At 34.4% G+C, this 57,671-nt stretch carries 37 protein-coding genes, 1 tRNA gene and 17 pseudogenes (1 of these 55 only partly in view); 26 read left to right on the top strand and 29 right to left on the bottom strand.

Annotated features, from left to right (window positions below; genetic code table 11):
- Window positions 1-528 precede the first annotated feature (528 nt).
- A pseudogene (locus tag PSR14_RS30240) lies at window positions 529-902 on the top strand (IS6 family transposase); the annotation flags it as partial.
- Window positions 903-1,549: 647 nt separating this feature from the next.
- On the opposite strand, the pseudogene PSR14_RS30235 reads toward PSR14_RS30240, so the two are convergent.
- Window positions 1,550-1,645, bottom strand: a pseudogene (locus PSR14_RS30235) (RNA-guided endonuclease TnpB family protein); the annotation flags it as partial.
- Window positions 1,646-1,702: 57 nt separating this feature from the next.
- Window positions 1,703-2,075: pseudogene (locus PSR14_RS30230) on the bottom strand (DDE-type integrase/transposase/recombinase).
- A gap of 231 nt (window positions 2,076-2,306) precedes the next feature.
- On the opposite strand from PSR14_RS30230, the gene PSR14_RS30225 reads away from it, so the two are divergent.
- Window positions 2,307-6,590, top strand: a complete 4,284-nt coding sequence (locus tag PSR14_RS30225; protein WP_392355898.1) for an insecticidal delta-endotoxin Cry8Ea1 family protein — start codon at window positions 2,307-2,309, stop codon at window positions 6,588-6,590.
- A gap of 682 nt (window positions 6,591-7,272) precedes the next feature.
- On the opposite strand, the gene PSR14_RS30220 is transcribed toward PSR14_RS30225, so the two are convergent.
- On the bottom strand, window positions 7,273-8,445 hold the full coding sequence (locus PSR14_RS30220) for a tyrosine-type recombinase/integrase (RefSeq protein WP_392355919.1): 1,173 nt from the start codon (window positions 8,443-8,445) through the stop codon (window positions 7,273-7,275).
- 400 nt (window positions 8,446-8,845) lie between these two features.
- On the opposite strand from PSR14_RS30220, the gene PSR14_RS30215 reads away from it, so the two are divergent.
- The 6 genes and pseudogenes from PSR14_RS30215 to PSR14_RS30190 all read left to right on the top strand — a co-directional run bounded on the left by PSR14_RS30215 (window position 8,846) and on the right by PSR14_RS30190 (window position 15,746).
- Entirely contained in the window at window positions 8,846-9,847 is a 1,002-nt protein-coding gene (locus PSR14_RS30215; protein ID WP_392355897.1) for a helix-turn-helix domain-containing protein, read from the top strand.
- Window positions 9,848-10,283: 436 nt separating this feature from the next.
- Window positions 10,284-10,830, top strand: a pseudogene (locus tag PSR14_RS30210) (IS6 family transposase).
- A gap of 356 nt (window positions 10,831-11,186) precedes the next feature.
- Complete coding sequence (tnpA, locus tag PSR14_RS30205; RefSeq protein ID WP_000762752.1) at window positions 11,187-11,585, top strand: IS200/IS605-like element ISBth16 family transposase; 399 nt, start codon at window positions 11,187-11,189, stop codon at window positions 11,583-11,585.
- An 11-nt stretch (window positions 11,586-11,596) separates the two neighbouring features.
- Entirely contained in the window at window positions 11,597-12,709 is a 1,113-nt protein-coding gene (locus tag PSR14_RS30200) for an RNA-guided endonuclease TnpB family protein (protein ID WP_392355896.1), read from the top strand.
- Window positions 12,710-13,286: 577 nt separating this feature from the next.
- The gene (locus PSR14_RS30195) at window positions 13,287-13,448 is read left to right on the top strand and encodes a hypothetical protein (protein WP_098213860.1); all 162 of its coding nucleotides are present in this window, start codon (window positions 13,287-13,289) and stop codon (window positions 13,446-13,448) included.
- A gap of 1,095 nt (window positions 13,449-14,543) precedes the next feature.
- A complete protein-coding gene (locus PSR14_RS30190; RefSeq protein ID WP_098213859.1) occupies window positions 14,544-15,746 on the top strand; it encodes a replication initiation protein in 1,203 nt (400 codons plus the stop codon).
- A 464-nt stretch (window positions 15,747-16,210) separates the two neighbouring features.
- On the opposite strand, the gene PSR14_RS30185 is transcribed toward PSR14_RS30190, so the two are convergent.
- Window positions 16,211-16,351, bottom strand: coding sequence for a YqbF domain-containing protein (locus PSR14_RS30185; RefSeq protein ID WP_262727120.1), 141 nt, complete (start codon window positions 16,349-16,351; stop codon window positions 16,211-16,213).
- A 521-nt stretch (window positions 16,352-16,872) separates the two neighbouring features.
- Between PSR14_RS30185 and PSR14_RS30180 the strand changes: the two genes are divergently transcribed.
- The gene (locus PSR14_RS30180) at window positions 16,873-17,019 is read left to right on the top strand and encodes a hypothetical protein (RefSeq protein ID WP_262727121.1); all 147 of its coding nucleotides are present in this window, start codon (window positions 16,873-16,875) and stop codon (window positions 17,017-17,019) included.
- Window positions 17,020-17,163: 144 nt separating this feature from the next.
- On the opposite strand, the gene PSR14_RS30175 is transcribed toward PSR14_RS30180, so the two are convergent.
- Window positions 17,164-17,352, bottom strand: a complete 189-nt coding sequence (locus PSR14_RS30175; RefSeq protein ID WP_098213857.1) for a DUF2187 family protein — start codon at window positions 17,350-17,352, stop codon at window positions 17,164-17,166.
- Between the two features lie 1,464 nt (window positions 17,353-18,816).
- Between PSR14_RS30175 and PSR14_RS30170 the strand changes: the two genes are divergently transcribed.
- Together PSR14_RS30170 and PSR14_RS30165 are read left to right on the top strand one after the other, a co-directional pair.
- Window positions 18,817-19,260, top strand: coding sequence for a hypothetical protein (locus PSR14_RS30170; protein ID WP_098213856.1), 444 nt, complete (start codon window positions 18,817-18,819; stop codon window positions 19,258-19,260).
- An 859-nt stretch (window positions 19,261-20,119) separates the two neighbouring features.
- The gene (locus tag PSR14_RS30165) at window positions 20,120-20,878 is read left to right on the top strand and encodes an anthrax toxin lethal factor-related metalloendopeptidase (RefSeq protein WP_270792787.1); all 759 of its coding nucleotides are present in this window, start codon (window positions 20,120-20,122) and stop codon (window positions 20,876-20,878) included.
- 240 nt (window positions 20,879-21,118) lie between these two features.
- On the opposite strand, the pseudogene PSR14_RS30160 reads toward PSR14_RS30165, so the two are convergent.
- Window positions 21,119-21,445: pseudogene (locus PSR14_RS30160) on the bottom strand (hypothetical protein); the annotation flags it as partial.
- Between the two features lie 224 nt (window positions 21,446-21,669).
- Window positions 21,670-23,106 carry a helix-turn-helix domain-containing protein gene (locus PSR14_RS30155; protein ID WP_262727123.1) on the bottom strand — a complete coding sequence of 479 codons (1,437 nt, stop codon included), beginning with the start codon at window positions 23,104-23,106 and terminating at the stop codon, window positions 21,670-21,672.
- Between the two features lie 997 nt (window positions 23,107-24,103).
- Here PSR14_RS30155 and tnpA (PSR14_RS30150) point away from each other — a divergent pair.
- The 3 genes and pseudogenes from tnpA (PSR14_RS30150) to PSR14_RS30140 form a co-directional block, all read left to right on the top strand.
- Entirely contained in the window at window positions 24,104-24,475 is a 372-nt protein-coding gene (gene tnpA, locus PSR14_RS30150; protein WP_392355895.1) for an IS200/IS605 family transposase, read from the top strand.
- Between the two features lie 149 nt (window positions 24,476-24,624).
- Window positions 24,625-25,551, top strand: coding sequence for an RNA-guided endonuclease TnpB family protein (locus PSR14_RS30145; protein ID WP_392355894.1), 927 nt, complete (start codon window positions 24,625-24,627; stop codon window positions 25,549-25,551).
- Window positions 25,552-25,683: 132 nt separating this feature from the next.
- Window positions 25,684-26,001 (top strand): annotated as a pseudogene (locus PSR14_RS30140) (IS3 family transposase); the annotation flags it as partial.
- A gap of 55 nt (window positions 26,002-26,056) precedes the next feature.
- On the opposite strand, the pseudogene PSR14_RS30135 reads toward PSR14_RS30140, so the two are convergent.
- The 5 genes and pseudogenes from PSR14_RS30135 to PSR14_RS30115 form a co-directional block, all read right to left on the bottom strand.
- Window positions 26,057-26,453: pseudogene (locus PSR14_RS30135) on the bottom strand (IS6 family transposase); the annotation flags it as partial.
- A 100-nt stretch (window positions 26,454-26,553) separates the two neighbouring features.
- Window positions 26,554-27,606: an HBL/NHE enterotoxin family protein gene (locus PSR14_RS30130; protein ID WP_098214341.1), complete on the bottom strand. Its 1,053-nt coding sequence runs from the start codon at window positions 27,604-27,606 to the stop codon at window positions 26,554-26,556.
- A 162-nt stretch (window positions 27,607-27,768) separates the two neighbouring features.
- Entirely contained in the window at window positions 27,769-28,842 is a 1,074-nt protein-coding gene (locus PSR14_RS30125) for an HBL/NHE enterotoxin family protein (RefSeq protein ID WP_098214340.1), read from the bottom strand.
- Between the two features lie 270 nt (window positions 28,843-29,112).
- Window positions 29,113-30,318 carry an HBL/NHE enterotoxin family protein gene (locus PSR14_RS30120; protein WP_270792788.1) on the bottom strand — a complete coding sequence of 402 codons (1,206 nt, stop codon included), beginning with the start codon at window positions 30,316-30,318 and terminating at the stop codon, window positions 29,113-29,115.
- A gap of 41 nt (window positions 30,319-30,359) precedes the next feature.
- Window positions 30,360-31,643, bottom strand: a complete 1,284-nt coding sequence (locus tag PSR14_RS30115) for an HBL/NHE enterotoxin family protein (protein ID WP_098487610.1) — start codon at window positions 31,641-31,643, stop codon at window positions 30,360-30,362.
- 481 nt (window positions 31,644-32,124) lie between these two features.
- Between PSR14_RS30115 and PSR14_RS30110 the strand changes: the two are divergent.
- Window positions 32,125-32,316: pseudogene (locus tag PSR14_RS30110) on the top strand (IS6 family transposase); the annotation flags it as partial.
- Window positions 32,317-32,998: 682 nt separating this feature from the next.
- Here PSR14_RS30110 and PSR14_RS30105 read toward each other — a convergent pair.
- Both PSR14_RS30105 and PSR14_RS30100 read right to left on the bottom strand, forming a co-directional pair.
- Window positions 32,999-33,876, bottom strand: a pseudogene (locus tag PSR14_RS30105) (hypothetical protein); the annotation flags it as partial.
- Window positions 33,866-34,408, bottom strand: a pseudogene (locus PSR14_RS30100) (ABC transporter ATP-binding protein); the annotation flags it as partial. The pseudogenes PSR14_RS30105 and PSR14_RS30100, both read right to left, overlap by 11 nt.
- A gap of 326 nt (window positions 34,409-34,734) precedes the next feature.
- Here PSR14_RS30100 and PSR14_RS30095 point away from each other — a divergent pair.
- Both PSR14_RS30095 and PSR14_RS30090 read left to right on the top strand, forming a co-directional pair.
- Window positions 34,735-35,139, top strand: a complete 405-nt coding sequence (locus PSR14_RS30095; RefSeq protein WP_098214337.1) for a hypothetical protein — start codon at window positions 34,735-34,737, stop codon at window positions 35,137-35,139.
- Entirely contained in the window at window positions 35,093-35,389 is a 297-nt protein-coding gene (locus tag PSR14_RS30090) for a type II toxin-antitoxin system RelE/ParE family toxin (RefSeq protein WP_098214336.1), read from the top strand. The genes PSR14_RS30095 and PSR14_RS30090 overlap by 47 nt, the downstream gene beginning before the upstream one ends.
- A 147-nt stretch (window positions 35,390-35,536) precedes the next feature.
- Here the strand turns inward: PSR14_RS30090 and PSR14_RS30085 are convergent.
- The 3 genes and pseudogenes from PSR14_RS30085 to PSR14_RS30075 form a co-directional block, all read right to left on the bottom strand.
- Window positions 35,537-35,997, bottom strand: a pseudogene (locus PSR14_RS30085) (IS6 family transposase); the annotation flags it as partial.
- A gap of 172 nt (window positions 35,998-36,169) precedes the next feature.
- Complete coding sequence (locus tag PSR14_RS30080; protein WP_257147387.1) at window positions 36,170-36,319, bottom strand: hypothetical protein; 150 nt, start codon at window positions 36,317-36,319, stop codon at window positions 36,170-36,172.
- Window positions 36,320-36,754: 435 nt separating this feature from the next.
- Window positions 36,755-37,222 (bottom strand): hypothetical protein, encoded by a 468-nt coding sequence (locus PSR14_RS30075; protein ID WP_270792790.1) that lies wholly within the window; start codon window positions 37,220-37,222, stop codon window positions 36,755-36,757.
- A 241-nt stretch (window positions 37,223-37,463) separates the two neighbouring features.
- On the opposite strand from PSR14_RS30075, the gene PSR14_RS30070 reads away from it, so the two are divergent.
- The gene (locus tag PSR14_RS30070) at window positions 37,464-38,060 is read left to right on the top strand and encodes a methyltransferase (RefSeq protein WP_169509505.1); all 597 of its coding nucleotides are present in this window, start codon (window positions 37,464-37,466) and stop codon (window positions 38,058-38,060) included.
- 1,741 nt (window positions 38,061-39,801) lie between these two features.
- Here the strand turns inward: PSR14_RS30070 and PSR14_RS30065 are convergent.
- Both PSR14_RS30065 and PSR14_RS30060 read right to left on the bottom strand, forming a co-directional pair.
- Window positions 39,802-40,839: a hypothetical protein gene (locus PSR14_RS30065; protein WP_270792791.1), complete on the bottom strand. Its 1,038-nt coding sequence runs from the start codon at window positions 40,837-40,839 to the stop codon at window positions 39,802-39,804.
- A gap of 13 nt (window positions 40,840-40,852) precedes the next feature.
- Window positions 40,853-41,083: a hypothetical protein gene (locus PSR14_RS30060; RefSeq protein ID WP_065486461.1), complete on the bottom strand. Its 231-nt coding sequence runs from the start codon at window positions 41,081-41,083 to the stop codon at window positions 40,853-40,855.
- 635 nt (window positions 41,084-41,718) lie between these two features.
- Between PSR14_RS30060 and PSR14_RS30055 the strand changes: the two are divergent.
- A pseudogene (locus tag PSR14_RS30055) lies at window positions 41,719-42,835 on the top strand (RNA-guided endonuclease InsQ/TnpB family protein).
- 435 nt (window positions 42,836-43,270) lie between these two features.
- Here the strand turns inward: PSR14_RS30055 and PSR14_RS30050 are convergent.
- Window positions 43,271-44,506 carry a peptidoglycan DD-metalloendopeptidase family protein gene (locus tag PSR14_RS30050; RefSeq protein WP_257147414.1) on the bottom strand — a complete coding sequence of 412 codons (1,236 nt, stop codon included), beginning with the start codon at window positions 44,504-44,506 and terminating at the stop codon, window positions 43,271-43,273.
- A 299-nt stretch (window positions 44,507-44,805) separates the two neighbouring features.
- On the opposite strand from PSR14_RS30050, the gene PSR14_RS30045 reads away from it, so the two are divergent.
- Entirely contained in the window at window positions 44,806-45,399 is a 594-nt protein-coding gene (locus tag PSR14_RS30045; protein ID WP_098487819.1) for a TasA family protein, read from the top strand.
- A 211-nt stretch (window positions 45,400-45,610) separates the two neighbouring features.
- Here PSR14_RS30045 and PSR14_RS30040 read toward each other — a convergent pair whose 3' ends face one another.
- A complete protein-coding gene (locus PSR14_RS30040) occupies window positions 45,611-45,982 on the bottom strand; it encodes a rhodanese-like domain-containing protein (protein WP_098487820.1) in 372 nt (123 codons plus the stop codon).
- Between the two features lie 105 nt (window positions 45,983-46,087).
- Here PSR14_RS30040 and PSR14_RS30035 point away from each other — a divergent pair.
- A pseudogene (locus tag PSR14_RS30035) lies at window positions 46,088-47,204 on the top strand (RNA-guided endonuclease InsQ/TnpB family protein).
- A gap of 263 nt (window positions 47,205-47,467) precedes the next feature.
- Here the strand turns inward: PSR14_RS30035 and PSR14_RS30030 are convergent.
- The 4 genes and pseudogenes from PSR14_RS30030 to PSR14_RS30015 all read right to left on the bottom strand — a co-directional run bounded on the left by PSR14_RS30030 (window position 47,468) and on the right by PSR14_RS30015 (window position 50,845).
- The gene (locus PSR14_RS30030; protein ID WP_406644253.1) at window positions 47,468-47,755 is read right to left on the bottom strand and encodes a rhodanese-like domain-containing protein; all 288 of its coding nucleotides are present in this window, start codon (window positions 47,753-47,755) and stop codon (window positions 47,468-47,470) included.
- A gap of 3 nt (window positions 47,756-47,758) precedes the next feature.
- A pseudogene (locus tag PSR14_RS30025) lies at window positions 47,759-48,509 on the bottom strand (MBL fold metallo-hydrolase); the annotation flags it as partial.
- Window positions 48,510-48,571: 62 nt separating this feature from the next.
- Window positions 48,572-49,771, bottom strand: a pseudogene (locus PSR14_RS30020) (FAD-dependent oxidoreductase).
- Window positions 49,772-49,812: 41 nt separating this feature from the next.
- Window positions 49,813-50,845: pseudogene (locus PSR14_RS30015) on the bottom strand (endonuclease/exonuclease/phosphatase family protein).
- A 290-nt stretch (window positions 50,846-51,135) separates the two neighbouring features.
- Here PSR14_RS30015 and PSR14_RS30010 point away from each other — a divergent pair.
- Window positions 51,136-52,698, top strand: coding sequence for a triacylglycerol lipase (locus PSR14_RS30010; RefSeq protein WP_392355890.1), 1,563 nt, complete (start codon window positions 51,136-51,138; stop codon window positions 52,696-52,698).
- A gap of 164 nt (window positions 52,699-52,862) precedes the next feature.
- On the opposite strand, the gene PSR14_RS30005 is transcribed toward PSR14_RS30010, so the two are convergent.
- The 3 genes from PSR14_RS30005 to PSR14_RS29995 all read right to left on the bottom strand — a co-directional run bounded on the left by PSR14_RS30005 (window position 52,863) and on the right by PSR14_RS29995 (window position 55,006).
- A tRNA-Ile gene (locus PSR14_RS30005) sits at window positions 52,863-52,936 on the bottom strand.
- A 286-nt stretch (window positions 52,937-53,222) separates the two neighbouring features.
- Window positions 53,223-53,666 carry a hypothetical protein gene (locus PSR14_RS30000; protein ID WP_098213984.1) on the bottom strand — a complete coding sequence of 148 codons (444 nt, stop codon included), beginning with the start codon at window positions 53,664-53,666 and terminating at the stop codon, window positions 53,223-53,225.
- Between the two features lie 1,022 nt (window positions 53,667-54,688).
- Window positions 54,689-55,006, bottom strand: a complete 318-nt coding sequence (locus PSR14_RS29995) for a hypothetical protein (protein ID WP_098213983.1) — start codon at window positions 55,004-55,006, stop codon at window positions 54,689-54,691.
- 261 nt (window positions 55,007-55,267) lie between these two features.
- Between PSR14_RS29995 and PSR14_RS29990 the strand changes: the two genes are divergently transcribed.
- The 4 genes and pseudogenes from PSR14_RS29990 to PSR14_RS29975 all read left to right on the top strand — a co-directional run bounded on the left by PSR14_RS29990 (window position 55,268) and on the right by PSR14_RS29975 (window position 57,288).
- Window positions 55,268-55,932, top strand: a protein-coding gene (locus PSR14_RS29990; RefSeq protein ID WP_261772532.1) for an IS6 family transposase whose coding sequence is annotated in 2 segments (ribosomal slippage) — window positions 55,268-55,709 and window positions 55,709-55,932 — 666 coding nt in all. Because the reading frame shifts where the segments join, the coding sequence is not laid out codon by codon here.
- Between the two features lie 637 nt (window positions 55,933-56,569).
- A pseudogene (locus PSR14_RS29985) lies at window positions 56,570-56,714 on the top strand (DUF2187 family protein).
- Window positions 56,715-56,728: 14 nt separating this feature from the next.
- Complete coding sequence (locus PSR14_RS29980) at window positions 56,729-56,998, top strand: hypothetical protein (protein ID WP_098213982.1); 270 nt, start codon at window positions 56,729-56,731, stop codon at window positions 56,996-56,998.
- Between the two features lie 17 nt (window positions 56,999-57,015).
- A complete protein-coding gene (locus tag PSR14_RS29975) occupies window positions 57,016-57,288 on the top strand; it encodes a hypothetical protein (protein ID WP_098213981.1) in 273 nt (90 codons plus the stop codon).
- A 6-nt stretch (window positions 57,289-57,294) separates the two neighbouring features.
- Here the strand turns inward: PSR14_RS29975 and PSR14_RS29970 are convergent, their stop codons facing one another.
- Window positions 57,295-57,671, bottom strand: the 3' portion of a protein-coding gene (locus PSR14_RS29970) for a hypothetical protein (protein WP_098487812.1). 166 nt of this gene lie beyond the right edge of the window; 377 of the gene's 543 nt are visible here — the last part of the coding sequence; the start codon falls outside the window, past its right edge; its stop codon occupies window positions 57,295-57,297.

Genomic DNA, 57,671 nt, shown 5'->3' with positions numbered 1-57,671 from the left:
GATTTTATCTATATATTGGCGAATATATAGATTGTGTATAATTATTTACCAGTAAAATGAGTTCCTGAACAAATTTGACGTAATCGCTAAACTCTAAAGTTAAATAATCATAATAAACAAACATTTAGATATATAAAATTGTTATTAAAAACACCATGAGCAGAAACTTTATAGTGTTAAGATAACGTTGTATAGGAATTTATACGTTTTTATTTTACAAGAAATTTATTTTATGAGTATTGAGAAATATTTTTCATGTGAGTATTTTGTATAGAATCAAACTTCTAAAATCATTACTTGTAGTTTAAATGTAGTAAACAATCAAATGAACAGATCCTGACTACAATAAGATCCTATCTAACCATTTTAATTTTGGACATACTAATAGTATGTAGTCAGTATAAAAGACGAAAATGTGTTCAAATAGGATCATGTTATGAACCAGCTCTCATTTTATTAACAATACGATAGTACAACTTAAGGTTCTGAGATTTAGTGGAAATAAGGGTGAACATGGAGCGTTTTTAGCTTATACAACAATTAATTATTCGTTGGGCTCATCAATATGGATCAGAGTTAGATAAACGAATCTGCCGCCGCTATCTTAAGTAAACAAATGATTCATGGAGAGCAGATGACACGTACATAAAAATAAAGAAACAACATTACTGTTGATTTGAATAAATCTAGAAATGAAAAGACTGCTGTTTTCGAAGAAAGCTTTGCAGCCTTTTCATTTTTCCTAATCTTATGTAATCATAGTCGATAAAAATTCTGCTTATTAGCTTGCTATTACGTGATTAAAGCAAGCTAATAAGATACCGTTAGGCATTCAAATCAGACAGACAAAATATCGAAATAGTAGCATGGCGCAAGACCAACATTTCAGAAAAAAATATATATCTATATTAAAACTTAAATCTTTTCTAGTACAATACTTCTATGCGTAAAAAAGGAACAGGTCAATTTGCGGAGTCAATCTGGTTCAAAGCGCCAAAACCATAACTAGTTTTTCATTTATCAAAGGACATTTTTGAAATTAAAAACTCAGCTTTAATGTATATAATTAGTATAGATTGCGAGGTGAATAGCATGATTCATATTCTTATTGACGTATGTGATTCTATTATGAGCATACTATAGGCGTTGTAAGTAGTAGCTACATATACTTTAAATCGTACTCATTAGATATTGACTACGATTTAAATAATCTTAGTCGAATAAATCCAATGTGAATCGATTTATTTAGACTACTCTAAAGCATAAGTTTAATATTAAACTTATGCTTTTTCTAATTTTGCCACACATATTTAGTTTCTTTTACAAAAAAGGGGGGTCTTTGATACATCTATATAATTTCTAATGGATATTATTAGCCCCCTATTCCCCATTCATTGAAAGAATAAATAAGCTTCAACCTCATAGCGTCACAGCTAATAAAACATTTTTTACAGATTAAATTAAAAGTATAGCAAACAAGAAAAAGCCATTCTTTGCAGAATGAACTACCCGTCACTTAACGTCCTAACGGACTGTTTGAAGTGGGGGTTTCTCGGTTAATCGTTATTTTTTCATGCAGCTTAGCTACACGGATACGTTGTTTATTCCAACGCCCAGAACCTTTTGTATGTCTTGATAGGGTTCTGGGGCAAATAAAGGATACATTCCAAAAAACAATGAGGATTCCTACCGAAATCATTCTTTACGCTGTCAATCCAAATAATTGATGAATGAATTGTTTTTGAGTTTGAACAGACTGATCCCGCAAATCAATCTGTTCTTTTTTTATCATATGCATGGCTTCTACTCCTGCAAGAATACATGTAGCTGTGCGAAAAGAGTTAAGTCCTAACATAGAGTATATACGTCTTTTCATGAAACGATGGTCTTGCTCTACAATGTGATTTAAATATTTTATCTGCCTGATTGGAATGCCTAACGGCATTTTCCCCTCTTTCTTCCATCATTTCTACCAAATCACGAAAACCGAGATTGTACCGTAGGTACCAGCGCACAGTTAACAAAATAACATCCGACTGATAGCGCTTCCGTTTTAATGAAGTCTCTTTTTTCATACTAAGCACACACCTTTTTAAGAATACTAGCATCAGTATGTCCAAGGTTAAGAGAATATTTACAAGTGTTCTGAAGTTTTTGCACCAGAGCTAAAAAACGGATGTGGCTGCATTTATTTAAAAAATAAGAAACAAAACCCAAACGCACAAATTTTATATGTTTCAGACTCAAAAAAGGGGCATATATTATCTAGAATTTGTTTTTTATTACGAAAAAGGTTGGTGATTTACATGACAAGAATAGAAGACTTATATCCCCGTTCTGATGCTGAATTCCAGGCTGCACGATTAGAGACGGAGGATGCTACGTCTGAATCCCTCTTACAAAACTTAAAAACGGGCATCGAACAAGGGACATATCAACAGGCCATCGACACGATTTTTCAAAATATTTCAAGTGGAACCATTGACTATGTCTCATTTGTAGACAGTACCTTACGATTAGCGCCTATGTCTACACCTGAAACCGGTCTTTTCTCCCCTTTAGTTGGGTTATATTTTTCAGGACTGAACCAAATACCTGCAACGCGTGACGTACAAAGTAATGTGTTTCAAGCGCTGAATCCTCTCATCGCAGATGCACTTGGCAGAGCATTAACTACCGATGAACTTGATCATATGAATGCGGAAGTATCGGGCATACGAGCTACTCTCATCCCGTATCAAACGGCGATGGAGCAGATTCAGAATGTATATGGTGGATTCCAACATATTACGTCTCAGATGCGTCAAGAATTCATGAGTGCTGTCAACAACGTGGATACTATTTTGGCAGATCGTTTGCCGAGTTTACTCTATACGGATCCCGCACAAGCTATGATAGGCCTGCCCTATTTTTGTGGTTTTGCTACCATGCATTTGCAGTTATACAAAGATATGATTATGCACGGTTCTACATGGGATCCTGAACACTATAACGCAGAGGTAATTGGGACGAAAAAAGCCACACTCAAAAAATTCATTCAGCTCTATGCGCAAGAAGCCTACGCAGGATTTACACAAGGGTTATCTTTATTAGGGGGCGATGATTTAAAACCTTCCAATACCGCAACGTTTTCACAACAAAAACAATATATACAATTCCTTACAATTAATGCGTTAGATAAGGCGAGATTGTTCCCCACATTTGATCCGGATCTTTACCCATATGGTCTTACTACAAATATACCGACTAACCATCAATTCGTTTCGCCCATTTTACCAGGATATTGTATGCCTTCCTCATTTCCAAGTGATTTTGATTTTCCTATTTCGGATAGCGGCGTCATACGAAAAGATCCGGAACTTGTTACTATAGAGAGCGATACATCCACAGACAAAACGTACGGTTCTCCTGTATTCCTACAAATGGTAGATAGAAATGGAACGGTTCGAAAGTGGGGAAAGGAAAGTGGATACCGGTATTCGCTTCCACCTATTGACAACTTTGATCCCCTAATTGGATTTGGAGCAGCCGCTGCGGTTCGTTTTGACTCGAATGGCCATCCAAAGTATGATCTCTGTTCTTCCGATTCTATATTTGGCTTCCAATTTCTAACAGATTCTAAACGACTGACGACGTGGTCACGAATCGATCTTCCGGCAGATTTTATGCCTTGGCTTCGTGCGACAAGCGGCTATAAAATTCGAACGCTGTATCCCCTTTACGATTCATCCAAGCCAGCTACTCCTTTTGGGGGATATGTCACAGTGTTAGATCCGTTAGATCCGCCCACATTAGGCTTTCTTGCACCGGATTCGTCTGGAAATCTGTCCGTCATCGGCATTCCATTGGAATCATTTGGGGAACAGCAAGGATGGGTTGTCCCAGAATGGACGACAGGGTCGAATGTGGTACAGCTTCCGCCTGGTCAAACAATTACAGTCCCCATTTTCAATATCATAGAAGGTCAGTATACGATGCGTGTGAATTATGCATGTAACACGAATGTCTCTATGTTAGTAAACATAGAGACAGGTACAGGTAATTCTGTGTTTTCTGACACAGTTTCCTTTTCTGCCACAAATAGCAATGACTTTCCAGGAAAAAATGGTTACTATCGGAATCAATTGATCACAGATACTTTGGATATGGGGACATTTAGTATGACAATTGATCATATCCAGCTAACGAATAAAGGGACGTCCGACATTTTCTTAGATCGCTTGGAGTTTATTCCTGTAGCTTCTGATACCGCACAAACCGGTACGTTTATAGCAAAAGAGATTACAATATCGAATAACCAACCGCCAATTACAATTTATGACGGAGAGACGATTTATAATACTATCCAACTGGTATCATCATTAAACAATATAACATTTCAATTTTATAAAAAAGGATTTCTTGTCGATACAGCTATACCAACAGCCAACACCTCTCTCTCAAAACAAGTCCCAACGGGATTTGATCGCATAGAGGTAACCACTTCTAATCCAAATGGGACGGTTGTAGATATCCTGGCCCGCCTTACGTTGGATAGCACCCTGCCTATTACACGTCAAAAAATTACGTTATCCACTGCAAGTCCCATCACGATTGATATAGATCCGATGAGGGCTTACAATACAGCTAACCTATTCTATGTACCAGAAAATGAATCGGATATCATTGAAGTCGAATGCCAATTTTATCTGAAGGGATCTATAGCAGATACAGTAACTCTCCCTGCATATTACTCAATCACAAAACAAGTCCCAACGGGATTCGACCGCATAGATTTGCAGGTGACATCACTATCTGGTACACCTATAATTGAATTTGAAGGGGCATTGAGTTTTGATTCTTTATTAACTCCTCTTATTTATACTGTAAATCAAACAGTTCGCTTTACTCAGGACTTGCCGGAGGTATATATTAAGGGTAATGGTGATGGTAGTGGCAACTTTGCTGAGTTACAAGCGCCGCCAACAGGCGCCGTACCATCAAGGATATTTCTTTTAAAAAACGGAGCCACAGTGAAATGGTCGGATGATTCGTGGAGACCACTGGTTCTAAATGGTCTAGATTTTGATACGATTTCGTTTCGTGTTGGCGGTCCTGGCCTCGAATACGATGCGGATATTATTGGGACGTACGGAACATCTAGCGCTATTTCTAAATCTCTCATGGAACCAACAGATCTAAATCAAATCACCAAACAAGTCCAGGATTTATTCGCAACTCAAGATCAAACCGCCTTATCTCACGAAATAAATGATTACTGGATTGACCAAGTCGTGCTGAAAGTAGATGCTTTATCCGATGAGGTGTTTGGAAAAGAGAAAAAGGCATTACGAAAAGTAGTCAATACAGCGAAACAACTCAGTAAAGCACGAAATTTACTCATAGGAGGAAGTTTCGATACACTGGATGCATGGAAACTTGGAAAAAAGGTAATCCGAAGAGAAGATGGGGATTTATTTAAAGGGGAACACCTCTTACTTCCACCACCCACTACATTTTCTCCTTCGTATGCGTATCAAAAAATTGACGAAGCCAAATTAAAAGCATATACACGGTATACTGTTTCTGGATTTGTGGCACAAGGAGATCCGTTAGAGGTTGTGGTCTCCCGTTATGGAAAAGAAATCGAAAAAACTCTGCATGTTCCGTATGAAGAGGCGCATCCGATTACGTCGGAACCAACGCCAAACTGTTGCCGGCCAGGAACAGCTTCTTCGTGTAACGGTGAGACACCGGATTCGCATTTCTTCCACTACAACATCGATGTCGGTGCCTTACAAACCGAAGCGAACCTCGGGATTTCATTGGGTCTTCGTATCGGAGAAACAGCGGCAAACACCCTCGGATTGGCTCGCATTGGGAATCTCGAAATACGAGAAGAACGTCCGCTAACAGCGAGTGAAATACGAAAAGTGCAGAAAGTAGAGACGAAATGGAAAAAAGAATGGGAGCAAGAACGTGCAGATGTAACAGCAAAACTGCAACCCGTTATCAATCAAATCAACGCTTTATATGTGAATAACGATTGGAATGGTTTGGTTCGACCGCATATCGTAGAAGCGGACATTCATGCGATTACAATACCAGATTTACCAAAACAAAGACATTGGTTTATGACAGATCGTGAAGGAGAACATCGTTCGATTACCGAGCAAATGCAACAAGCACTGACTCGCGCAATGAATCTGTTAGAGAGTCAAAATCTCATTCACAATGGTAGCTTTACGAATGGAGTAATGAATTGGACGGTAGAGGGAGGCGCAACAGTTCAATTGGTATCAGGAGAAAATAAAGCCTTATTCCTTCCGCATTGGGATTCTAGTGCCGCACAAAACGTTCAAATTACAAATTTTGATGAAGATACAGAATATACACTTCGCGTACGCGGAAAAGGAAAAGGGAAAATTACCCTCCAACATGGAACAACAGGAGAACAGGTAGAAACGATGGTATTTTCTCAAAAAAACATGCAAAAACAAGAACTATCCTATTTGACATTTGAAACGGCAGAGATTGAAATTGAAATTACATCTGAAGATGGTGGATTGACAATTGATAGCATTGAACTGATTGAAATGACGGAAATGTAAATAGAAGGAAAATAAAGGGCAAGGATGTTTGTAGACTACTTGCCCTTTTCTTATCATGCATACTGACAAACTCTCCAATCTAAAACAAAAAAAGAGGATGTGGTTGCAAGAAAAGTCATTCGTAAGGCAACTATTTTTATATTAACTGGCTGCATGTATTCCTAAAATAAAGTTATGATGTAAATAAATGATACCGAAAACCACACGTGAGGATTCCTACGGGGATATTTTTTATACCGTTAATTCAAACAGTTGGTGAATACAGATGATTTTGAACAGGCAGATCACACACCTTTTTCATCCTAATAAACTCTCTTCCTAAAAAAGGTGTGATAATTGTTCTATTGACCAAAATTCTATGATATATTTAAGATGTACATGTAAAATGGTTTACTTTGTCCTGTTCAGGAAACGAACCACCTGTCTGACTATTATAAAGTCTTTGTTTTCGTATCGGGATAGGTGGTTCGAAACAAGGCCTCTTCTTTTGGAAGGGGCCTTGTTTCATTGTATCTAATTCCTGGTCGAATCGGTTCTTTTTTACGTCTAGAGAACCGCCTAAACTGATTTCATCTTTCTTCTGGTTACTATGTAAAAAGAACAGAATGAAATTACTTATTTGGTTAACTAGGTTACTTTAGATGTTCAAGATCCTTCTAGCGAAAAAGAAGCTAGTTTCTGTTCACTTCAACAGCTCTGCAAAAATCATTCCTACATTATTTTGACGCTTCATATATTTCTCTAAATAAATCTTTGTAGTTTGAATATTTTCATGACCAAGAGTTTGCATTAAATGGTATAAATCAGCGTTTCCTTGTTCCACAGCCATAATTGCAAATGCATGCCTAAATGTATGAGCGGTTACTGGATTTTCACGATATTGTAGAAACTCTAAGTTTGTCTTCTTTATCATATCTGTTACCTGATTAGATAGCGTTTTAGGATTATAAAAATCCCCTCTTTGATTTACAAATAAAGGATCCTCAGCTCCTTGATCTAATATGGTTTGAAACCCTCTTTTCCTTCTCATTTCACAGATACACTGATACAAATGTTCTGAAATGAAAAGTTCACGTACCTTTCCACCTTTTCCTATAACTTTTAACCAGTACTTTCCGTCATAGTATAAATCTTTTACTCTTGTCCGACACAATTCCTGAATACGTGCTCCAGTACTAGCTAATGCAAGTAAAATTGTATAGTTTACTAAATGTCCTCGTACTTTATAAAAATCTAAAATTTTTATTACCTCATCATATGACAAATCACGATTAGGTCTATCTTTTTCATTTACATTTGCGCGCTGTAGTTCCTCATGAAGTGGCTGATCAACATAGCCAAATAGGTGAAGATGTTTTAAAAATGAACGAATTAATACTGTTTTTTTCGCAAGCGTTGCAACGCTATAGCTTGAATTTCCCCTGCCATTCTTTACACTTTTTAACCAGTTACTATACTTACGTATATGCCAAGGCTGTAATACTTTCAATAAAGATTCATAACGCTGTACGTCTTCCCCATTTAATTCAAATTCTTCCGCGTTCTGCACCATGCATTGACAAAATGACAAAATTTCAGAAACATAACTCTTTTTCGTATGCTCTTTCCTATTTTTCTTCTCATCCATATCTTTCTGTAAATGGACAAAATGATAGATCACTTCAAGATCATTTAGAAAATCATATTTTCTTTTCCCCTCTTTTTCTGCTTTCTCCATCTTTTGTTCTACAGCATCCATATAACGATTGTTATGTAGGAATAACACAACACCATTCATATCCTCTAAATATGTATTTATAAATCCTTTTTTATAATTTGTAATAGGTAAAACTTCGTTTTTACTTTTACTATCCATAATTTTCATTCACCACTTTTTGCAAATATTATTAAACTATATCTACTTATTAAGTATACTATACCTTTCATTTCCTTTGTAACAATTGTACAAATTAAAAACATTACTCTTTCTATAAGAATAATATATTCTTCTCTATCTAAACATACATATATTTTTTTATAATTTTTTATTAATTATACGTGTAGTTAGATATATATTTCAACTTATTTAACTCAAATAAAACTCTTACATTATAATAACAATCAATGTATATATAAATATCATTTTTTACTATTATTGAATTTACTATTAACTTCGATTTTTATTAGAATTTAAATCAAATTTTATATGTACATAAAAATCTGATATGATACTATGTAGAGTTTATAAATTAGTCGGAATTCGGAGGTATAATTTTATGACACAGGATTTACTATTTATTACAAAGCCTACTGTTACTACAAAAGAAGCGGCTGATTTAATGGGAGTAACCGTACAGACCATATTAAAGAAAGAAAAAGAAGGATTAATAGAATGTGTATACAAAGATAACTGGAAACAATTCGGCAGCAAAATTTTCTATTTAGAAGATATTGAAAAATTAATGGAAAAAGAAGAAGTTAATGGACTAAGTACAAAAGAAGCAGCTGAAATTCTTAATGTAGCACCATCTACTATCTTTACATACATCAAATCTGGAAAATTACCCGCTACAATGGTAGAAAAACGAGGAAAACAAGTATATCTTATCGATGAAGAAGAATTAGAAATTTTTATGCTTGATTATGAAAAAACTAAAACAAAAGAGCGAAAAACATTCATTACCAAGATCTACGATGAAGAGATATGTTTATATCAATTATTAACACATCAACATACCGGAAAAACAGCTAGGGTAATAGAGCTAAATGGAGCAGATGGAAAGATTCTTACAGAGGATGAAGAGATTTTCCCACTATCTACTTATAAAGAACATAATTATTCCTTTGAACCGTTCAAAAAACAACCAGTGATTACAAAACGAGGATATTTATCTTTTTCATTTAAAAAACCTCAATTATTTAATTCTATCACTTACAATCTAATAAACTTATTTTATAAAAAACTTGGTGTCACAAATATGCGATTGACGATTACACAAGATACCATCAAATTAGAAATTAAACCCTTTATTTTACAAGTAAATCCATTGCAATTTCAAGAAGAGATAAAATATTTACATTCTCATATGAAATCTGGTTCAATACTTCCACATGTAGAAGGCATTTACTTTAAAAGTAATGTAGAGCCATTAACTTTTCATGCAGATTATGAATTTAAACAAAAAATAGTGCAAATGGCCACAGATGCTGGTATGGGACAGGAAGAGTTTTTATTACAAGCAATCCAATTTTTCGTGACTGAGAAAGAAACGAATTAGCTAGATAGAAAGTGAAGCTCTGTTCTCCTTTAAAGAGAATATTTAATATGGTGTGTAGATGAGGCTTAGGTTAAAGTCAAAGATAATACCACTTGTCTTTAATTTGAATCTAAGTCTAATTGCGAAGTTTATGAATATAAACCTGACGGAAATATACTATATTCAATTCGACTAACATATTTTATACAAAAAGAAAAAACGCAATCATTACGAAAGCGTTCCTGTTTTTCGTTTATTATTTATAAACAACGGAAAGGGTTTTATGTCCACAATTCTTTTACCATATATCATCGCCGACAAATATTGAGAAAGTTCTACATATGAGGTAGCTAAACCGTAATAAGGGCTCTAGTGCAAAAACTTCAGAACACTTGTAAATACTCTCTTAACCTTGGACATACTGATGCTAGTATTCTTAAAAAGGTGTGTGATTAGTATGAAAAAGGAGACTTCATTCAAATGGAAGCGCTATTATTCGGATGTTATTTTGTTAACTGTGCGTTGGGTCCATCAATATGGGCCGAAGTTAGATAAGCGAATTCGACGTCATCTCAAACAAACGAATGACTTCTGGAGAGTAGATGAAACGTACATAAAAGTAAAAAGACAATGGATGTACCTATATCGTGCCGTTGATTTTGAAGGGAGCACGATTGATTTTTATCTCAGTAAATCTAGAAACCATACAGCTGCAAAGTGATTCTTCAAGAAAGCTTTGCGGTCTTTTTATGTTGCAAAACCTCGTGTAATCACAGTTAATAAAAATCCCGTTAGGCATTCCAATCAGGCAGATAAAATATCGAAATAACATCGTAGAGCAAGACCATCGTTTTATGAAAAGACGTATACACTTTATGTTAGGACTTAGATCTTTTCGCACAGCTACATGTATTTTTGCAGGAGTAGAAGCCATGCATATGATTAAAAAAGAACAGATTGATTTGCGGGATCAGTCTGTTCAAACTCAAAAACAATTCCGGTAGAAATCCTCATTGTTTTTAACTAGAATTGAAAAAACATTGAACATAGTTATTTTGAAACTTTGTGTAACAATGGAACGAATTTCATATTATTATAATATTTTTGTATAATACTCTCTTAAAACAACATACGAGGGCAAAAGAAAAACAGCGAATTTGAGTTGATTTTGTCTAAATCAAAATTAATCAAACGTTTGTTTAACGAATTTCCAGAAAGAATTCTCCTTCCTCAAGCGTGTGAAGGGCGTAGCCCAACGGTAGGTGGGAGATGAATTTCGGTTTGGCGTAGCCAAAAGGTTTTCCTTTTTATTTTGCCTCTGATATCATCAGTCTTATAAATGATAAAGGTTGGTATATAAATGAAATTAGATAGTAATAACCATTCAGTATTCTTGTTGTATTATCACCTTGTGTTGGTCGTGAAATACAGAAGAAATGTGTTTGATGATGATATGTCAGACTATGCAAAAGATATGTTTGTTCGACTATCTGAAAACTATAACATCACATTAGTTGAATGGAATCATGATGTAGATCATGTTCATATTTTGTTCAAGGCACACCCTAATACAGAAATGACAAAATTCATCAATGCTTATAAAAGTGCAAGTTCTCGACTTATTAAAAGAGACTTTCCACAAGTGAAAAAGAAACTTTGGAAAGAGATGTTTTGGTCAAGAAGTTTTTGCTTGCTAACTACTGGTGGTTCGCCAATAGACGTAGTAAAAACATATATTGAAAATCAAAGTGAAAAGTGAGGTGAAATGATATGACAAAGCAGAATAAAGCATATAAATTCCGTTTGTATCCAACAGAAGACCAAGCACATCTTATGCGTAAAACCTTCGGTTGTGTACGTTTCGTGTATAACAGAATGTTAGCTGAACGGAAAGAAGCGTATGAAAAACATAAAAATGATAAGGATCAACTAAAGAAACAAAAGCTTCCCACTCCTGCGAAATACAAAGTAGAATTTGAGTGGTTAAAAGAAGTTGATTCATTAGCTTTGGCAAATGCTCAACTAAACTTGCAAACTGCCTATAAAAATTTCTTTCGTGGTCAAAATGACTTCCCAACATTCAAAAGCAAAAAAGACAGAAAGTCTTATACAACGAATGTAGTGAACGGAAATATTATGTTGCTTAACGGTCATATCAAATTGCCAAAACTGAAAATGGTACGTATCAAACAGCATAGAGAAATACCACAAGGCCATATAATCAAGTCATGTACGATTTCTATGACACCTACTGGTAAATACTATGTGTCCATTTTGACTGAATACGAAAAAGAGATCGTACAAAAAAAAGTAGAAACAGTTGTTGGATTAGACTTTGCGATGGATCAATTATACGTCAGTTCTGAGGATGAGAGAGCCAATTATCCTAAGTTCTATCGTGAAATGTTAGACCGATTAGCAAAGGCTCAACGAGTATTATCAAGACGTACAAAAGGTTCAGGGCGTTGGAATAAACAACGTATCCGTGTAGCTAAGCTGCATGAAAAAGTAGCAAACCAACGTAAGAACTTCCTTCATCATAAGTCTAAAGAGTTAGCTACTCATTTTGATGTTGTAGCTATTGAAGATCTAAATATGAAGGGAATATCGCAAGCACTTCATTTTGGAAAAAGCGTCGCTGATAATGCTTGGGGTATGTTCACTTCTTTCTTAGCTTATAAACTAAATGAACAAGGCAAACAGCTTGTGAAAATAGACAAATGGTTTCCTTCCACAAAAACATGTAGCAGTTGTGGAAATGTGAAAAATATGTCATTGTCTGAACGAGTCTATTCTTGTATATGCGGTGTAAATCTCGATAGAGATTATAACGCAGCTATCAATATCAAAAATGAAGCAATACGCCTATTGGCGTTAGCATAGATAGCAATAAAATAACCCTTGGAACAAGGGAGTTAGCTCGGCTGTCTTAGGACGAATTCGTTAGCTACCAAAAGTAACGACTAACCGAGAAGTCCCCCCTTCAAACAGTCCGTTAGGACGTTAAGTGGCGGGTAGTTCACAAATAGAAATCTGTATGGTTAGCTTACTATATATGTAATAGTAACATTAACGTGTCAAGACGATTCTCTTGACGATATAAACGTTCTCGTCAAATTTCTCAAGTATTAACATGAATACAAGAAGTATAGTAAGAAGAACAAAAAGCAGTAAAACAATAAAAAAATTTTTAAAAGTTTTTACGCAGCATACTTGACGGTGCCTGAAGAAAATTCAATATACATCTCTGGAATATACAGCAGATGTAGAAAGATTTAACAAAAACTTTGAGTAATTATATATAGAAGTATCAGAAATTAAAACGTTTAATGGCGAATCACAATTGATCAGATGCAATAATATAAAAAAGTTTGGTACTTAGTAATGTATTAAAATGGTTTAGTTTACCAAAAATAAGCGAGAAGGGTATTTTCTTATTTTGCAAAAAGGAGGAGGAAAAATGAATGTATTACAAAATAAATTATGTGATAAGCATAAGCAATATAAACGCATAAAAAAGAAAAAAAAACAGGGGAATTTCAGCATGCGTGATATTGAAGATTTAATGGGACTCCACAGACCACGTTATGAACGTAGACGTGGTGCATTAAGACAAAAATAGTACAAAAAGATTCTCTGAGAGATAAAAAATAACCATAAGATCTAAACTGATATGATATAAAAAGCAGATAGAATGTAGAAATTTTAATGAAAACTATATATAAGTAGTATAAAAAATCAGTGAATGAGTTATCTTACGAGAAATCGGAAAGGGTGTTCGAATATTCGGAATCTAAAACGAATTATGTCCGTGTTCCTGTTTTTTCTAATACTTTGATGGAAAGGAAGATTTCGTCACAAGTTTTGAAAAAACTAAGCAGTTTTATACACTATAGATAGTTATCGTTTAAGCAATTTTGAATAATTGCTATATTTCTTGGTATGTTGAAAAAGAGAAGTCCAAAATCTGACTTCTCTTTTGTTTGTATATAGCATGAATCATTGAGTTTCCTCTTTTCTTAATGTACGTGAAGCGTGGTAAAAAATTTGAAAAATATACTATCTTTTGGCATGTCAATAATCTTGTTCGATGAGATTATTGATATATTTAATTGTATAATGTTTTGTATATCAATAAAATCGATTTTTTGCACCCGATCCCTTAAAGGTATGTGGCTATTATTATGTGAAAATTGGAGAGTGATTTTTAAAAATAGCAATTTGAATCATTGAATTGGATAAAAATTTAAATGTATTGGAATTTTTGTTCGTATTTTTTAGTGGTTATTCAAGATTTAGGAATAAATAAGATAAATTCCCAAGAACAAAAGTAATACAATTATATTTAAATTTCTTATTAATATATAAAACAAGCAAATATAATATTATATGTTTGTTTGTTTTATATATTATTGTTTTTATGTTTTTTATGTTTATATGTTTTAAGAAGATATAAACCGTTGGTATATACAGGTTTATATCTTCTTAATATAACAAAAATGGTTTTAAAGATAACAAATCTGGTTCTAAGCATAACAGAAGTGGTTTGAACTATAACGAATTTGGTTGCTTTAATATAACAAAAATGGTTTTAAAGGTAACAAATCTGGTTCTAAGCATAACAGAAGTGGTTATTAAAAATTAACTATAACAAAATAGGTATATTTGTTATAGTTATTGTAGCAATAAAGTTAGAAAAGAAAGGACGTATTTAGATATGTCTCTAAAGCAGGATTTGCAAATAAAAGAGAATAACATTGTTTCGAAGTCTAATACTTTAATTGAAGCTAACTCACGCTTAAATCTAGTGGAACAAAAGATGCTACTTTGCTTAGCAAGTAATATTGAACCAAGTGATCGGGATTTTAAAACATATACATTTCCAATTAAACAATTTCATGATTTACTTGGTTTGAGTGGATCAACAAAATATACTGAGTTAAGTAAAATTACAAAGGAATTAGTGTCTAAAGTAATTGAAATTAAGATAGGAGAAGAGTTAATTCAATTATCTTGGCTTTCTTCGGCAATTTATAATAAAAATAAAGGGACAATTGATTTGCGTTTTGACCCTTTATTGAAACCATTCTTATTAGAATTAAGTAGTAAATTTACAAGTTATAAATTGGCTAATGTTGTGAAATTAAAAAGTACATACGCAATCCGAATTTATGAGTTATTAAAACAATATGAACATATAAAAGAGCGGACAATTAGTCTCGAAAATCTAAGATATTACTTAGATGCAATTGATGTATACCCTAATTATGCTAATTTTAAACAACGAGTGTTAAATCCTTCTCAAAAAGAGTTACATCAAAAGACTGATATATCTTTTAATTTTGAAGAAATTAAGCTAGGTAGGAGAGTACAAAAAATCAAATTTATTATACGTAGCCAAAAAAGAAAGGATACAGGTTTAGCTCATTTTGAAAAAAAATTAGGTGAATTTCAACAGCCAAATACATTTGAACAGAAAATTAAACGTTTTGAAGAGCGGTGCAAAGGTAGAGTATATCCTGCAGTATTAGAAAAATGGAAAAAACATGAGGAACTGATATTAGAAATTATAGATGATATACGCTTCCGCGCAGATATAGATTCACCAATTGGTTATGTAGAATATATGCTTAATTCTCGACTGAGAGAACTATCTGAAGCAGAAATGTTAAAAGAAGATATTCAAGGGAGTTTAACTAACACTACATTCGAAATGGATAATATTATAGATTCAGTAATAGCTAAATACTCAAAATCTACAGGTGCTGTAGCTACATTCTTAGTAAAGGATACGGCTATTGATGAATTAACAAAAATCTGTACATTAGAAGAAGCAGAAGCGTTTTGGAATAAAAAGGAGGCATTTGTTATGGATAGTATTTATGAATACATAAATAAGAATAGAAAAAAAAGAGTATGACATACTTTATTCATCATATAATTAAAAATTTTTCACTGAATTTATCTATAATGACTGAATTTAGGTATATCGTCATATGCAGTAAATTTTTTATATATAAATACAATGATTCACACTAAGAAGACGCGATACGTGTTAATGGGATTCCCTTGATGGGTTAGAGTTGATACAACTCATGTGAAAAATGGGAACATCCATATCATTATTTTTAAATAAATGTTTGATTTCGCCAGCCTTTGCACGAAAATAGGTGGATTTGCTATTTTAATGTACCTGAGAACTAAAATTTTTAGATAACTGTTTTATGAACAAATAAGTATAAGATTAATCTGTCCAAATGATTAAAAAATATATAACAAATCAGTTAACAAAAGCTAACTACCCAGTAAACCTGAGAAATTGTAGAGCAACTTGAATTGTAGATTATAAAAAATACAGATATAATTATTGTATCTATTTTCTAATTATTCTTCACGTACCTGAAACCAATCGTTTTTTCGTAGATATTGATATTCACGTTTTGTAATCTTACATTCTTTGTGTAACAGAAAACGATGATCAAATGTATAATAAGATGTACCCTTTATCAAAGTTGCATAATACATACAGCAACAGTCCTTTTCATAAAAGTATATAAATAAAACGGAAAGGTAGATTGTACAGCCTATCCTCTTTCTACTAGGATAACTAATTATTTGGTTGTTTATACCATTTTCCGCATAGAACGTAAAACAATGTATATATATGTCGTGTTCAACTGATTCTTTATATAAAAGACAAAAAGATGGTTCTTGGATGCCCTTTGGGTTACGAAATATTACTGTTTATTCTACATATAAACCATTAGGTGTATTTCAAGTCAATATAGGGGTGTTTCTGTTTCTCTAATTTATTGTATGTATCTTTCGAAAAATTTTTCTGATGTTCAAAATAATTATTCCGAACATCAGAAAAAATGCTTATATAGCAAAAATGAATAAATAAATTAGTTGTAATAACCAAACATTCTTGCTATTAATTCATTTAAAATGCTCAAATTCCATTTTAAGAAGCTTTTAAACGTTTCAGATAGGAAAAGTGAACGAATTACTTACTATTCGTTTATGCAGGTTCTAGGAGGTTTTAAATGGAAGTAGTGTTTTTCGCGGGTACAGTGAAATTCAATATACACTTTATGTTCTTTATTTCTACTGATCGTGCTCTGAATCCGTGGAAGAGGGATTATTTTTGGATTCATCTATCTTCAGTAATCTTACCAATTTATATTTTTTAACACTGTGTGTTACGATGCCTCATAATTAAACATAACGGTTAGTAATTGAGTTTCATATCCCGAAACAAGAAGCATCAATGCCATTGAGAAGTATTATTTTTTTAAACGAAACTAGCTTATTTTTATACATAAAAAGTCTCTCAGTTATTTATTCTTGTTTACACAAAGTCGATATTTTTTATGATTTACAACAGTTCTATCGTATGGAAAATCGCTACCACTAACGGTGACAATTTCAACTAGTGTGGATCGCTCATATTTTTTTAGCACGATACCAGTAATCTCCATACCATTTCTTTCAAATACGATTGCGTCCCCTATTTTTGCCTGCATAATAAACCTCCTTTCAATTTATACATGTGTATATAATAAATCGAGCCTCTCTTCTTGTAAACATACTCTTAATTTTTAAAATTAAAAATCCGGATACATGTTACCAAAAAATAAGATAACCTATATGTAGGTTATTTATATTGAACATTGTAAAACACGTTATGTTAAATACCAGAATAAGTTTTATAAACAAATTATGCTTCGCTTGTTACCATAAAGAAAAATAGGAGATTAATGCAAAAGAAACAAGAATTTAAATTATAAATATACAAGAACAGCATTACTGTAGATATGAATATCTATTCGGATCCTATTAACATTGCATCGAAATTTATGAAAGGGGGAAAAGTGTATCAGTTTGGAAAACATTTGTCTGATGTGGAAAATGTGAGAAAAAAGAATGCAGAATGGAAATGGAATTAATTATCTGAGGATACAGTTACAATGTTAGCATACATTATTTTTGCAAATCTGACATTTTTCATTGAGCTTCATGCCAGTGTTTTTATTGCAGAAAGTAAACTTAATTCAATAAAAACATAAGTGGTATTCTAGCAAAAACAAGCCAAAACCTGAGCTTAGGTTTCAGCTTCACAACATATAATGCATGCAAACTTAGGTATTCTTTTTTATAGTGATTGTTCCGATAGTATTAAATTTATCATTACGCTACAAGGAACAAGTTAGCTCATTACAACCTATAATTTTTATGGCATCACTATTTCTACATTACATGAATCTCATACCTTAAGAGTATTGTCTGTTTCTTTGTATTAAATAAAAAATTATAAAAAGGTGACAATGATAGTGTGTTTACTATATTTTTTACAGTCTTCATGTGAGTATTAACACCTTGTATATTCCATCTCTGTACCATCCGTAATTTGTATATATTAGGGATTAAAATGATCTGATTTTAGGTCCAAAGTCATGTATTGATACACTTGCTTTAGAAATGTATGGGCTTGTTCGTTATTTGTGTACATTGTAATAAACATAAGATATTTTACTACAGGCCTAAATAATTTAAAAATAAAACACAGATTAAAATTTGGATGAAGTGGCATCGTGAAGGTGAACCGTATCGTTTTAGCCGCCCTGTAAGAGAACAAAGTACGCTATAAAAAGTTAGTGATGAAGGCATTACCAAAATAGATAAACTTCAGATAGAGAGTCGGAAATTTAAAATGTAAATAAACATAAAAAAGTGTCCCGAAATCGAGAAAAGTTGGTTGAAAAAATATTTGTAAAATTAGAACAAGATACTTTGTATGATAAATCACTTTCAATACGGACATCGAAAAGGTACGGTTTTAAGGTCGTATGTGTACTAAACTGGCTTAAATATAATTATACACGTATTTTAATGGGGTTAATATTCTGATTTTTCAATTTGTTTTTTCTCAACATTTAAATTAGAATAAATTTATAGTCTAAAATTAACAAAGAAAGGATACAATAGCAATGAAAATAAGTTTATGTTCTTTATTAGAAGAATTGTTTCAAGAGTATGAGCAACATCATTCTCGTATGTATTTTGTTTTCAAAAAAATAGAAAAACAATATACTTTTACTGATGTAAACCAAACATTATTACAAGCTGTTCGGCAACAAAAATCAGATTTCGTAGGAAGAAATCTAGATACTGCACCACATCTGGGGGACGAAGCAACAAGGGAGAAATTGAAAAATATTTATCTAGTAGCCTGGTCAGGAAAAAAAATATTTTTCCCCTGGATTCCAAATCGTAATATGGATATATTTATGATCATTTATCTGGAACCGCAATATGAAAAAGAGAACGTGATACAGGTGATAGGCCGTTGTGCTTCCTTTGATAAAAATGAATTTCGAGATAAAACTAAATATTTCGATGGGTTTGTCGCTTTGGAAGCATCACCCGAATAATGAACAATTTGTATCCCTCCATACAAAATATGTCAGCTGCATATTTATGAAGTCATGGCATTTAATGTAACTTTCTCAATAATTTTTTTGCACATATGCTCAAATACATAATAGATAAGAATTATATATTTGCCAGTATGTAAAAAGATGTTATTAATATTAAAATAGTTATTAAGTCTAATAAAAGAATTATCGGATATGTTCTTCTTTTGCAACAATGCTTGTTTATCCCAAACCCATAACTATGTTGCTACTTAATTATTTAGAAAGTACAGAAGTTTTTAGATAGATTAGGATAAGATTAAAAACTAATACAAACACCAAACAGAAAAAGGTGCTCATAGGAGACCTTTTTTGTTTGGTGAATTATATTAATATTCTATCTCTCAATTTGTTTTTTTCTTTTACATTAATTGTAATCTTGTAAATACCCGATTACACTGTATATGGTAATGTTGGCTACCAAAAATGGTAGTGACTTTTTCTAGAATAAAGACACCCCCTTTCATGCCATTATTTGTTAATTGAATAAAATCTATTTGTATTAATTTGGATCCCTATTTATTTTTAAATTATTTCGACATCAAAGATAAATCACGAGTCTACTTAATAAGCAAAAATCTTGATATGAATGTCAACACATTTGTAGAAATGTTTATCCGTTTACAAAATCTAGAAAAATAGATAGTCTATTTACTAGATTTTGTAATCAGAATTCTTCGTACTGTGTTTTGAAAAAAGATCTCCTTACTTTCGTAATTTTTGCGATGAAATTTACTATAAATTCACTTTTTCACCAATATCCGAAATTCATCATATAATATTATAGAAATTATTTTTTTTTAAGGAATGAATAACTATGAATTTCAAAAAAATACTCTTAGTGATAGTATGTTGCTCATTAAGTCTAATGTCATCCAAAATAAATGGAAACGTTCAAGAACAACGTCCTATCATTTCACATGAAAATATAATCTATCCACTGGCTGCCTCTCCCACCTCTTTTACAAACATATTTCCGAACTCTCTAGAATTGTATAATTCATCTAACATGAATATTGCTCAACAACTCATTATGATTCAAACCTACGGTAATTACAATCAGCAAGAAGCCTTTAATATGATTCAACGTATTAGCAACATTGATAGTAAAATTTTAGATGCTCTTTACCAAAAAAATATTCGTATTAAACTCATTAATTTTCCTATTACTTATTTGCCTGAATATTCTTATTTAAAAGGACGAGTTCCTAGAGGGTGGGAAGGGACAGGTTATACCTGGGACTACATTCCTGGTATTGGTGGAAATCCTGTAGTTGCTCGCATTGGATACAGTGCTTACGGCAATATGCATACTTCTATAAATCTTGAAATACATGAAACGGCTCATGCTATCGATAGATATGTATTCCAAAACATTAGTTACTCACAAGAGTTTTTAAGAATTCATGCTCGTGAATACAATTCTTTTTCTAATAGTTCTTATTATTATTATCCAGAGGAATATTTTGCTGAAGCTTATGCATATTACTATCTAAATAGCTCTACCCATGAATTTTTGAAAATACGTGCTCCTTATACCTACCAGTTCATTGGCAATCTCCCACTTCGTTTATAACCATATACATTCATATGGATAACACACACTCTCTTTTTCAAATAAGTCATGCCATTTCATTGAAGTGACCCCCGAAAGTTAGACAGGTCGTTTCATTAGGCAGCCTCTAGGGTATGAGCCCGGCATTGTACGAGGGCACTGAAAAACTTGCGTTTTTTATAAATAAATTCATTATAGAGAAAAATAGGGCGCTTCCTGTTCAATTTTGAACAGGAAACGCCTTGTTTTTTTATCTATTTATTACTCTTTTTCATTCAGAAGCTTCAAGGTTCTTTTTAGATTGACAGTGAATATCGTCGTTGCTCCCTGAATTTGCATGCCAAATAAACCTGCATCTTTATTAAAGTCAAATTCTTTTCCGTTTGCTCGGCCATTTTGAGCAATCATTGGATTTAACTTAGAAATCAGTTGAATGCTTTGTTCTGTTGTATAAAGTAAATTGTTTTTCCCGGAATAAGCCGTGTCAGCGATGACTGTTTCAACTTCCATTCCTGTTACTTTACTTTTTTTAATCAGTTCTTGTAGATAATGTCCATCTGACTTTTCACCTGTTGTAACGACCGCTGCTGCAAATTCGTTCTACATTAAAACCATCTTGCTTACTTTCAAAATTTTCGCAACACATACCAGTGAATATATGGAAATACTACAAAGAGCACTGTATAGCGCTAGAAAAAACTGCGAATGTGATTGAAAAACTTTTCTCATCATAAAAAATCCTACGATAGTATAATAAATCAATCACAATATATAAATTTTCTTTTATAAGACTTCAAACCATTTAATTACTCCTAGAGTAGCCTTGAGATTTCTTCCAAATCTCTTTGGGTTGGAAAATCTAAAATAGAGATTATAGGAACTACATTCTTTGTATCTATAATTGTGGTATCTGTAATAACACATGCTATGTTTTTATTCGTTAAATATTTTTCTAATACATTCCATTCGGGAGAACTTAAATATTCTAAATGTTTATTAAAATAAGAATTTAAAAAGGAAGTTAAATATCGTTCCCAACTCTCCCCACCATTCAGGAATAGAATTATTTTTTTTCTAATTTCAGTTTTTTGCATCTTAATAGATTCAATGTGCATTGTTAAATCTGCAATAGAATTCTCGCTTACATGATGTTCTAGGGATAAATCTTTAACCCATGTTGAGATAATATTAGTTACAATATTAAAAGTTTTGTTATGAGTATTTTTCATATATATTGTAGTAGGTTTGCTGACGCTTTTATCTATAAATTTTGTTGATGTGTATACATGGGGTTTTAGTATACACATCACTGAAGAAATAAATTTTGTATCATAGCGTAATGGGATATGAAATTTCTCTTCTAATAACAGAATAAGTTTATGTAAGTTATTATATAAACTTTGATTATCTTTTTGAGATAAATAATCCCGTTTAATAATTTCTTTTTTTACATAATAATAATCAGCGTGGTTTATTATAGCCATACTAATTATTATTATATCTTCATTGCATATTTTAATATTATAGTCTTTAAAAATCCGACTTATAATAGGTTCAATCTTCACATAAGTTGATTCTTTTTTTACATTCTTTATAAATCTCTCTTCTAATGGAATGTGAAATTTTTTTGCTTTTCGAATTAAATACAAAGCGATAAAAACAGAAAGGTTTTTATTACTTTCTTTATAAAATTTAATACTCAAAGTACTTTCTATTTCTTGTAAAATTTTTTTAAACATGCATTGTTTAAAGGTTTTAAAAGGCCATTCATAATAATCATATGCTTTTAAATATAACTCATAATACATCAAAATAATATGTAATTCATCACCTTCGATACGTAGGGGTCTTTTTTTTAATGTTAATTTATGTTGTTTTAAATATTGATCGATATCCATTAATATTGATCGCATTTTTGTATTTTGTATATACAGATTATAAGAAAGTTCTTCTACAGTATGAATGTTTTGGGTTAGCATAGCATTCAAAGTCTTGAAAAATAAGGAATTTTTAAAACATAAAGTTTGGATACATTTTATTGATGAATTTAAAGGTTTCCTTAAAAAAACACCCTTATTTTTTACAAATTCAATCTTCCAACCTTCAGGTAGATATTCTTTAATTTGCAAAATATCTCTTTGAATCGTTTTGGTGGAACATTCTAATTTTTTTGCTAATTCCTTTGTAGTAAAATATTTTTTTTCAGAATATATAAGTTCTATTAATTTGTATTGTCGTTTTAAAAACATGATGTATATGCTTGTTGTTATTTAACCAACATCCTCCTTGTATATATAATATTTAATCTGTTTTTAGCTTCACCCCCCTCTAATGAAAGGTCTGTAATAATTGTGGGTCTGTGATAATAGTTTTTGAGAATTGGATTTAAATTAATCCTTATGGGGTTGAAACAAATCACCAATTTACAAAAATCTATTTCAATATGAATAAAATAGATGCCGCTAATATTTGTATCATCATTAGTTATTTATGTTGTGACTAGAATTAGATATCTTTTTTAAAAGAAAATCAGTCTGTAACACTTCAGTAAATAAAAAATGTATTATAAAAGTGTTAACTTTTTCTTTTGCTAAATTACAAACATTATATTTTTCAGTAAAACCAAGGTTAAAAAAGATAACCAACATTCTTAGATAGGAACTTATTTGTATAAACTATTAATATATCAATTTGAATTCTACCTTAATTATTTCTTTTCTTCTTTTAAATTATGTCCTTTGACTTCGGACGTATATAACGGAATATAAAGCATTTTTATATTCCGTTATGAATTTTCATAAAATTCGTAATTCGATTCTGTTACAAAGTAAAAGAATCACACATTCTTTCAAAATACAGTACGTCGAAAAGATAAAATTTAGATATTGATTATATAGGATTCAAATAGTCATGCTCCTCTTCAAAGTACTTGAAGTATGATCCAAAATTTAGCGAAATACTTGTTCGTAAAGTGGATTATGATTTTAGAGTAAAATAATTAAGTCACACCTTTTTATACAAAATAAGCAAGTTAGGATTTATAGTTTCTACTTATATATCGAGATTCTAAATCTCTACTTTACAGCCCTTTCCGAACGGGAAAGCCCATCGCCTTGAGGCATGAGCTGAAAGTGAGGTTGGATACGGAGTACCACTGAAAATCGAAAGGTTTGTGGTACTTTAAGTATCTAAAATGTTGGTATCTTTTGTGTTGTAGTTTGAAAGTCGAACTGATACGATGTGAAGATGATAAATGATTATAGAAGAACCAAAACAACTGTGTCATTAATTAACTACTATTTTGTGTTTTGCCCGCGATACAGAAGAAAGATTTTTCTTAACACAAAAGTAGAAGAACGTTTCAAAGAGTTGGTTCAAGAAATATGCGGAGAAATGGATGTTGCTATTGTCGCAATGGAATGCGACAAAGACCACGTTCACTTGTTCTTACATACACTACCAACACTTAGTCCTGCTGACACAATGGCAAAAATTAAAGGAGTGACATCGAAGTGTTTGAGAGGAGAGTTTCCTCATCTTCAACACTTGCCAAGTCTATGGACACGTTCCTATTTTGTTTCTACTGCTGGAAATGTATCGACTGAGACAATTAAATAGTATGTTGAAAATCAAAAGACGAGGGGGTGAAAATTGTGTCACAAACAATCACAGTCAAAGTTAAATTGCTTCCAACAAAAGAACAAATTCAGTTATTAGAATAAAGTAGTTACGAGTATATCAAAGTCATTCATACACTTGTATCTGAAATGGCTGAAGCGAACCTTCCAAGCGCAGTGAAGAACCAAGCAATTAAAGACGCTAAAAGTGTGTTTTCTACAAAGGTGAAAAAACGTAAATACAAAGTTATTCCGATTTTAAAGAGACCTGTTTGTGTATGGAACAATCAAAACGATTCGTTTGATTTCACGCACATTCCAGTTCCACCCATGGTAAATGGAAAATCAACTCGCTTAAAAGTTCGTGCTTTATTAACTGATAAATATAATCGCAATTTTAATTTGTTAAAACACAAGTTAGGTACACTTCGTATCACGAAGAAATCTAATAAGTGGATTGCTCAAATATCTGTCACGATTCCTACAAATAAAAAAACAGGCACGAAGATTTTAGGGGTAGATTTAGGTCTTAAAGTCCCTGCGGTAGCCATCACAGACGATGATAAAGTTCGTTTCTTCGGCAATGGTAGACAAAATAAATATATGAAACGTAAGTTTCGTAGTGTTCGTAAGAAGTTAGATGAAAATAAGAATTTAAATGCCATTCGACAACTTGATGATAAAGAACAAAGATGGATGCAAGACCAAGACCACAAAGTAAGTCGTGAAATCGTTGACTTTGCAACCGAGAATAACATTTCTGTTATTCGTTTAGAACAACTAACGAATATTAGACAGACGGCAAGAACAAGTTGTAAAAACGAGAAAAATCTACACACTTGGTCATTCTATCGTTTAGCACAATTCATTGAATACAAAGCGAATTTAGTTGGTATGAAGGTAGAATATGTGAACCCTGCTTATACAAGTCAAACATGTCCGAAATGTTCTGAAACGAACAAAGCACAAGACAGAAAATACAAGTGCCGATGTGGATTTGAGAAGCATCGTGATATTGTTGGGGCGATGAATATTCGCTACGCAACTGTGATGGATGGTAACGGTCAATCAGCCTAAGATGCCCTCATCTCGAAGTCTGTTCAAAACAGAAATGGACTGCGAACGTTTAGTCATTCAAGAATCCCACTCGTCAATCCGTAAGGAGTAGGGCTTGTGAATTTAGTCGTGGGAGTCTCAAAAGGATATAAGAAAGAACATCCGAAAATAGGATTAATTATTCATATAGACCAAGGGTCTCAGTATACAAGCAGTACTTTTCAAGCCACACTCAAAAAGTATGGTGCTATTTCGAGTGTCAGTAGAACAGGAAACCCTTATGATAATGCATTGATGGAATATTTTTATAAAAATATAAAAAGAGAGCTTATTCAAGGTGCCAAATTTAGAACAACTGAACAAGCTCGGACAGAAATATTTAAATATATAGAGTTGTATTACAATACAAAAAGAATGCATTTTTCTTTGGATTATCTTTCTCCTATCGAATTTGAGAAAGCCTATTCATAATATTCACCTAACTTAGTGTCCAGTAAATGTTGACAAGTCCAATTGTACCGGGCTCATTTTTATCAACTGTGATTACACGAGATTTTGCAACATAAAAAGACCGCAAAGTCTTCTTGAAGAATCGCTTTGCAGCCGCAGGGTTTCTAGATTTGTGTTTCCTTCAGAAGCAACAGCACGATATAGGTTACAGCCATTGTCTTTTTAACTTTTATGTACGTTTCATCTACTCTCCAGGAGTTATTCGTTTGAGATGACGTCGAATTCGCTTATCTAACTTCGGCCTATATTGATGGACCCAACGCATAATCGTTGTATGAGCCAGGGATAGTCCCCTTTCTTCTATTATTCCTACCAAATCACGAAAACAGAGATTGTACTGTAGGTACAATCTCTGTTAACAAAACACTATCCGGCTGATAATGCTTCCGTTTAAAAGAAGTTTCCTTTTTCATACTAATCATATACCTTTTTAAGAATACTAGTATCAGTATGTCCAAGTTTGAGCGAGTATTTGCAAGGGGCCTGAAGTTTTTGCACCAGAGCCACCTTGAATTATGAATCCGTAGTATACAGCTTATATAACCGTTCCACATATTCGCTAAGATCTTGCCAGTCATTCTTGGCAACAGTAAGATCGGATTGCATCACTTCAAACATTTCAGACTCTATATTATCTATAGAGTTCAATATCGTTTCATATTTAACTTGAATAATACTCCATTGTGTTGATATTTGCTGAAAAGCGTTTACCACGTCTTTGATTGTCTCTGCCATATCAAGCGTTTTCTTTTGAACATCTGTTACAATCGCTATTTCTCGCTTTATACCATATATACTGCCCATTACTTTGTCAATTTCATCTTGTGCAGCCATAATCATTATTTTTGCTTTCGCAATCAGGGGTCCACCTATAACACACCCCACGATTGTTAAACAAAGAGCTTCTCCTTGTTGAAGTTGAACTCTTTGCTTGTTAATTTCATCATTTAAAGTCGTAATTTTTTGTTGTAGTCTTGGAATATCCATTTCTATTTTAGCTAAAGTAGGCTCCAACTCAATGAAATCTGCATTAAAGTTTTGCTGATCTGTATCTAATTTCAGTTGAAATTTATGAATTCGCTCCAACATTGTATCGGCTTCTTGTTTGTTACGTCTTACTTGTTCATATAATTGTTTGATCTGCGTTTTTGTTCTATCCTTATCTTTTTTTTCAATAGCCTCCGCTAAGAACCCAGCAGTCTCTTGAAATATATGGTTAAATTGGGTAATCGTTTGATTGGTTTCTAACATGCTTACCTTTATATCTTGTTGCCATTCTATGGCATGTTGTTTTGCTTGATTATGATGCTGCACTATCTTTGTTTTGAAATCGTTTTCTATTAGGTTCACAGTACTCAAATCTGCTGTAGATTGCTTTTGTATGTTTTCAGCATATGAGTCCATGATAAACACACCCGATATATTTTTTTGTGCAAATTCTTTTAGTTCTGCTGGACCTAGGGATGGTATTGTGGTTGCGTAACACTGAGGGATAAATAGAGAAAATCCCATACATCCTATGAGAAATAGGCTTACTATTTTGTGTGTAAATCGTCGCTTATTCATGTTTTCACCCCTATAAAATATATCTATTTACAGTATGCATAGACACCATACCTCGAACAATAATATATTGAGATAAATCGTTGGTTTATTTAGAGGATAGTGATATCATCCCCCAATAGTATATTTTATATCAAAAATTTCTACACTCGTTTTTACATTCAATTATCCACGTTCATTTTTATATAATTGCTGTAATTGTTCCACATATTCGTTAAGATCTTGCCATTCTTTTTTTGCAATCGTCAAATCGGATTGTATCCAATCAAACATCTCAGGGTCTATATCATCTATAGCGTTCAATACCGCTTCATATTTAATTTGAATAATACTCCATTGTGTTGAGAGTTGCTGAAGAGCTCGTGTCGCTGAGGTGATTACTTCTACCATATCTGTCATATTGTTTTGAGTGTCTGTCAAAATAGCAACATCGGATTGTATTCCTGAAAGACTTGCTTTTAATTTTTGAATGTTTGCCTCTGCCTCTGCAATCTTTGTCCTTACATCCGCAAGATTGTCTTTATTCGCACGACCAGAAGATATTAAATCCCAAAGAATATCTTTATTTTTTTTGATAATCTCATGATTCACATCAATTTGGTTTTGTAAATCTGAAACCCACCCAGTTTCACTATTTATAATAGGCATTAACATATTCACATCTTTTTTAAAATGCATGACATCTGCTTCTATATTAGATTGAAATTCTTGGAGCAAGCTTATCAGTTGATCTGATTTCCTTTTATTTTGCGAAATAAGATAAAATAAATCGTGTATATGAGAGTGTAGCTTCCCTGTTTGTTTCTGGTGAATAGCCATAGATATCTGTTCGTATCGTGATTGAAATTGAATATTAAACTGAATAATATTTTGGCTAGCTTCTAAAATCGTTTTTTCTACTCTCTCCCAATCATTTGCGTTTTCTTTTGCAATTTTTTGATGGCATATCATGTCTGAGCGCAGGTTATCCTGTATCATTTGAATGCCTTCCAAATGTATGTCTGGTTGTTTTTGGATATTTTCGGCATATAATTGCATAACAAGCAGGCTGGAATCAGTTTGGCCTAGTGCGTACTTAAACTCCGAAGGGCGCAAAGAATATATTTCTTGTTGATTTGTGTCGAGAGTAGAAATTTGGATACTTTGTGCCTCCGCCGAAGGTATAAAAAGTGCATAACCCGTTAGAATTCCAGCCGTTAGTATTGTGAGTATTTTTTGGGGATAATATAGTATGTTCATATTTTCACCTACATATTCATCTATCTTTTTATAAAGCAGAAACCACCTGTTACAACACGGATGGTTTCTGTTTTATATTTGTCAGTTTCAAATATATGCACTAGATTTGAAACCCTAGTAATCTTTTTTATTTTTTCTACAAGTTCCCTTTATACATCCATTCTGCCTACATTTGTTTACATTCAAGTCATAACTTAAAAGGAATAATATAGGGGTGTTGAAAATATAAGTAGGATTCATTTATCTACCATTTCATGGTATCCGAATCGTTTATTCTTCTGTTTTTGGGATAGTAGTCAATCCGGATAGTTGGTCTTGGATTTTTTCTGCCCATGTTCTTAAATCCATCCAACTCTTTTTGGCAACCGCTAAATCTTCTTTAATGAATTCTAATTCTTCTGGGCTCATTGTATCTATATTGTCTAGTAATATTTCATACTTCATATATGTCGTGCCCCACTGGGTAGATATATGTCCTAAAGCTTCACGTGCTTCTTTAACTGCTGTATACAAATTATCTACAGAAGATTGCGCCCCCTTTAAAGTTTCAAGTGCTACGTTGGCATTTGCTAACTGCTGAGAGGCCTGTTTCAGTCCTTCTTTCGCAGTGTTCATTGAGTCATAGTTTGTATATGCTGCATATCCAGCGCCTGCTAAAATAGAGATTGCCCCCACGCCTAAAATAACAGGGACTAGCGTTCCTCCAGAGAGAACGGCTAGTCCAATCGCTAATCCACCTATCCCCAAAGAAATACCCATTCCTACTGCGCCACCAATTAAATATTTTAAGCTATGATCAATGGTCGCGTTATACGTGTCAATTTGTTTTCCAAGTGCTTCTATGAGAGAATCTTTTCCGGCTAAAATTGCGATTAATCGTTTTCCGTCTGCATCAAAAGCTCGAATATCATGCCCTAATTTAAGGTCAAATTTTTCTAAGTTTGTAATTACATTGTTAACATCACTTTGTTGTTTTTTTGCATTTTTCATGAGCCTATCTGCAATCACTCGTTTTATTGCCTCTTTATCGTTGGCATCAATAGCCTTTTCTAAACTTTTGCTATATTCCTGAAATTGGGTATCATAACTAATAATCCCCTGATTCACTTTCAGCATCTGTGTTTTTAAATTTTGATTCCAAAATGTCGCATTTTCTCGAGCCACTTGTTGGTGAGTAGGCAGGTCTTTTTTTAACGAGCTATCCTTGCCGTCTAAATCTACCTGATCTAAATTAATGTCAGCTTCTGCAGTGATTTTTTGTGCATAGACTTGCATGGTAGCATAGTAACTGTCCATAGCTGTAAGGTTTGTTTTGAAATTTTCTGCATCTTCTTTATTTAGATTCCATTGTCCTTGTTTATGATTTTCGCTTATCGTTTGCTCTTGCGCAAAAGCTTGAATAGGTGGTGCTAGATTAACAGTCGTCATCGCTAATAAAGACGCCATTGCTAAGACTTTATACGGATATTTCCTCATGATTCTCTCTCCTTATTGATTAGTTATTGTGATATTATTCGTTATCCGTTCAATGCATTGTCGAAACTTTTTATTTGGTCTTCTAATTGTTTACATAGTAATTTTAATGTTTTCAGATCCGAAGATGTCGGTTTTTCAGGTAACTCTTTTATTGTTTGTTCGATTATCGTCCAATCTTTTTGATGTTTTTTCAAAAGGTCCATTTCTCTATCAATTTGTTCAGCAAATATATCTACTTTACTTTCAATCAAAAGAAGTTGTAGTGCCTGAATATCAGCTGTTTGTAAATCTCGAGTTGCTGCATATAGTTGATTGTTTTTTTCTGCTAAACTTACAATAGCCTCTTTCTGTTTTTCAAGGGCAGCATTACCTGCGGCTTCCCCGTCTATGATTTTTTTTATTTGATCGATATCAATTTTATCCATAAAATCATATGTTTTAAGAGCCGCAGCTTTAAGCTCTATCCCATCTGGAGTCTTAGCGAAATTCGCTTCTACTTCCTTTATAATTTGTTCAATGTCGATACTTTCGCCTCCATCTTTTTTGGCTTTTTCTATAGCCGCTTTTTTTGCGTCCTCTAATTTTTTAGTTGCTGCCGCCAAATTTTCTAATGCAGCCTGAGTTTCTCCTTTAGCCATCGGGTACAACAATTTCCATACTGCAGCACCTATGCTTGTTCCAGAATTGACTAGTATTCCAGGCACAGAACTAATTGCATCTAAATCTTTTTGCATACCTGCTTGGATCGTTGCAATCTCTTCTTTCAATTTTGCAATTCGGCCAGACCCTCCATTAAAAAACGTATTAGTTTCTTGAATACGCTTTGTCAAACCATCTTTATGTTTGTCTAAGGAGTTTTTTAAATCCTCTAACTCATTGAGGGTTTGCTGTATAGCTCTTTGTTGATCTATCAGTCTACTGCCTAATCTTTTTGGAATTCCTCCTAGATTTTCTTGCTCTACATATCCATTAAAAGTATTAACGAAATTTCGATTATTTTCATTTATGTGTAATAAACGTTTGTTAAAAATTTCTTTGCGCCATTCGTTCATGTCTGCTTGAATCAATTGATGTATATCTTGTAAACTAGGAATCTGCGGAAGGTTAAATGCAGGTTGATTTTCTATAATAAGTGCATAGGCTTGTAATAATGTGGCTTGTTCTCCTAATTTTCGTAAAGAGCTAGAGAATTGGCTGGTATCCACATTTTTCGTAGATGTTACTTGATCGGGGTAAAACATGGGTGCAGCGAATACATTTGTTGTTCCTAAACTACTTGTCATAACGGTCGCTACTAACAGGCTTGTATATAATTTTTTTTTCATCTGTCTGACTCCTCTTCTTATTTCTTTTGTTACAGGTTTGCATATCCCTATTAAAAAATAGTCAATTATAAATGAAAATGCAGTTCACAACAACCAAACTGCGTTTTTTCGGCGCACAATGAGTTACAGTAATTATTCATAACTGCTCAAACTATAATCATATGCTATAAATGCGTTTAAACTATTTTGAATTTTAAAACAAATATCTAATAATGAAAAAACTCTACATATTTTTTCTTCATTTGATTTTCACCTTTCTTTGTTTTTATTTTGAACAACAGTAAACACTATAGATAACTATTTAATTTATTGGAATAATAAAAAAGCCCTTAACGAACAGACAACATCCTTTCAATTATATATTGAAATTCCATTCGTTATTTTTTTAAGTTTCTAGTGCGAAAACTTCAGGACACTTGCAAATACTCGCTCAAACTTAGACATACTGATACTAGTATTCTTAAAAAGGTGTGTGATTAGTATAAAAATGGAAAATTCTTTTAAACGGAAGCATTATCAGTCGGATAGTATTTTATTAACTGTGCGTTGGTACCTACGGTACAATCTCATTTTTCTTGATTTGATAGAAATGATGGAGGAAAGAGAACAACCCCTGGCTCATACAACGATTATGCGTTGGGTCCATCAATATGGGCCGGAGTTAGATAAGCGATATACTGTACCTTCGCTACCATAACTGCTTAATTACTAATAGCAGTGGAGAATATTATCTGCAAGGAGACATTTCAAAAACCAATGTTAAGAACCATCGTGTTCTCATTGATCAAGATGTAGCAACCATTATTCAAACGATGATTAAGTAAACGAAAGACCAGTCAACTGCAGAAAATAATCCAGAGAAATACTTGTTTGTTCGAATAAAAGGACAAAGAAATGGGAAACCGTTCATAGTAAAAGCTGTTCAAAATGCTCTAAATCGTTGGGCTAAACGATATAACATTGTAGATCAATACGGAAATATTTATCACTCTGAAGGATTCCAATAGGAATCCTCATTATTTCTTGGGAACGTATCCTTTCTTTGCACAAGAAGCCTTTTTCTTATTGCGAAAGTAATTAAAGGGGCATATTTAGAATTATTTTTCATCTTATTCTTCCTTTGGTGAGGGATCTGGCATGAACCTGCTTACACATGTCTTTACGAACAAAAAAGAACAAATTATTGAAATAATCTGTTCTGAGAGAGATGATACAATTTGAGTTTTTTTGCACAAGAACCAATTGTTTAACCATAGTGCGAGTCCTTTTCTTAATTCTAGCTCTTTTTTCCTCCTTCAAAATAATCAACACATGAGGGCTGATTATTTTGACACTTCATATAAATCATATTTACATTACTCTTCTTTCGGAAGTACAATTTTTTATATAATTGAACCGTAATGAAGTAATAGATCAAGTAAATCACTACAAAAATAACAAGTGGTAACCATATACGGAAATACGGATCAATTAAAAGAGGGCTGAACATATTCATCCCAACTAATACGTGAACAATACCCACAATTGCTGGGACTAAGAATACAAAGAATAACTCTTTATAAATCGATTGTGTTAATAACACTCGGCGAACACCGATTTTACGAAGCATTTGATAACGTGTACAATCTTTGGATGCACCAGACAAAACTTTAAACATCAGACAGCTTGCCATCATTGCTAAGAACGCAATTCCACCAGCTCCAAGAGAGCTACTAAGATTGCTACCGTTGCAAGCACGTTTGTTAGACTGTTCATATGGAAGTTTAATTGCGCAAAAGTAAAAGTTTTCAGCCCTTTTTCCCTATGTTTTTTATTACTCCATCATAACGGGGAGAAGAGATCCAAATAGCATGTATGTACCCACTGTAGCTGTGATATTATACCCAATGCCTAGTAAAAGCAAACCAAGGAATGCAACTACAGCTGTCATTTTCTCTTTTACCTCGTCACGCTCTGTTTGTGAATCTGCATGTACAAGTTGCAAAACAGAAATACGTGACAATTTCATACTATTCATGATAACTGATAGTCCAAATAAGACAAAAAAGAAGATGCAAGTAATAGTCATAGATGGAATATAAAATGCTTTATAACCTTCTCCAGAAAAATCCAACTGATTCATTAATAACTGACCGATACCTGCTGCAAGTCCTACACCAACTGCAATTCCGATTGCAAGAGATGCGACTATGATTGTTTCGATAAACATAAGTAAGGTAACTTTATGCTTTTTGTGTGCCTAAGTCTGCAAGCACGTCTAAAATTTCTTTATAGAATTTGTCACGTGTACCACCGCGATGAATTTCTTTATATAGCTCTCCATCTTGAATGAATAAAATACGTTGACAATAACTTGCACCATATGGATCATGCGTAACCATCATAATCGATACACCTTGTTTTGCATTTAAGCTTGTCATTGCATCCAGTAAACTAGTTGCGTTTTTAGAATCAAGAGCTCCTGTAGGCTCGTCCCCTAAAATAATGGCCGGTTCATGCACTAACGCACCTGCGGCTGCTGAACATTGTCTCTGCCCACCAGATATTTCAGATGGATATTTTTGTAGAATTGCTGAAATTCCGAACATATCGGCTCCCTTTTCTACCTTCGGTCCAATCCTACGTGATGAAACACCTTGAAGTGAAAGTGGAAGTGCGATGTTTTCATAAATAGATAAGTTTTCTAATAAATTAAAGTCTTGGAAGATGAAGCCTAACTTTTGTGAACGGAAATCTGAAAGCTCACCTTGCTTCATTTTTGTAAGGCGATGTTTCTGCCACTTGAAAACAGCTACTTTAGTATGGGGATAATACAAAAAATCCCAACTGATGATTGGATTGTTACAATGAAGGGGCCATGGTTTAAATGACATCAAATATAGACTTTTACAAACAGTATTACTTGTTTAGTTTAATGTAAGGATTTTATAACGTAAGGAGTATACAATATTCATTTGCTTATTCCCCCATTTCAAAGAAGGGATGGGCAAAAGCACCCTTTATCCATGCTGTTCCTTGAATTTTAATTTTACTCATGCTAAAATATAGATATCCTTGATTATCAAGGAATTCGTTATGTGAGGTGATATACATGGGTAACCTTTTTGAAAAAGAATTTGAGTCCATCGAAAATAAAGAAATCACAATTACAGGAAAAAGACAAATTACCATTCCTAAAAATTATTATGATTATTTAGGTATGACGGATTCGCTCCATGCCATCCTTACCCCTCAAGGGATTTTTTTAAAACCATCTAAGAAAGAACAAACAGTATATGAGGATGATATTCAAAAAATTGTTTCTGAGTTAATTGCCAGAGGCTATAAGGGTGGCGAACTTGCCGAGAAGCTATCAAAAAGAATTGCTGAATACGAACAGTTTTTAGATTATAAGATTGAGCAATTCCAAAAAGAGATGGAAGGTTCTGTAGGTAAGGAGGATGATTTTAATGGACTTGACATTTTCTTTGACGAAAAAGATGGAGAAACTGATTAAAAAGTTAGAAAAAAGACAAAAGAAGCTTGTAGATGAATATGAAAATAAAAAGGAAATTATCTTAAAAAATCCAGGTATCGGTAAGACACTTAAAGGTGATCTAAGTGAGTATAGAGTGTATGATTGGACGATACAAGGGACTGGAATTCGTTTAGCATATGTGTACTATATGGAAGACAACCACATTATCTTTGTATATTTTGGAACTAGAGAAAATTTTTACCAAGAATTAGGACGATATGTCAATTAAGTCGAGAAGGGGTCTGGTGCAAATACAGTTATATATGAAAAAAAGAAAAGGATTCCTAGCGGAATGGAACTTTATGCTGTTAAGCCAAAGATTTCATTGATAAGATACATTTGCTTTTGGACAGACTTCTCCCCTTGGAGGGTTTGTCCGTTTTTTGATAAATCGATGATCTTGCTCAATGATATTGCTTAAATATTTTTTCACACGAAGTGGTATACAGTTTTCTTCCTTTAGTTCACGTATCGCAACAGGATAGGCCTTATCTCCATCAGCAGTTATCGAACGAGGCTTTGTGGCATGACAAGAGGCCAAGGCTTTCTTTAGAAAACGCTTGGCAGCCTTCGCATCTCATTTACGACTTAAATAAAAATCAATCTTGTTTCCTTCGGAATCGATCACATGATATAAGTACATCTTTTCTCCTTTGATTTTGGTCCATATTGATGAACCCAGCGCATAATGGTTGTATGGACTAAGGAGAATCCTCGTTCTTCCATCATTTCCACTAAATCACGAAGACTTAAATTGTACCGTAGGTACCAATGTACTGTTAGCAAAATAATATCAGGCTGGTAATGCTTCCATTTGAATATATTTTCTTTTTCCATACTGGTCATACACCTTTTTTTAGTAGTAGTACCAGTATAGTCTAGTTTGAAAGCATACTTTCAAATCATTTCGATTTTTTGCACCAGAACCTGTAAAAGTCCTTTGTGCTTGGTAGGCTGGGAGGGCTTTTACTATGTTTTGAGAGGGAAGTTTAAGAAGTATCTGTTCGTTCTAGCGCTGTGTTCTCTTCTGTACTTTGTACGCTTCTAAATCTTCTTGCAAGTATAAACGAGTTTTTCTAATTGTTCCAAATTCTACAAACGATAATATTTTACCATGCTGTACAGATTGATTAAATGCTGATGTAGTTTGTCCTGTCATCGTGCGAGATTCCTCTTGCATAACTAAATGCTGTTTAATCTACGTTTTGACTTTGTTTCTTTGCATTTGTGTTCATCCTTTTAATATAGCTTGTGTTCGTGATAACAATACAAATAATTGCATGTAAATAATTTTATGCAAGAGGTTAAAAAAGTAGCTATTTATTAGCTACTCAGAATGGAATACATATCATGGATGGATAATAACATGCTCTGATAAACGGTATTTTATACAGAAGGATACAAAAAATCGAAGGCGTTTTCGTATTTTTCATGTTACAATTATCTTAAGCAACTCTCTGCTATGTATTAAATATTTTATGCCATACTTATCCGAAAAACTCTCTTATCACAATATAAGAGAGTTTTTTCTGTGTTATTTTAAAGAGAGCGTATCAATTTGAATTGAGAATTGATACTGTTCATGTGATGCCTCTTATAACAAAGTAGCAAGGACTTGCAATTGGTGGATGATTTTTTGTTTAGACTGGCATCCCGTATAGTGGATATGAAAGGATTCTATTGGTTCTACTGGTAGTGTTGTTGGTTCGAATTTTGGAATCACGGGTACCTCTTGCATTGGGATGGTGGGTGCACTTGTTTGTGTTTGGACTGGTTCAGTAGTCTTGGACTGTTGTGAAGCAATAGGAGTATCGTCTTTGGATGGGGTTCGTTCTTTTCCTTTTCGCTGTAGATGCGCTGTTCCTTGCAGTGGAATTTCATGTTTTTTGTACAATTCGTATAGTTTACTATTATACGTGCCTAAACCCGCGGTAATTTCTTTGTTGGTGAAATGTTCTTTCCAATATTGAAGACGCATTTTTTGTTCTTCTGCAGGGAGAGCTTCTAAAGAAGCTAATGGCAAAAACGCGTTTAATTCTTCTATACATAATGTTTCTGTCAATGAGAATCACTCCTTAGAAATTGATATGGTGTACAAATTCTATATGAAGACAAAATCTCCTGTGGAAAAGAATGAGAGAGTCAAACATTAAAAATACTTTCTTATCGCGTCCGAAAAATAAATTTTAAAATTTCAGAATATTTCCTTTTAATTTATTTCTTGTTGTGATATGATGTTTCCAACCCTTTCGTATGACATGATTTGACACGTTTCGCAAATAAAAAGGGAAAAGAGGAGGAATATACGTATGAAACGGTATAAGGTAATCAGTGCTACAGCTTTAGCGGCAATGTTGTTAGTAACAGGCTCATCCACATCCGTATTTGCTGCAGAAAAAGAAACGACCACGCAACAAGTCGTACAAGCATCTCATGTATTCTCACCCCAATTTATTGAACAAACGAAAAATCTAGATGCTATTCCTATGAATAACCTTGATAAGGCGGTTCAAGCTGCTTTGTTAGGACCTGAAATTAAAAAATTAAAAGTATTTGACCATGAATTTAATGTGAAACCAGCGTACATTTCGAAACTAGGCAATCAAACTGTCGTAAATGGTCAAATTTCACATCATTTAAGTTTTCGTTTAGATGATCAAGTCTATTATCGCTTTGTAAAAGAAGATGGGGTAATCAAAAATTTAGAAATTAAAATTGATCGTGGTGGATGGACAAAAATTACAGCACCTATCGGTGCAATCGTTGCTCAATATTTTGGCGTTCCGATTACACCAGATCTTCTATCACAAATTGGCCAACAATTAGGCGCTTTAACAGATGGAAAATGGGAATACGCTTCGGAAGCGATTGTTGCCGCAATTGGTTTATATGTAGAATAAACGGTATCATTCTATTTTATTTTATTTCGTAACAAAAAAGGTGATTCCCATTCGAGAATCACCTTTTTGTCTGCTATTTAAGAAGGGACGTTTGAAAAAGAAAATCTATATGGTTTACTGCAGTTCCTGGATTTCCTATTTTGTACAGAACCTGATAGCGTGTCGTATACAAGTTAGCTAAAGTCGTAGGAGTGTCAACGAACAAGAACAAGAAATGGAAGCATTATGTACAGAGATGAGGAATAGATTTCATGCTACACTTTCAAAATGCTGTACTCGTACTTGAATACTATGTCTGCTTTGGTATAACATAAAAAGGAATTGAGTATTGAGAGAATCAATTCCCGTGGATTGCTCATTTGTCAACAGAATACCTAGTAAAAGAATCCTTCTTTATGATAGGATTCTTTTACTTTGTTTGGAGCATGAAATATAATACGGTATCTTCCATTTGTCTTGGTGCACAGTCTCTTTTCATTGCGCGTTGTTGCAGTAACTTTTGTTGAAAGGGCGATCATTCAATTGGTAATTGTAAAAGTAAACGAATGAAATACCTTAGTCCTATGTATCTATCATACATGTAGAAATTTCTCAATATTCGTCGATGAGAATGTGTGCTAAGATACAAGTGGATGTAAATTCCTTTCCGTTGTTTGTAAGTTTATATATAAAGAAGAGACGCTTTCATAAAGATTGCGTTTTTTCTTTTTTGTCTTATTATAAATTTTGAGAATGAAAAGAAAAACATACAATAGACAAAGAAGGAAGCCTACAAAAATGAGTTTCCGAATCGCTTTTATTTTTTATCTATCTTGTGGGAGCTAATAGAAAGGAATTAAAATAAAATATACTTGTTACTATCTTGTTGTACACACACTTATATCACGTTTAGCACGGTACTACATATAAGAATAAGATACAGAAGTAATCCCATAAAGAGGATATATTTCAAATAAGTTGAATCATGAAAACCACTAAACAGAATGACACCTACAATTGTAATCAACATAATAGATAATAACACAACTGGATGTAAGTAGAGTGGGTTTTCAGTTATATAGATAACATAACAAGAAAAAGAGATTATGAATAGTAAGAAAGCCACGAGATTAGATTTATACATACGAGGATTCCTTTCTCAAAAAACATATAAAACATTGACGAATTGTAGCGAATCCGTATGGGTCTCGTACAAAGGGTGCCGAATCAAACGTTTGATTAAAACATAAAAACCGTGATAGAGGTCCTCTATGGTTGGTACATCAACATTTCACCATCAAGGAAATCCCCTTGATAGGCAGTATGTATTCGCCATATGTTGCAATCTAATCATCGGGTTTCTTACCCATCCCCTCCAAAAGGTACATTAAGGGTTTATCCCATAAAAGGAAATGTTTCTGAACCAGTCTGTTCTACATTGATTCAGAGACATTTTAGTGATTCTATTCGTAAGAATAGATACAGCGAAGTTAAGATTCTTTCATTAGCCCACGTTTTTCAATCTCACGATATAATGTTGATTTTATTACAGTCGTCTTTTTCTTGTTTTTCAAAGATCAATGACATGATCTACTAAATCCTTGTTTTTTCCTTTACGTCCAAACTTTACTCTATGTTCTCTCGCTCTGAGCTTACCGGCCATCGTCCGCTCAAGAATGAAATTACGTTCCATTTCCGCGAACAGCTCCAACAGCGTAACCATTGCTGAGATGTTTAATAGGTATCGCAAGGGGAGAAAATGTTATAATATATTTTCTGCCACTTCGATGCTAAGTAAAGATCGTACATGTTCGATCTGGTTTGCGATTGTAACTGAGGCTGAACCAGCAAATAACAAGCCAATGGCAACGCCATCATTTGTCGTGATTAAAGAGCCAGAGTCTCCGCCTGAAGAAAGGTTGGTTGTGACAATTTGATCTCGAAACCGTGCAACTTTACCACTTCCGTAATTCACATCTACGGTCGCGTTTACCGCAGTGATGACTCCATGTGTATGATTTGTGGTCCGTCCCGTTTTCATGATGCGCGTACCGACGGTAACATTTTGTTTTCGTCGCCAGCCTTGCACAGAACCAATCCAATGAATCGAACGATCTATCTGATGAAATGGTGCTTCTGCAATCGCGGCATCAACAAGATTGTTTTGATTTTCAAGTGGTACTTGTGAAGAAAAAGTAATTGGGATAAACCTTGATAAGATTGCAATCCGATCTGTTGGATCGCTTCCTCCATCAATTGGACCAGGTTGTAAAATGGGATCGCCTATGTTCGCGTTATTACTATTCGCTAATACATGATTGTTACTTAATATATAGTATCGATTTGGGATACCATATCCATGTGCTGGCGGATTGGTAGAACCATTCGGTAATATATCATATACGCAAGTCGCAATCGTACCAGCCGTCACATTTCGATGAGCAACGCTATATCCCCCTTTGGCTGGACGAACTCGAGTGGAAAGTGTTTGTGTATCAACTTGTAATGTTTGCTGATTCCCAGCAAATAGATATCCTGTTTGGATGACGTCGGTTTTGATTCCGTTTATTTCTTTTGGAATGACTTGATTCGTTTCTAATGTTTCAATAGGTAGTTTTTGGTCTACAAATACAAGTAAAGAGGGTGTGCCTGTCATAACCCCGTTTACCTGTTGAATACCAGCTCCAATACCTGTTACATTCCGAAACTGTAAGAAAGCATCCTCTACATCTTGCTGCACTTTTTGAATGTCTTGTTGTTCCTGAACAGTCAACACCTTTATATTTGAATGTTTCCCCATAACACTCTCCTCCTTATCCCGTGTAATGATTTGTAATGGTCCCCACTTCTATAATGTTCGTTGGGTATGTTTCTAATTGTGTAGGTATTTGTTCCGCTGCTTTTAATTGAGAACGTGGTACTTTTTTCGAAACAAATACTTGAATCACTTCTTTTTCTTGTACAAATCCCATTCCTACTCCTACAACATAAGGTAAACGTAATAAATCTGTTTCATATTTGCGCACAACTTGTTCTAATTCCATTGGACCGCTCCCTCTTCATTTAAATGATATATTCGGTTTGTCTTCGATGATTTAAAAAAATGGTGTATGACACCACTATAAGTATTTAACTATACTCCTGTATTTTCCTTCTTGAAGCATAAATGAGAAAGAAAAAAAGAGACCTTCTATAGAAAGTCTCTCTAAAAAACTTATTTTGTTTCCTACTCTTACAAAATAAGTTACATAACAGCTTACTTATAAAATACTAGAAATTTTCTGTATAAAAAAGCGGGAAAATATATAAAAGTATAGAACTTCGGAATATAACAATGCAAAATATAAGCCTCACTGAATTATAAATAGGGCTTAAGCTATTGATAAAACATAGATACAATTCTTCCTTTTCATATTCAGCAGTAACAGATGGTGTACGAGTATGTATTCATCTAAAATCGGCAAGGATACCCCCTACTTCAATCGTGTGAAGGGCGATAGCCCAACGATAAGTGGGGGAGGAATTGCCGGCAGATACGGTATGGTACGTTAAAAACCCTAAGATTCTGTACCATATCAAGTATTTGAAGCTTCCACCTTGCCTCCTACTTTCTCTACTTAAGTTGTTTGCTTTCACTAAAAATCTGTTACAATTTAATTAGTGAAAGGCGGTGAAAATAATGCCTACAATTACTGCAAAAATACAAATCCATGTTTCCGATAATCAAGCTGAAAGTCTAAAGATAACAACGAACGCTTACCGCAAGGTTTGTAATTGGTTATCAAAACACATATTTGAAACAAAGAACCTTAATCAAGTAAATCTCAATAACTTATATTATTCTGATTTGCGAAATCACTTTAGGTTAAAAAGTCAAATGGCTCAATCTGTAATGAAAACTGTAAGTGCTTGTTACAAGTCGGCTAAATCAAATGGACATGAATTGGTCTTTGATTGACTTTAAACTTGCAGAATATGATTTAGTCTGGAATCGAGATTATTCACTAACCAAAAACCAATTTAGTGTAAACACGCTTGAAGGTCGCCTAAAACTAAATTATGAGCGTAAGGCTATGAAGAAATACTTCAACAGCACTTGGAAATTTGGTACTGCTAAATTAGTGCATAAGTACAAAAAGTGGTTCTTACATATCCCGATGACAAAAGAGTACCAAACATTAGATTTCGCAGATGTAAACAACATCGTTGGTGTTGATTTAGGAATCAACTTCCTTGCAACCACTTATGATAGTCAGGGCAAAACAACCTTCTACAACGGAAATATTGTTAAACATAAGCGTGGTAAATTTAAAGCTACTCGTAAGCAATTACAAACACGACAAACACCATCTTCTCGTAAGAAAATAAAACAAATTGGCTCAAGAGAAAACCGTTATGTAACTGATGTAAACCATCAAATTACAAAGGCACTCGTTGAGGCATACCCTAGAGGTACTATGTTTGTTTTAGAAGACTTAACAGGGGTTCGTTCTGCGACAGAGAAAGTACGAGTGAAAAACCGCTATGTTTCTGTATCTTGGGCTTTCTATCAGTTCCGTCAAATGCTTGAGTATAAAGCTGAATTGAATGGACAAAAGGTAATTGTGGTAGACCCCAAATATACTTCCCAAACTTGCCCTAAGTGCGGAAACATTGAAAAAGCGAATCGTAATAAAAAGTTACACACTTTTAAGTGTAAAAATTGCCAATACCAATCAAATGATGACCGTATTGGTGCGATGAATCTACACCGTAAGGGAATTAAGCATACCAGTGTAGTTACCACAGGAGTATAGCTCTTGTGGTAGGGGCGAAGTCAACCGTCCTTATGCTCCACCATACTAAGGTAGGAGAGCATTGCTCGTTCGTACTACTGGGTAGGAATAAGCGTAGTTGCTCTCTATGAGGGTAGAAGCACTGTCGAACTCCGACAGACGCAAGCCCCCACTTCAAACGACCCGTAAGGGTGTTAAGTGGCGGGTTGTTGACAACATAAGTAATAGAAAATAGAACTTTATTTTTTATAAACTTGTATGCTAGTTATGGAATGTATTTAGGATCTTTATACATACAACAAACAGAGGCGTATACCAAAGTACCTTCTGTTTGTTGTATAAGAAGAGATTCTGGGTTCTATCTTAATGAAAATAATGATTGGGATCGTCCAAATTGGAGGTTGTTCCATGTAAGGGACCCTATCAATTTTTCATTTTACATACATATATGATGCGCTACTTGTTACAAGAAGAAGCTATCGCATCATTGGTACCTGTATACAGATAGGCGTCACTCATCCAATACCCATTTGTTAGTTGATTCCATCTATTTGTACTCCCCTTACGACCAGTAAATGTCGCCCCATTTGCGGTACAAGAAACCGTTACAACCTCTCCATCATGAAGAGAACCTACAACCGGATAGTTCGTACCGGGGCCTGTACGAAGGTTTACTGTACGCCCTCCATTCGCATCTACAATCCCTTGATTCGCAAGCAGTTTTCCGTAATTATACAAAGTATAGCCTGTATATCTCACTGTACTCCCATGCATCGCATAGCCATTATAAGGGGAGGTTTCAAAGAATACCCAGCCACCTAGTTCTTTTCCTTGTAAAGGTATACGCGTATTGCCCTGCAAGAGGGAAAAATGCACATGGCGCCCACTTGCATATCCACCACACGATACATCCGTCCCCGTATAACCTAAAAAGGTTCCTTCTTGGACTGGCTGACCATTTGGTATCATATTATTCCACAAATGATAGTAATCCGTGGCATATCCATTTTCATGATAGATACGGATCCACCCTCTGTTATTTGCGCACATGGTGTAAGCTATGCCATCTCCTGCAGCTAACACGCGTTGGTCTCCACCATATAAATCAAGAGAACTATAGGGTCTATCTGATCCTGACCATCCATGAGGACCGCCAGACATCACCCAAGATTGTCCTTGTTCGTAAGGTAACCGAAGCTCAAGCCTATTCTGTGAGAGGGCCTGCGCATTCCGAAGTAAAGAAAATGCTTTTTTTTCTTGCGCGCTCATCATTGCATCGGGAATTTGTTGTGAGAGTTCGCTGAACAAATCCATCCCTTCTAAAGCGACTTGCCAATTTGTAGTAGAGTGTTTCGCAATGAAAAGTTTTCCTTCTGGAAATGCTCCTGTTACATTTGGAGCCAATATCACTACAGATCCAAATGCCCAGTGCTCATCGTTGGATAATCGCTTCACATTCACCTGCACTTGTGTCTCTGTAAGCTGTGGTTCTTCCCCTAGTGTCTTTTTTTGTTGCGATAGTACCTGTAAAACAGCATGTTTAATCGAAGTTTCTGGTGTTTGCACGGGTAGTGCGTTCTTCATCGGTTTTGGATTATCTTTTCGTAATATTGAAGCGTACATCATTCCTATTAGCAGTAATACTAGAAATACACCAAATAAAATCCATCGAAACCTCTTCTGAAACCTCATTCTTTCACCCCTTACATTTATAAAAATAGCTTTCATAAAGGATATATGCCATGTTTTAGTATTTATTTATAAGAAAATTGTGTGAGTAAGCATTTTATATTGGAGAGTAAGAATGAAAAGTAGCAAGATATTAGGGGTACACGTAACTTTGTATAGTGAGGTATTTCGGAAATCTAGATGACCATGAAAATTTCTCAATATGTCATGTTTTGATTTTCATATAAACTTCTCTCTATTCATGCTATATCTATATCAAGGGGTTCTTACATAGATTAGAAATAGAATAGGAGGAACAAAATATGTCATTCAAAAAGAAATTAGGGGTAGGAGTGATTTCTGCCGCTCTTGGTTTATCTTTCATCGGTGGGGGAACATATGCCTATTTTAGTGATCACGTGGTAACGAATAACACATTTACTGCGGGTACATTAGATTTAGCTATGCAACCTACTACTTCGTTGGATTTAATTCAGTTGAAACCAGGGGATAAAATATTAAAAAAATTCAACTTGAAAAATAGTGGTACGTTAGCTATTCAAGATGTTGTGATGAAAATAGATTATACGGTAAACGATGATCTGAAAAATAATCAGGCAGATGATTTTGGTAAGCATATAAAAGTACAATTCCTTTGGGATTGGGACCCAGCAAAGAGCCCTGTTTATGAAACAACCCTTGCAGAACTAAAAGAACAAGGACCAGAAGTTGTTTCAAAGAAAGTATTTGCATCCAAATGGACAGAATCACGAGGGTTACAACCTGGGAAAATGGATTGGTTTTGGATGAAGTTTATATTTGAAGATAATGGAAAAGATCAAAATATGTTCCAAGGAGATAGTATAGCTTTAAAAATGGAATTCCAAGCAAATCAAACAGAAGGAAGGGAAAGATAAAAAATACTGCACAGAAAATTCGTAATAAAATAAGCACTTGATGTATCGAGCTATCGTATAGAGTAATTTACAAATTCAAATGATACATAAAAAACCGTTATATTTGTTTCATTACAAAATATAACGGTTTTTTATAGATGTCTATCCCTTTTCACTATTCTTTTCATCCTACATCCTTGCGCATGATGATTGTACCTTTCTATCTCTTTATTTACACCTTTAGCCATGCTAAATATCCACCTTGTACATTTATTACATCCTTTACACCATGTTTCTGTAATATACTTGCTGCAATAGCGGAACGTATACCAGAACGACACTGTACAATAATCGGACGATCTTTTGGAATGTCTTGTACATGCTTTGTCAGGTGTTCTAGCGTAATATGTTTGGCATGCGGAAGATGTCCCTCGTTCCATTCCGATTGATTTCGAACATCAATAACGGGATGGGTTCCCGATTGTATAAGAGGAAACAATTCTTGAACGGTTCTTTCTTCATCTAAAATCGGCAACGATAAGTGGGGGAGGAATTGCCGGCAGATACGGTATGGTACGTTAAAAACCCTAAGATTCTGTACCATATCAAGTATTTGAAGCTTCCACCTTGCCTCCTACTTTCTCTACTTAAGTTGTTTGCTTTCACTAAAAATCTGTTACAATTTAATTAGTGAAAGGCGGTGAAAATAATGCCTACAATTACTGCAAAAATACAAATCCATGTTTCCGATAATCAAGCTGAAAGTCTAAAGATAACAACGAACGCTTACCGCAAGGTTTGTAATTGGTTATCAAAACACATATTTGAAACAAAGAACCTTAATCAAGTAAATCTCAATAACTTATATTATTCTGATTTGCGAAATCACTTTAGGTTAAAAAGTCAAATGGCTCAATCTGTAATGAAAACTGTAAGTGCTTGTTACAAGTCGGCTAAATCAAATGGACATGAATTGGTCTTTGATTGACTTTAAACTTGCAGAATATGATTTAGTCTGGAATCGAGATTATTCACTAACCAAAAACCAATTTAGTGTAAACACGCTTGAAGGTCGCCTAAAACTAAATTATGAGCGTAAGGCTATGAAGAAATACTTCAACAGCACTTGGAAATTTGGTACTGCTAAATTAGTGCATAAGTACAAAAAGTGGTTCTTACATATCCCGATGACAAAAGAGTACCAAACATTAGATTTCGCAGATGTAAACAACATCGTTGGTGTTGATTTAGGAATCAACTTCCTTGCAACCACTTATGATAGTCAGGGCAAAACAACCTTCTACAACGGAAATATTGTTAAACATAAGCGTGGTAAATTTAAAGCTACTCGTAAGCAATTACAAACACGACAAACACCATCTTCTCGTAAGAAAATAAAACAAATTGGCTCAAGAGAAAACCGTTATGTAACTGATGTAAACCATCAAATTACAAAGGCACTCGTTGAGGCATACCCTAGAGGTACTATGTTTGTTTTAGAAGACTTAACAGGGGTTCGTTCTGCGACAGAGAAAGTACGAGTGAAAAACCGCTATGTTTCTGTATCTTGGGCTTTCTATCAGTTCCGTCAAATGCTTGAGTATAAAGCTGAATTGAATGGACAAAAGGTAATTGTGGTAGACCCCAAATATACTTCCCAAACTTGCCCTAAGTGCGGAAACATTGAAAAAGCGAATCGTAATAAAAAGTTACACACTTTTAAGTGTAAAAATTGCCAATACCAATCAAATGATGACCGTATTGGTGCGATGAATCTACACCGTAAGGGAATTAAGCATACCAGTGTAGTTACCACAGGAGTATAGCTCTTGTGGTAGGGGCGAAGTCAACCGTCCTTATGCTCCACCATACTAAGGTAGGAGAGCATTGCTCGTTCGTACTACTGGGTAGGAATAAGCGTAGTTGCTCTCTATGAGGGTAGAAGCACTGTCGAACTCCGACAGACGCAAGCCCCCACTTCAAACGACCCGTAAGGGTGTTAAGTGGCGGGTTGTTGACACGTCTCTAATGACCCTATATCTTCCAGTGTGTTTGAAGGCATATAGGCTATCGTACGATCTAATCCAATTTATTCCAAATATCTCCGTACCTCGTTTATATTTGCAGACAGAGGATCGATAACGATGATAAGGTCCTGACTATCCTCTAGGAGCCAACCACACCAGGTTGTAAAAGACTGGTTATAAGGAATATTCAGGGACCCCTTTACGTGACCAGATGCAAAAAACGTTGGTTCTCTTGTATCAATGATTTGTTGGTCTGTATGTGCTAATTGTTGCCATGCAGGGAAAGAATGTATTTCTTTTATGAGAACCTGTGTACGAATCGGTGGACCATCTTGATTGACTCGTTTCATTTTAGAAAAATAAGGTGGTGGTTCCGGCTGTCCACTTAATACATGCATCACAAAATAATTTTGTTCCTCTGTTTGAAAGGCCCAATTAAAAAGTTTCTCATAGCCCATTGTAGAAGAGGGAATGGCGCCTAATGATTTTCCGCATGCTCTATCAGCACGATGGGAGGGCCAAATTTGTAGGTATACCGGCATCGTTTTGATTTTTTGGATCGAATGAAATAAGCTTTGGCACTACTCTTCGCATGATGTGGAATACCAACAGCCGTTTCTAATAAATCTGGTCTACCTACATCACCAACAAATAGAAAATCTCCTGTAAAAATCCCTATCGGTTTGTCATTGGTTTCATTATGCTGTTTTGTATCTATGACTAGAAATGAAATACTTTCAGGCGTATGTCCTGGCGTGTGAATAACTTGAAATTGAATCGTACCAATATGAAATGCACTACCACCTCTGACAAGATGGTATGGCACTTGATCGAGATACTGATATTTCCACGTGATTCCCCCTTCAGCTGATGCATAAAACGTTGAGTTACAAGATAACGCGAGCTCTTTCGCACCAGATACAAAATCAGCATGAAAATGTGTTTCCGTTACCGCAATGATGCTTAATCCGCGCTTTCTAGCAAATTCCATATATTGTTCAATGTGGCGTCCTGGATGATAACAATGGCCACTCCGTGATTCTGACACCCCACAATATAAGACGCATGAGCCAATTTGTCATGATAAAAGCATTCGAATAACATACATCCGCCCCTTATATTTCAAAATTTTTTAACAATTATTCCTTTTGACTATGCTTTATTTCTTATACAATGCCTTTCAGCATATATCTCCAATACAGAAAAGGAAGTGCATATCTCTTTAATAAAAACATACTATATCTTTCTTTTGATTGATCAAACGGAAATGTTTCTTGTTCTTCCTGATGATAATCAAATTCTGCTAAAATCAAACTTTTATACCCCGTGACAATGGGACAAGGTGTATAGCCATTATATGTCGCCTACACCTCCTGATCCTGTAAAAATGCCAATAGATTTGCTCTTACAACAGGAATTTGCATTCGAATAGCCGCTCCGGTTTTAGAAGTTGGTAAATTGGTGCAATCTCCGATTCCAAATATGTTGGGGTACTGTACATGCTGCAGTGTATAAGGGTTTACATCTACCCATCCCTCTTCGTCTCCTAGTAAACTATTCTTGATCATATCAGGTGGTCCCATAGGCGGGACAACATGTAAGAGATGATACGGTATGCTTTCTCTGTTACCTGTTTGTAGATCTTCAAAAATCGATTCTTTTTTTTCAGTGTTAATTTCTACTAAATTCTGATGAAAGTTCGTTATAATTTGTTTCCTCTGAATCACCTTTTCTAAAGAGGACGCATAGCGAGGTACATGAAAAATATGTGGATTTGCTGTTTGAAACATAATCTTACTTTTTTCCCGGACATCTTGTTGACAAAAATATTCTTCAGCTAAATACATAATTTTTTGGGGTGCACCGCCACACTTGATAGAGATATTCGGATGCGTAAAGATGGCGTTTCCTCCTTTAAATTGTTGGATTTCTCTCCAAGTTGCATCCGTATAGTCATACGAATAATTACTACAACCCCCATTTTTCCCAATCGATTTTTTCAATCTTTTAATGTGATTCCAATGTATTCGAATACCCGCAGCTACAATTAACATTTCATAGGCAATAACAGTTCCATCCTCTAGCAGCAACCTGTTTTCTACAGGGATTATTTCCGCAACGTTCCTTTGTATCCAATGTACGCCTTCTGGAATGAGGTCGGATTGCTTTTTCATCGTTGCTTCTTTTTTGACAATCCCAGCTCCCGCAAAGGCCCATAGTGGCTGGAAATAATGTGTTTGAGCAGGGTCTATGATGGCAACCTGTTCTTTTAATACAGGGGCATGACGGAGTAAATGAGTAGCCAAGGAAATCCCAGCTGTACCAGCTCCGATAACAACAATTGTATATGTCTGTGTCATATTTATTCACGTCTCCCAAAAGTTTATTCGAACGTATGTCTTCCGCTCTACTGTAATTGAAAAACAGCACTCACAGGATTATGATCACTATGTGTAAACTGTAAATTGTGTCCCCTGACTTGAAGGATTTCCACATTAGTTGAGACTAAAAATCCATCAATAATGGTCACAAAACTTTTTCCTTTTATGTATGCCGTACGATTATCGCGTACTGTATACACAGAAGAATCTACAGCTCATTGAAATCCTCCTTCTGTGAAATCTTGGAACAAACGCACTAACCATTTGGGCCAGGCGGCTAGAAATGCGGGGTCTTGTAACTGAATATCTGACAGTAGCTGATTCCAGTCGCCACCTAGAATCACATCCCCCCTTCTGATACTGTGTATTCATATACTGTTTTACGTATTGCAGTTGTTGTTTGCGGATATTCCCACCTGCATCATATGCCAATACATGTAGATTTACGATTCGTAAGTTCTTCCCATTTTCAACCGGGATAATATGTTCTACCATCGCACGATCTAAATCAAAGAGTTGCTTTGGCCAAGGATCTCTCCCAGGTAATTGAAACCGAGTTGCTTGTTGTATGAAGTAGGTCGAAAACGTAGCGAGTCCTGATTCCACATATCCTATGGGACGCAAAAAGGGAACCAGAACCCATGGATTCCTATAATTATAACCAAATGTAGAAGCGTGAGAGGATAACTCCTGTTGAAAAAATTGATATTCATTTTGATCAAAAGAACGGAATGCTTTCATATCGACTTCTTGTAACAAGACAAAACCTGCATGATCGTCCTTTAAAAAGGACGACATGTGTTGTAAATTCTGTTTGGTTTGTTCTTTACTACGAGAACTTGAACCTGTTCCTCCGTCCATGAAGAAATCTTGTTTTGCATCTAATCCTGCGTAACCAATGTTAAAGATAGTAATTTGGAATGGCGTATAGGATGGTAATCTGTTTTCTTGCAAGTTTTCTATAATAAGATTTACAGATTCGGATGGCTTTTTATGCTTCCATGTGATAAAAGCTAAAAAAATGATAGCCAGTCCGGGCAAAACTAAATGAGAAGGCAACCAATATTCGGATTCCCCTTTTCATCTTCTCTCCCCTCCTTTTTCTATGATCCTAGACAATTCTGCCAGGTCCCCCATTATGTATCGGATATAAGGGAAGTATTTTGAGAAATATCGCGAAACGGCTAGAATAAAAGGTTTTTCTCTTTTGAAGACCGAATATCATCAAGAATTATATGTACAAGAGGAGATGAGAAGATGTAATCTTCATTTGAAAGTATATATAAAGATAAAAAACATGAGGGGGTATTCATTTGAAACATTGTAAAAGACTACTACAATCCTTTCTTTTGCTGTTCTTATTTTTCATTTTTTATAACGCACCTTCTGTATCTGCAGAAACATATCCAAATTACGGAAAGGTATTTCCACCAAAAGAAACATTCCGTCCAGGGGATTGGTTTGTGGGGGCAACACCTGCACAGGTAGATCCTACTAAATCACCGATTGTATTTGTGCAAGGAAAAAACGGAAAGGCAAATGATTGGTATGGAGATACTTACTATCATGGAAAAAATACGATGTATGACCTTGCTTACGATGCTGGCTATCAAACTGCTTTTGTACAACTGTATGATGCAGCTGGGACAGGTTCCGTAAGTCCTTGGACAAATGGGAAACTATTAGCTGAAAAATTAGAAACCATTTCGCAACATTTTGGAAAAAAAGTCAACATCATCGCGCATAGCAAAGGGGGCATTGATACACAAGCGGCTCTTGTACAATATGGGGCGCATCGTTTTGTTGATAAGGTCATCACACTTGGATCCCCTCATTATGGGACACATCTAGCAGATTTATCCTATAGTTGGTGGGCGGGATGGCTTGCCTCTTTACTAGGGCAACAAGATGACGGAACGTATGCGTTACAAACTGGGGAAATGGCACGATTTCGCTCGATTATTGATACGAATCCTGCCACAAAATCCAATCAATATTACACGATAGCAGGAACCAGTTGGGGGCCTACTTTTTCTGCTTTATCTATGGGAGGATTGTATTTGTCACCATATGGAAATAACGATGGCCTTGTCAGTGAATGGAGTACCACTTTGCCGTACGGTGCCCACCTTTTTTCTGATGTTACATTAGATCATGATTCAATTCGAACGGGAAGTGCCGTCTTTTCTCGCATAGAACCTTACTTACGAACGAAAAAAATGGGGCCAGCATGGTCACCGTCTGCCGCGCCTTCTAAGAATGAGCCCTATATAGAGTTAGGACCGACAGAAAACCAAACGGTTTTAGGCGGAGAACTGATCCCACATCAAGAAAATCGCGCTGTGTTTTCTGTGGATACATCGACATCAGGAACTGTATCGGTTTTGACTGCGAGTAAACAAGTAGAGATACAACTTATTTCGCCATCAGGGAAGGTTTATACCAAACAGGATGCGGTAGTAACAATGGGTGATGATACCTTTTTTAAAGGGGCCTTTATTCATACATTTCAAATAAAAAGTATGGAAGTGGGAGACTGGAAGATACGTATGAATACGGAAGGGAAAGATGCTTATTTAGCGATGGTACAATATCAACAAGAAGCACCTTTCCATTTGAAAATACCGGATAAGCTGAAAGCAAATCAAGCAAAATTACAAATCCAATCTGCTGATAAAAACCCAGTTGAAGTGGAGGATGTCTCTATGACGGTTCGAATTGTGGATCAGACAGGTACACTGATTTCACAATCTGATGGCGTTCAGCAAGTAGATGCACATACGCTATCTACCACGTTACAGCATATAGAGCAATCAGGTGTATACAATTTTACCATTGATGTGAAAGGGAAAAATAAAGCGGGGCATCCATACACACGTACGATTATACGTTCTATATATATTGAGAAGTAATATATATTAAAATTCTATAAACAGAAAAAGGTGCCCCTAGGAGCACCTTTTTCTGTTTGTTACATGTATTCATTTTCAATCTTATCATGATCCATGTAACTGTTTCTGGACTAGGATGGTCCATACCCATGCATGTTCTAATACGAAAGGTATACAAATAGTGATGGACCTTGTAGGATTTGAACCTACGACCGGACGGTTATGAGCCGTCTGCTCTTACCAACGGAGCTAAAGGTCCCTAGAAAAGCATATGGATAAGAAGTATATATGTATTACATAACCTTTTTCTTAGCCCGCATCATTTTTTTGAAAAAGAAAAACACTCTCGTGAGTGCTCCTCTTTGACTTGATAACCACTTTAATTTTAATAACATCTCTTAATCTACTGAAAAAAACTATATAACCCCATCCATACGTATTTTATCATATGTACCAAAGATTCTTGTTGAGAAAATAATCGCGCTTACTATGACTTCGTACATAAACAGCTGATATATGTGATGGGAGAAGGAGCTTACTGTGAATTATTCAGGTAACATTTCAAAAGTAACGAACTCTTCAAGATGTTGTAACGTATCATGAAATTCATTTTTATCAAAAGATGCACAGCGCCCCCTCACTTGTATCACTTTCCCCTTTTCATATTGAGGTTCAAGATATGTGATCACAAATATATCTACATTACGATCTGGAAAACAGTAAAAAATCACTTTTTTTCCTGACCAAGCTAATGGATAAATGGTTTTTAATTTTGCCCTTGTTGCTTCATCTCCAAGATGCGGTGCAGTATCTATGGTTTGCCCTACAAAATCAGTTCTTTGTTGATGAACAGTTTGGAGTAATGCCTGATTCACATCAGTAAAAACATAGTCCTCTTCGTTTTTTTGGAACATAAAATACATACGTGAATGATTTTTCTCATAGTCTTGTAGCAACTCTTCTAATAATGAACATAAAACCATTTTCATCTCTTTTTAATCCCTTCTATGAGAATGATAGAATATAGGTTTATTTTAATTCAAATGTTGAGAAAAAACAAATTAAAAATTCTGAATTTAAAAGTTGTTTTTATTCCTCTCGAATATCTACTGGTCTGTAATTACATTGCTCCTAAAAAGTTAATCTCTTCGGAATATGCAAGATCTTACACATTCATTTTAAGCGTCATGCGTCCTATATGTAATAAAAAGTTGTTACATATAGATTACAAGACATCTTTATTCCTCAATCATTTAGCTATAAGGACAATATGTTTTTTCTAATATAATAAACTTGGTTCATTTCATACAAATTATAAATAAAGGAGGTTTTTTATAAAAACATCTAAACAAATTCGGTGTTATTCTCAAGCAAATTACATGTATCTAAACTAGCGATTAAACGGCAATCAAGATAGTAATAAAAAGAAGGTAATAGAAATGGATGTATTCTATTGTAACTATTTTTGAAAGCCAATTAGCCTCCATTTATGAAAAACTTCATCAAAAAGCAGAGAACCACTATCATCTATTTGATACATTTGATGAAGTAAGATTAGATATTATTATCCCCTTTTTATGTTTTTTTATTTGATGAAGAGAAGTAGACAGCAACGCTAAGATATGAGATTCATGTAAAGAAGAAAAATGGGAATCGTGGTGTCATAGAAATCATAGCGATTTTTGAATTGAAAGATGAAAAAATTATACGTTGTAATGAGCTAACTCGGCCCTTACAACACGATGATGAATTTACTACTATCGGAAAAATTAATATAAAAAAATTACACCTAAGTTTGTATGAATCATATGTTACGAAGCAAAAACCTAAGCTCTGGTTTTTGCTAGAATACGGCTTATGTTCATCGTATTGAAACAAATTTACTTCCTTCTATACATACTAGCATGTATCTCAATAAGAACTGGAAGGTGAGCAAAAATACCGCATGCTAACATTGCAAGCTTATTATGTTTTTAAATACTATCCATATTCTTATAACATCGTTAGTACATCATTCATATAGTCCACGCTTTTTCAAATGCTCACGTAAACTACTGGCGCGACATTTTAACCGTTTTGCAATTTCCACATATCCCATTCCTGTATTCCGTAATTGAACCGTGTCCTCACACAATTGATCCCATTTCCATTCTGCATTCTTTACTTTCACATTTTCCTCCCCAGACAAATGCTTTCCTAACTGGTATACTTCCTTTCCCCATTCACAATTTTCGATGCAATGTTGATAGGAGCCGAATAAATATTCGCACCCACGGCAATGCTGTTCTTGTATATTTATAATTTGAATTCTCGTTTCTTTTGCATTCATCTTCCATTCTCCCCTATGTTTCTTTTTCCTTAGGATAACAAAAGAAACATATTTTGTTTATAAAACTTATTTCGGCATCTACAATAGCTTGTTTTATAATTTTCGATACAAATAAACTCATAGGGCATCTTATTTTTTTCAACATGTATCCAAATTTTAATTGAGAAAATTCGGAGTGCGTTTACAAGAGGAGAGGCAATCGGGTTCTGTTGCAAAGTTTTCTAAACGAAATTAAAATGTAAGAAAAATGATTCGAGGAGCATGAGATATTTTAAAGGAAAACAATTCAAGAAAGACATTATTTTAGTAGCCGTTGGCTACTATTGTCGTTTTTCCTTAAGCTATCGTGTTGTGTCTGAAATCTTGAAAGAACGTGGTGTTTCCGCTCATCCAACAACTATTATGCGTTGGGTGCATGAATATGGAAATCTCATCTATCAAATGTGGAAGAAGAAAAACAAATCAGCACACCCTGCTTGGCATTTGGATGAAACGTATATCAAAGTCAAAGGAAAATGGTGTTATTTATATCGCGCCATTGATAGTGACGGAGATACACTAGACTTTCAACTTCGAAAAACACGAAATCATCAAGCGGCTTATTCCTTCATGAAAAGATTGGTCAAACAGTTTGGAGAACAAACGGTTCTCACCACAGACAAGGCACCGGCTTTGCTTTGTGCATTAAAAAAATTACAAAAGCTGATTTTTATACACATACAAGACACTGTACCGTTAAACATCTCAATAATCTCATAGAACAGGATCATAGACACGTAAAACGCCGTTTTGTAAAATCTTCGAGATTTCAAAGTATTCGTCATGCTTCACGTACATTGAAAGGAATCGAAACGATTCATGCTATATACAAACGAAAGAGGAGTCACATTCCCAAATTCTCCTTTTGGACGTACAAAAAATTATAGAAACTATTCAAAATTTCTTAAACGATAACCGTATTTTATAGTACGAGATTCGTTTTTTCAAACTTTGCAACAGAACCTTTTGTCCAAGCTCCCCACCTACTCTTAGTTTATTATTAAAGAAAAAATGGTTATCTACCAGTATTTTTGTTAAAAGACTGAAGAATTGACAAAGTTTTTTGTATTATATACCAATTCTAGCATTTGTACAAATTTAATATTTTTGAGATTTCTCAACTTACAATACCGATAATAGTTAAAAAAATTTTGATACGATATAGTTACTTCTTTTTTCTTTGGAACGTGACTATGTGCATAGTACATTCTACTTTGTTTATTGTTTTCTACTATAGTGCACTCCTCGTTTGTTAGAAATCAATGTTATTCTATCTTTTTTAAAGAGAAAAGGCTTATTTTTTAAAATTTTTATGATAAAAAAGGTACTTATTTTACAATTTCCGAGTATCTGCCCTTATTTTTTTGAAATATATCCAGATTGAAATTGAGAAAGTTCGAATTATGTTTACAAGAAGGAACGTTCGATTTACTATACAGATGTATGAATTTGAAAATTCTGATTTATAAGGAGGCTGATTATGCAAGCAAATATAGGGATACAATCGTATTTGAAAGATATGGCATGGAGATTACAGGTAGAGTAATAAAAAAAGTATGAACGATCCACATTAATTGAAATGGAAATGGTTATGGGCGGCGATTTTCCATACGATAGAACTGTTGTGAATCATAAAAAATATCAACTTTTTCTAGATGAGAATAAATAACTAGGAGGATTTTTATGCATAAAAATAAGCAAGTTTCGTTTGAAAAAATCCTAAAAAAGATATCATCTTGTATGAAAACGGCCCATCAAGAGTTAGATCAGATAGAAAAAACGGGAATGTCGTATGAAAGGCTATATGAAACATTACAGGAGATCGAAACATTCATTTGTTTATTGGCGTTATACATAGAAATGGAACCAAATCTAGTAAAGGACTCGGTATCTGGTACGGCAGAAAATGTAAAACCCGAAACAATCATAGAACCTATTGAATATATCAAATAAGGAGTGACTGATTTCATATGGCTGTATATCTTATATCTTATAAACTAAATACACCTATTCAACATACTACCCTCTTTAATAAAACCATACAATCTTATGAAGGGTGGATGTTTCATCAAGAATCCCTGGTATTACTATGTACAAAAGCTACCTCCCATCAAATTTATAACCAGTTAAAACCTTGTATTGCGGAAGAAGATACTTTATTAATTGTAAAAGTTAGAAATGATATGCAGGGGTGGTTACCACCTGAGTCATGGAATTGGATTCAGCAAGCTTTTAAATATTAACAATCTTTATGTATGAGCGGATAGAAATGTCCAATAATTGTCGATAGTGGTATGTGAATGTTTTATTGTTTGCGCTTGAATCCATTTTCTTTTATGTCTTGTGAGTATCCCCCAATAACTTGACGAATGTACCGCCGTTATTGTTGTACCTATATTTTCAGATAAAGCTTGCGTATGCCAACAAGTTGCGTTTTCTCGTGTATCAAGATAGAGATACAAGCGCCCAAGGGTATTTTGGGTTATATAGTCATACCCCTGCTTTGAAGATTGGCCCATCTTTATTCTAAAACCATAATATAGACTATCCAAACCGATAGGGACCTTTTCTAACATAACCATATTTTCTATCTCTTCATCATTTGTTAGCCGGATAAGATCTATTT

It is taken from the genome of Bacillus sp. A01H, assembly GCF_045277205.1.
Lineage (GTDB): Bacteria > Bacillota > Bacilli > Bacillales > Bacillaceae_G > Bacillus_A > Bacillus_A paranthracis.
The sequence above is the reverse complement of the archived record's forward strand: the minus strand, read 5'-3'. Positions and strand labels throughout refer to the sequence as shown.

Coding starts and splice junctions, on each gene's coding strand:
- PSR14_RS30225 (WP_392355898.1), top strand. CDS start 2,307: ATGACAAGAATAGAAGACTTATATCCCCGTTCTGATGCTGAATTCCAG.
- PSR14_RS30220 (WP_392355919.1), bottom strand. CDS start 8,445: ATGGATAGTAAAAGTAAAAACGAAGTTTTACCTATTACAAATTATAAA.
- PSR14_RS30215 (WP_392355897.1), top strand. CDS start 8,846: ATGACACAGGATTTACTATTTATTACAAAGCCTACTGTTACTACAAAA.
- tnpA (WP_000762752.1), top strand. CDS start 11,187: ATGAAATTAGATAGTAATAACCATTCAGTATTCTTGTTGTATTATCAC.
- PSR14_RS30200 (WP_392355896.1), top strand. CDS start 11,597: ATGACAAAGCAGAATAAAGCATATAAATTCCGTTTGTATCCAACAGAA.
- PSR14_RS30195 (WP_098213860.1), top strand. CDS start 13,287: ATGAATGTATTACAAAATAAATTATGTGATAAGCATAAGCAATATAAA.
- PSR14_RS30190 (WP_098213859.1), top strand. CDS start 14,544: ATGTCTCTAAAGCAGGATTTGCAAATAAAAGAGAATAACATTGTTTCG.
- PSR14_RS30185 (WP_262727120.1), bottom strand. CDS start 16,351: ATGTATTATGCAACTTTGATAAAGGGTACATCTTATTATACATTTGAT.
- PSR14_RS30180 (WP_262727121.1), top strand. CDS start 16,873: ATGGAAGTAGTGTTTTTCGCGGGTACAGTGAAATTCAATATACACTTT.
- PSR14_RS30175 (WP_098213857.1), bottom strand. CDS start 17,352: ATGCAGGCAAAAATAGGGGACGCAATCGTATTTGAAAGAAATGGTATG.
- PSR14_RS30170 (WP_098213856.1), top strand. CDS start 18,817: ATGAAAATAAGTTTATGTTCTTTATTAGAAGAATTGTTTCAAGAGTAT.
- PSR14_RS30165 (WP_270792787.1), top strand. CDS start 20,120: ATGAATTTCAAAAAAATACTCTTAGTGATAGTATGTTGCTCATTAAGT.
- PSR14_RS30155 (WP_262727123.1), bottom strand. CDS start 23,106: ATGTTTTTAAAACGACAATACAAATTAATAGAACTTATATATTCTGAA.
- tnpA (WP_392355895.1), top strand. CDS start 24,104: ATGATAAATGATTATAGAAGAACCAAAACAACTGTGTCATTAATTAAC.
- PSR14_RS30145 (WP_392355894.1), top strand. CDS start 24,625: ATGGCTGAAGCGAACCTTCCAAGCGCAGTGAAGAACCAAGCAATTAAA.
- PSR14_RS30130 (WP_098214341.1), bottom strand. CDS start 27,606: ATGAATAAGCGACGATTTACACACAAAATAGTAAGCCTATTTCTCATA.
- PSR14_RS30125 (WP_098214340.1), bottom strand. CDS start 28,842: ATGAACATACTATATTATCCCCAAAAAATACTCACAATACTAACGGCT.
- PSR14_RS30120 (WP_270792788.1), bottom strand. CDS start 30,318: ATGAGGAAATATCCGTATAAAGTCTTAGCAATGGCGTCTTTATTAGCG.
- PSR14_RS30115 (WP_098487610.1), bottom strand. CDS start 31,643: ATGAAAAAAAAATTATATACAAGCCTGTTAGTAGCGACCGTTATGACA.
- PSR14_RS30095 (WP_098214337.1), top strand. CDS start 34,735: ATGGGTAACCTTTTTGAAAAAGAATTTGAGTCCATCGAAAATAAAGAA.
- PSR14_RS30090 (WP_098214336.1), top strand. CDS start 35,093: ATGGACTTGACATTTTCTTTGACGAAAAAGATGGAGAAACTGATTAAA.
- PSR14_RS30080 (WP_257147387.1), bottom strand. CDS start 36,319: ATGACAGGACAAACTACATCAGCATTTAATCAATCTGTACAGCATGGT.
- PSR14_RS30065 (WP_270792791.1), bottom strand. CDS start 40,839: ATGGGGAAACATTCAAATATAAAGGTGTTGACTGTTCAGGAACAACAA.
- PSR14_RS30060 (WP_065486461.1), bottom strand. CDS start 41,083: ATGGAATTAGAACAAGTTGTGCGCAAATATGAAACAGATTTATTACGT.
- PSR14_RS30050 (WP_257147414.1), bottom strand. CDS start 44,506: ATGAGGTTTCAGAAGAGGTTTCGATGGATTTTATTTGGTGTATTTCTA.
- PSR14_RS30045 (WP_098487819.1), top strand. CDS start 44,806: ATGTCATTCAAAAAGAAATTAGGGGTAGGAGTGATTTCTGCCGCTCTT.
- PSR14_RS30040 (WP_098487820.1), bottom strand. CDS start 45,982: ATGGTACAGAATCTTAGGGTTTTTAACGTACCATACCGTATCTGCCGG.
- PSR14_RS30030 (WP_406644253.1), bottom strand. CDS start 47,755: ATGAAACGAGTCAATCAAGATGGTCCACCGATTCGTACACAGGTTCTC.
- PSR14_RS30000 (WP_098213984.1), bottom strand. CDS start 53,666: ATGAAAATGGTTTTATGTTCATTATTAGAAGAGTTGCTACAAGACTAT.
- PSR14_RS29995 (WP_098213983.1), bottom strand. CDS start 55,006: ATGAATGCAAAAGAAACGAGAATTCAAATTATAAATATACAAGAACAG.
- PSR14_RS29980 (WP_098213982.1), top strand. CDS start 56,729: ATGCATAAAAATAAGCAAGTTTCGTTTGAAAAAATCCTAAAAAAGATA.
- PSR14_RS29975 (WP_098213981.1), top strand. CDS start 57,016: ATGGCTGTATATCTTATATCTTATAAACTAAATACACCTATTCAACAT.